We start from the raw sequence: 54681 nt of genomic DNA on the forward strand, positions 1-54681 counted from the left end.
CCGAGGTGTACGTCGGTTCCGTTTCGGCGTACCGCTTGCGCCCGGCGTCGGTGATCACCGAGTAGACGCCGCGGCGGTCGTCCTCGCACAGGTCGCGGACGGTCAGGCCGGCGTCTTCGAGACGCGCGCACATCCGGCTGACCGAGCTCTGGTTCAGGCCGATCGCCTCGGCGAGCTCCTGCATCCGCAGGCCGCCCCGCGGGCCCGCGGCGAGCTTGCCGAGCGCGCGGTACTCGGAGAGCCCGAGTCCGTGGCGCCGCTGCAGCGCTTTGGCGAGTTCCTGCTCGATCCGGGCGTGCAGCACGAGCACGCGGCCCCAGGCCTGGGCGTCGACGGTCATCTTCCGGCCTCCTCTTGACGCCAGGATAGTCCAGGGACAGTATTTATATGTACATGCAAATAACTGGAGGGGTTCGGACATGAGCGACCGCAGCTTCCTGTTCCTGGTCGGCGCCGCACGACCGGGCGGCAACACCGAGATGCTGGCCCGGCGGGCGGCGAAGGAACTGCCCAAGGACGTGGACCAGCGGTGGATCCGGCTGCCTGAGGTGCCGCTGCCGCCGTTCGAAGACCGCCGCCACGGCGCCGGCTCGCACCCCGAGCCGGGCGAGAACGAGCAGCTGCTGATGGACGCGACGTTCGCCGCGACCGACATCGTGATCGTGTCGCCGGTGTACTGGTATTCGGTGTCGGCGAGCGTGAAGCTCTACCTGGACTACTGGTCGGGCTGGATGCGCCTGCCGGTGGAGTTCAAGCCGCGGATGCGCGGGAAGTCGCTGTGGGGTGTGAGCGTGCTCAGCGAGACGGCGCGCGAGGCCCAGCCGCTGATCGGCACGCTGGAGCTGTGCGCCGAGTACCTCGGAATGCACTGGGGTGGCGTGCTTCTCGGCAACGGCAGCCGGCCTGGTGACGTGCTTTCGGACACCGAGGCGATGACGGCCGCGCAGACGTTCTTCGCCGGCGCGGACCTGGTCACCGCGTAAGGACGTCGGCCGCGATCAGGCGCAGGCCGCGGACCAGGTCGGCGCCCGAAGGGGCGTGGTCCGGGTCGACCAGCCACTGGAGCATCACGCCCGAGAGCAGGGCCTGGTGGACCGTGCCGGCGGCCCGGGCCTCGTCGCTGCCGTCGTCGAGGTCCTGGAAGAGGTTCGCCAGGCCGTGGCGGGCCTGTTCGAGCGCGGCGGCCAGCTGGGTGCGGACCTTCTCGTCGAGGTCCGGCTGTGCGTACGCCTCGAACGTCATCGCCCACATGCGCCGGTGCTCGCCGAACGACTCGATCACCTGCTGCCAGATGTGCTCGAAGCGCTCGGCCGGGGTCGCGTCCGCCGGGGTTTCCACCTGCAGCGTCTTCGCCAGTGCCTCGCCCCACTCCTCGTTCGCCTCGATCAGGGCGGTGTTGAGCAGCGCCTCGCGCGAGCCGAAGTGGTAGCCGATGGCGGCCATGCTGACGTCCGCCGCCGAGGCCAGGTCGCGGACCGTCGTGCGGGCGTAGCCCTTCTCGTGCAGACAACGCTTCGCGGCGGCCAGCAAAGCTTCCTTGTTGCCCATGGGCCGAGCCTAGCACGGACGTCTTAGGCGAACGTCTTGCGCGATCGCCCAAAATCGGGCTACGGTTCTCGGCATGCAGAACAACCGAGTCCTCATCTCCGGCGCGAGCGTCGCCGGCCCCGCCCTCGCCTTCTGGCTCCACCGCCACGGCTTCACGCCGACGGTCGTCGAGCGCGCTCCCGAGCTGCGCGACGGCGGCTACGCGGTCGACTTCCGCGGTGCGTCGCTGCGGGTCCTCGACCGGATGGGCTTGCTGGGCGCCGTCGAGGCGACGGCCACCCGGATGGGCGATGTGACCTATGTGGACAGTGACGACCGGCCGCTGGTGGTCACGCCGTCGACCTACCAGAGCGGCGAGCTGGAGATCCTCCGCGGCGACCTCGCGCGGATCCTGTACGACGCGACGAAGGACGACGTCGAGTACGTCTTCGGCGATTCGATCACCGGCATCGCCGAACACGGTGACGGCGTCACGGTCACCTTCGCCCACGCCGGGCCGCGCGAATTCGACCTGGTCGTCGGGGCCGACGGGCTGCACTCGAACGTGCGGTCCCTGGTCTTCGGCGACGAATCCCGGTTCCGCCACGACCTCGGCTACTACGTCTCGATCTTCACCGTGCCCAACCACCTCGGGCTCGACCACGTGGGCCGGTTCTACAACGAGCCGAACCGGACCGTCGGCGTCTACAGCGCGCGGGACAACGCCGAGGCCAAGGCGCTGTTCTGGTTCGGCTCGGACCGGCTGGACTACGACCACCGCGACGTCGGGCAGCAGCGGCGGATCGTCGAAGAGGCGTTCCGCGGCATGGGCTGGGAGACGTCGGCACTGCTCGAGGCCATGCGGGAAGCGCCGGACTTCTACTTCGACTCGGCGAGCCAGATCAAGCTGGACTCGTACTCGCGCGGGCGCGTCGCGCTCGTCGGCGACGCCGCGTACTGCGCCGCACCCCTCTCGGGGATGGGCACCAGCCTGGCGATCGTCGGCGCGTACGTGCTGGCGGGCGAGCTCGCGGCCGCAGCCGGTGACCACCCGACGGCGTTCGGCGCGTATCGCGACGAGATGCGCGGCTTCGTCGACGCCTGCCAGAAACTGGCCGAGGGCAACGGGAAGTGGTTCGTCCCGCCGACGCGGACGTGGCTGAAGTTCCGCAACCTCAACTACAAGCTGCTGCCGTACCTGCCGTGGCGCAAGCTGATCGAGGAACTGCCGCTGAAGGCGGGCAACGCGATCACGCCGAAGCCGTATGCGGTGGTGCCGGCGTGACGCCTCGGCGTTTCGCGATCCCGGCCATGTTCTCCTCGCCCCAGTCGCCCAGCGGCAGCAACGCCGTCTTCAGCCGCTGACCCAGGTCCGTCAGCGAATACTCGACCTTCGGCGGGATCTCGTGGAACACCTCCCGGTGCATGACCTCGTCCGCCTCCAGCTCCCGTAGGGCCTGGATCAGCATCTTCTCGCTGATGCCGGCCACCTTCCGCTTCAGCTCGCCGAACCGCAGCGGCTCGGCGTGCAGCGCCCAGAGGATCAGCGCCTTCCATCGGCCGCCGATCACGTCGACGGCCGCGTCCAGTCCGCAGCGGTACGTTCGAGGCTGCATCCACGATCCTTACGTTTTGGTGGGTACCTGACTTATTAGGGGTCAGTTCAGAATGAGTCGGCGTGTCGTCTTGCCTGGCATGCGGGGCTTTCCATTATGTTGGTATGCGTGAGGAGGTTCTAACCGACCAGCTGTGGGAGCGGCTGGAGCCGCTGCTTCCGGTGCATCCACGGCGGTTCCGCTACCCGGGCCGCAAACGTGCCGACGACCGCGCCGCACTGGAAGGCATCCTGTACGTGATCCGTACCGGCATCGGCTGGAACCGCCTGCCTACCGCGCTCTTCGGGGCCTCGGGCGCCACCTGCTGGCGGCGGCTGGCCGAATGGCACGAGACCGGCGTCTGGCAGCAGCTGCACGAACGCCTGCTCGCCGAACTGCGTGCCGCCGGTCTGCTGGACCTGTCCGCCGCGCTGGTCGACTCCACCCATTTGCGTGCCCTCAAAGGGGGGACCACACCGGCCCCAGCCCGGTCGACCGGCGCAAGCTTGGCTCGAAGCATCATCTGATCACCGATGCCCACGGCACTCCGCTCGCGGTCACGCTGACTGGCGGCCATCGCAATGACGTCACTCAGCTGATGCCGCTGATCGATGCCATCCCATCGATCAGCGGCGTGGTCGGCAAGCCCCGGCGCAGGCCGCGCCGGCTCTACGCCGACCGCGGCTACGATCACGACAAGTACCGCCGCCTCGTCCGCGCCCGCGGCATCACGCCCGTCATCGCCCGCCGTGGCGTCGAACACGGCTCTGGTCTGGGCACCATCCGCTGGCCCGTGGAGCGCACCTTCGCCTGGCTCAAGAATTTCCGCCGGCTACGCATCCGCGCCGAACGACGAGCCGACGTCCACCAAGCCATCCTCAGCCTGGCCTGCTCCGTGATCTGCCTCCGCAAACTCATTCTGAACTGACTTCTTATTAGTCGGTACTTGTTCAGTGTAAAGCGCGCCCGCAGCATGGAATCCATGGGAGAAAGCAGGAAACACGTGAGCGTGCTCGGCCTGGGGCGGATGGGCGCCGCCCTCGCCGGGGCGCTCCTGGGGGCGGGACACGACGTCTCGGTGTGGAACCGGTCGCCGCTCAAGGCCGGCCCGCTGCTCGACCGGGGCGCGCGGCTCGCGGCCACGCCCGGGGAGGCGGCTTCGGCGGACGTCGTCATCAGCTGTCTGTCCACATACGACATCCAGCGGCCGGTGCTGGCAGCAGCGTCGCCGAAGGTGCTCGTCAACCTCACGTCCGGAACGCCGGAGCAGGCCCGCGAAGCCGCGAAGTGGGCGGCTTCGGCGGGAATCGAGTACGTGGACGGCGTGATCATGGCCGTCCCGCAGGGGATCGGGACACCGGACGCACGGATCCTCTACAGCGGTTCGGCACCGGTGTTCGAGGCGCAGCGCGGCGTGCTGGAAGTCCTGGGCGAGCCGGTGTTCCTCGGCGAGGACGCCGGACTGGCGGCGCTGTACGACCTGGCGCTGCTCGGCATGATGTGGTCGTCGATGGGCGGCTACCTGCACGCCCTCGCGCTGGTCGGCACCGAGGGCGTCAGGCCGGCGCAGTTCACGCCGATGGCGCTGGGCTGGCACACGGCCGTCGGCGGGTTCCTGACCGGGATCGGCGCCCAGGTCGCCGACGGCGACTACGAAACCGACGTGTCCGCCCTGGACATCAACGCCGCCGGACTCGGCTTGCTGGTGGAAACGAGCCGCGCGCAGGGGATCGGCACGGCGGTGCCCGCCGCGCTGAAGGAATTGTTCGACCGCGCGGTCGCGGCGGGCCACGGTTCGCACGCGATCGCCAGCGTCATCGAGGAGATCCGGTGAAGTACCTGGGGAAGAAGGCCGTCGTGACCGGCGGCACGCACGGCATGGGGCTGGCGGTGGTGCGCGCCCTGCTCGACGGCGGCGCGGAAGTGCTGCTGACCGGCCGGGACGTCTCGCCGCTGGAGGGGACGCTGCCGGGCAAGGCCCACCTGCTGTCGTCGGACGCGGCCCGCCTGGCCGACGTCGACGAGCTGGGCGCGGTGGCCGCGGACACGCTCGGCGAGCTGGACCTGGTGTTCGTCAACGTCGGGTTCTCGACGCTGACGCCGTACGAGGACGCGACACCCGAGCTCTACGACCGCACGTTCGACGTCAACACCAAGGGCGCGTACTTCACGGCACGGCGGCTGGCCCCGCTGGTCCGCCCGGGTGGTTCGTTCGTGTTCACGACGTCGGTCGCGGCCGAGGCCGGGATCGCCGGGATGGGCCTGTATTCGGCGGCAAAGGCGGCTGTGCGGTCGTTCGCCCGCACGTACGCGGCCGAGCTGGCGCCGCGCGGGATCCGGGTCAACGTGGTCAGCCCCGGCTACACCGACACGCCGACGATGGGCGTGACCGGCGTGCCGGAGGCCGTGCTGGCGGAGTTCAAGGCGATCGGCGACGAGATCACGCCGTTGAAGCGCCACGCAACACCGGAGGAGGTCGCGGCGGCGGTGCTGTTCCTGGCCTTCGAGGCGACGTTCACCACCGGCGCCGACCTCCCGGTGGACGGCGGTCTCGGCCAGCGCCTCACTTTGCCCGCGTAGTCCGCCAAAGCCTTGCGCAGTGGCGTCGCGGGCCCATCACTGCAGGTGGACTGCCAGGCCCGTGGCGCCGGGCGAACGGTCGGGGCGCAGGACGAGGTCGTCGTCGTAGTCGCCGCCGTTCTGGGTGCGGAACGGGATAGGGGCGGTGGTGCCGAGCGTGCGCAGCCGCTCGCGAAGGTGTTCCCGGGCCTCGGCGAACTGCTCGTCCGGCACGCGGTCGGCGCCGTGGACCGCCACCGGCGGCAGCACCGACATCCCGGCGTAGAACAGCGTCCCGTGCTGCAGCGGGAACAGCACCTCGGCCAGCGACCCGTTCACCCCGCGCGGCCCCATGGCCGGCTCGCGGGCACCCGCGGTGAGCACCACCATCGCGCGTTTGCCCGCGAGCCGGCCTTCGCCGTAGCGCAGGGTCCGGCCGTCCGCGGCGCGGACGCCGTAGCCGAAGCCTTTGACGAAAACGCGGTCGAACCAGCCCTTGAGGATGGCCGGCAGGCCGTACCACCACAGCGGGAACTGCACGACGACGGCATCGGCCCAGCCGAGCTTTTCCTGCTCGGCGACGATGTCCGCACTCAGCTCGCCGCGGGCGTGCGCCCGCGCCGACGTCGCCCCGACGACCAGCCGCCCGTCCCCGGCTTCGGCCCCGAAGTCGGCGGCATCGACCACCGGGTTCCACTTCATCGCGTACAGGTCCGATTCCCGGACGTCGTGGCCGAGCTCGCGGAGCGTCCGGAGCCCGTCGTCACGGAGGGCCCCGCTCAGCGAGCGCGGCTCGGGATGCGCGAAAACCCACAGCACGTTCATGACCTCGATGATCACGCGGCCGCCCGGCGGGATCGAGTGGCCCGATGGCCAACCTGTGCAAGAATCGGGCCATGGCCGAATTCGTGCACCCGAACCGTCACCACGTCGCCGTCCTGGTCCGGCACGGCATGCTCGTGATGGAGCTGGGCATCGTCCACCGCCTGTTCGGCCAGGCGCGCTCGGCGGCGGGCGAGCCGCTGTACGAGGTGGTGACCTGCACGCTCGAGCCCGGACCGGTGCGCACCGACTCCGACGTCACCATCCCGGTGGACCGCGGCCCCGAGGTGCTCGCCGAGGCCGACACGGTGATCGTCCCCGCGTCGCTGGCCGAGTACGAGCCGATGGCCCGCGTGCTGACCCCGCCGCTCAAGGCGGCGCTCGACCGCATCCCGGACGGCGCCCGCATCGCGTCGATCTGCACCGGCGCGTTCGTGCTCGCGGCGGCCGGCCTGCTCGACGGCCGCCCCGCGACCACCCACTGGCGCTCCGCCGAAGAGCTGCAGGACCGGTTCCCCGAGGTCGACGTCGACCCGTGCGTCCTCTACACCGACGACGGCGACGTGCTGACGTCCGCGGGCGTCGCCGCCGGCATCGACCTGGTGCTGCACATGATCCGCCGCGACCACGGCGCCGCGGTGGCCAACGAGGTCGCCCGCGGCACGGTGGTCTCCCCGCACCGCGAAGGCGGGCAGGCCCAGTTCGTCCGCCGTCCGGTGCCGGAGCCCCGCACGTCGTCGACGAAGGCGGCGCGGGCGTGGGCGCTGGAGAACCTGCACCGGCCGCTGACCCTGCGCGAGCTCGCCGCCCGCGAGGCGATGAGCACCCGCACGTTCACCCGCCGCTTCCGCGACGAGGTCGGCGTCTCGGCCCTGCAATGGCTGACGCAGCAACGGGTCGAGCGCGCCCGCCAGCTGCTGGAGGAGACCGACCTGCCGGTCGACCGCGTGGCCACCGAAGCCGGGTTCGGCACGGCGGCGTCGCTGCGCCAGCACTTCCAGGCGGCGCTCGCGGTGTCGCCGAGCGCGTACCGGGCCACGTTCCGCGGAGAACTCGCTGTTCAAGCCGGCTGAAATCCGGCTAGCGTCGGCGGTATGGACGACTTTTACGTCAGCCACAGCCGCTTCTCCGACCCGGGCCCGCACGCGGACTGGCTCGACGCCACCCCGCGCACGGTCGCAGCGCTGCGCGAAGCGGCGTCCGAGCTCGTGTTCCACTACTGGGGCGCGGGCGACATCACCGAGCACGGCTTCCCGGCGGCCCGCCGCGCCGAGATCACGCTGCGGTACGCCACGGACATGTGGGCGCGCCTGCGCGAGCTCGACCCGGCGCCACCCGGCGGACCGCGGCCGCCGCTGCACCGGATCGTCGGCTGCTGCCGCGACTTCACCCTCCTGTTCGTCTCGATGGCGCGCCACCACGGCATCCCGGCCCGCGCCCGGGTCGGTTTCGCGAGCTACCTGATGCCCGGCTGGTACCTCGACCACGTCGTCGCCGAAGTCCGCGGCGACGACGGCTGGCACCTGGTCGATCCCCAGCTGTCGGCGGGCTTCCGCGACCCGGTGGACGACACGGAGTTCGACCTCCTCGACGTCCCCCGCGACCGGTTCCTGACCGGCCCCGACGCCTGGACTGCGGCCCGCGCGGGCCGCCTCGACAGCGCCCGGCTGGTCGTTTCCCCGGACCTGGACGTGCCGTTCCTGCGCGGCATCCCGTACGCGTGGCACAACCTCGTGCTCGACCTCGCCGCGCTCAACAAGCACGAGATGCTCCAGTGGGACACCTGGGGCGCACTCGACGACGCCGTGACGCTGCCCCCGGCCACCCTCGCCCGCGCCGACGAGCTCGCCGCGCTGATGGCCACCGACGACGTCGGGCAGCTGCAGGCCGCGTTCGAAGCCGGCGACGTCCGGGTGCCGCCGGTGATCCGCACTGTCACCCCGCCGGGACAGCACCTGGCCGAGGTAGTGCTTCGCTGACCTCGACGGCGGTCCGCACGAACCCGGCGATCCGCGGGTCCCGCGCCTCGGCCGGCCAGGCGAGGGCCAGCGTGTAGGGCGTCGCGTCGACCACCGGCCGGTAGACGACGTCGTCCCGCGAACGCAGCTCGGCCACCGACGCCGGCAGCAGCGCGATCGCCTGCCCGAGCGCGACGGTCTCCAGCAGCTGGGCGCTGTCGTGCACCACCGGCCCCGGCGTCACCGGCCCGCCGGTCACGTCCTGCCCGGCCCAGTACGCCCGGTCCGCGGCCGACGACAGCGGCCAGCACGGCGTCGGCTGCCCCGCGAAGTCCGCGCAGGTCAGCGCGGCCCGCCCGGCGAGCTCGTGACCCGACGGCAGCGCGGCCACCCGCGGCTCGCTGAACAGCACCTCGACGTCCAAGCCGCGCTGGGTGTGCCCCTGGCAGCCGAGGACCGCGACATCGGCCCGGCCGTCGCGCAGCATCTCCGCCTGTTCGCCGAACCCGCTGACCCGCACCTCGACCGGATCGGGGTGCGCATCGGCGATCCGCCGCAGCAGATCGGTCGCGACGCCCGGTTTCGCGGTGACGACGAGCGCCGGCGTCCGCTGCGCGGCCCGCCGCGTCCGCCGGACGGCGGCGGTGACGGCGTCCAGCGCCTTCGCCGACTCGGCGAAGAGGACGTTGCCGGCCGGCGTCAGCGAGACGTGCCGGCTGGTCCGTTCGAAGAGCTGGACCCCGAGCCGCCGTTCCAGCAGCCGGATGGCGCGTGACAGCGGTGGCTGAGCCATCCCGAGCCGCTCGGCGGCGCGCGAGAAGTTCAGCTCTTCGGCGACCGCGCGGAAGTACCGCAGCTCACGGACCTCGACATCGTCCATACCGGGAGAGTATCGCGGCAGAGTCCACAGGTCTTTCCCTTTCTGATTCGCGGATGGTGGGCTTGGTGTCGATAACTCCACAAAGGACGGACATCGATGACGCGATCGCAGCAGCACAACAAGGAAGTGGTCCTGGCGTTCCTCCGCCTGGCGTTCACCGAGAAGCGCCCGGCAGAGGCGTTCGCCGAGTACGTCGCCGACGATTACACCCAGCACAACCCCCACGCCCCGGCGGGCGCGACGGCCTCGGCCCGCTACCTGGCCGGGTTCGTGGCGGGCCACCCGGACCTGCGGTTGGACGTGCACCGGGTGATCGCCGAGGACGACCTCGTCTGCACGCACAGCGTGCTCCGCCTGACGCCGGATTCGCGGGGGAGCGCGATCGCGGACGTCATGCGGGTGCGGGACGGGCGGATCGTCGAGCACTGGGACGTGGTGCAGGAGGTTCCGGAGGTCACGGTGAGCGGCAACCCGATGGTTTAGCCGTGTCAGCCGCGCGGGCTTCCCGAGCCCTCAGGCCTCAGGCCTCAGGCCTCGGTGTCGGCCTCTGGTGGCGCGATGCCGTGGAGGGCTGCGCTCACCACCGAGTTCACCGGGGGCGGGTCGAGCGGGGCCGTGTGCGGGAAGAGCGTGGTCATGACCGAGGCGTGGCAGTACCCGACCAGCATGGCCGCGGTGGCGTCCACTTCGGACTCCAGGCGCAGGCGGCCCAGTGCTCGCTCCGCCTCGAGGTAGGCCACCAGCCGGTCTCGCCAGTAGCCGGAGCGCTCGCTGATCTCCGCGAACCGCTCCAGCACCTTCGGCTGGCCGACCAGGCCGCTGAACGCCGGGACCAGCGCCTTGTGCAGCGCCAGCCCGAACTCCACGTGCCGGCGGAGGTTGCCCGTCAGGGTGCCTTCGCCGGCCACCGGCAGCTCGCCCAGTTCCGCCTCCGTCGTGCGCACGTGCTCCAACAGGGCGCGGGCCACCAGCTCCTCCTTGTCGGAGAAGTGGTTGTAGAGCACGCCGTCGGCGACGCCGGCCAGGCGGGCGATCTCGCGCACGGTCATCCCGGCCGTGCCGTGGGTGGCGATCATCTTCTGCGCGGTCTCGACCAGCAGGTCGTGCAGTGACTGCCCGTCCCGCTGGGCGGCGGCTTTCCTCGGTGACATCACCGCCATCGTACGGCCGTCGTCGTCACGACCTCCTTCCCGTGACCAGCCACGCCGTGCCGCGCAGGCGGACCGCGTCCGGTTTCGCGAACGGCTCGAGCGCCGCCGCCAGTGCCTCGGTCGCCCGGGCCGCCGTCTCGCTGCCGACCAGGCCGAGGTGGTGGCGGACCGGCCCCCAGTCCGCGATGAAGCGCGCCGCGTCCGGGACGTCACGGCCCCAGACCTGGTCCGCCTCGACGTGGGTGCACACCACGTCGTCGAAGCCGGCTTCGGCCAGCACCGCCTTCGTCCGGTCCGGGTCCGCGAACGACGTCGGGCCGCTGCCGTCCGGGCCGGTCGGCTGGGGGAGGAAGGCCGCCAGCGCGCCGAACACGCGGCCGAGGTCGGTGCCGGCGAGCGCGGTCATGCAGAGGAACGCCAGCCGACCGCCCGCACCGAGCGCGCGCCGGACGTTGGCGAACGCGGCCACCGGGTCGGCGAAGAACATCACCCCGAACCGGCTGACCGCCAGGTCGAACCCGCCGTCGTCGAACGGGTGGACCTGGGCGTCACCCTGCTCGAACGACACGTTCGGCACCTCGGCCGCCCGGGCCCGCGCGGTCGCGAGCATCGGCCCGGACAGGTCGACCCCGACCGCGGACCGGGCGCGGGCCGCGGCGAGGCGGGTCAGCTGGCCGTTGCCGCAGCCGATGTCGAGCACGCGGTCGTCCGCGTCCACCCGGTCAAGCAGGTAGCCGTTGAAGCCGCTGTTCACCGCGTCGTAGCGGTCGGCGTGCGTCGCCCAGTGTTCCCCCTCGTAGCCGTTCCATGCCTCCGCCTGTGCCGTGTTGACGATCCCGGTCATTGCCGCCCCCTCCGTTGTGAACACTCGTTCATGAACACGTGTTCATGGTGGCGCGACCCGGGCGAGCTGTCAAGGCGCCAGTCGTCCGCCGCCGGATGTCGGCCAGGTGGCAGATCTTCCGGGCGCGCCGGCGCGGAAGACTGGCCCCCGGAGGGGCAAACTGCCCCCGACCTGCGAACAAGGAGTCGCCATGGCCGACGTCATCGCCAACATGTCCATGTCCCTCGACGGCTTCGTGGCCGATCCGGAGGACCGCGTCGATCACCTGTTCGAGTGGTACGGCAACGGGGACGTCGAGGTGTCCACCGCCGTCGGGGCCACCTTCACCACGTCCGAACCCAGCGCGAAGATGCTGCGCGCCGCGATGGAGAACCTCGGCGCGCTGATCACCGGCCGCCGCCTGTTCGACCTGACCGGCGGGTGGGGCGGCATGCACCCGATGGCGGTGCCGGTCTTCGTCGTCACCCACCAGGAGCCCGAGGACTGGCCGCACCGGGACGCGCCGTTCACCTTCGTCACCGACGGCATCGCCAGCGCGGTCGAGCAGGCCAAGAAGGTCGCCGGCGACAAGAACGTCGCGGTCGCCAGCACCACGATCGCCCAGCAGTGCCTGAACCTCGGCCTGCTCGACGGTGTCCAGGTCGACCTGGTCCCGGTGCTGCTCGGGTCCGGCGTCCGCCTCTTCGACCACCTCGACACGATCACCGAGCTGACCGAACCCGAGGTCACCGAAGGCACCCGGGTGACGCACCTGTTCTACCGGGTCAAATGAGCGTGACGTGCAGTGCGGCGAGCCGGGCGGGGTCGGCGATCACCTCGTAAGCCGCCACCCGCTCGCCTTCGACAGTCACGGCCAAGGCGAGCACCAGCCGGCCCCGAGGCGCGACGACGACGCCGACCGCGCCGTCGATCAGGGCCGTCTCGGCGAACCGGGCCCGTTTCCCGAACACCTGCGTCTCTTCGGCCACCGCACGCGCGCCCCGCACCTCCAGCGCCGCACCCGCCGGCAGGGCGGCCGCGTCGGCGCGGCGGACGACGTCCGGCGCCAGCACGTCGAGCAGTGACGTGAGGTCGCCGCCGCGGGCCGCGGCCAGGAACGCGTCCACCACCCGGCGGTGCCGGGCCAGGTCGGCCGCGGGCGCCGGGGAACCGCCCCGGATCCGCTGCCGCGCGCGGCTCGCCAGCTTCTTCGCGGCCACCGGCGTGCGGTCCAGCACCGGCGCGATCCGGTCGAACGGCACCGCGAACAGGTCGTGCAGCACGAACGCGATCCGCTCCGCCGGGCCGAGCGCGTCCAGCACGACGAGCAGCGCGCGGCCCACCGACTCGGCGAGCTCGGCTTCGCCCGCCGGATCGGCCTCGGCCACCGGTTCCGGGAACACCTCGAACGGTTCCTCGCGGCGCGCTTTCCGCGACCGCAGGACGTCGAGGCAGACGCGGGAGACGACCGTGGTCAGCCACGCCGCCAGGTTGCCCACCGCATCGACCCGGTTCAGCCGCAACCACGCTTCCTGCACGGCGTCGTCCGCTTCGGCCGCCGAACCGAGCATCCGGTAGGCCAGGCCGCGCAGCCTGCCGCGTTCGGCCTCGAACTCCGCCGCCAGGTCGTCCATCGGTCACCTTTCCCTCGCGTCCCCCGTCGCCTCCTCGACGCATCCCCGCGACCGGAGGTGACCGGATGAGCCTGCTGACCCCTGCCCACCTGGACGGCTGGAGCCTGCCGAACCGCGTCGTCCTGGCGCCGACGACCCGGGCGCGCGTGCCCGGCGGCGTGCCCGGCGAGCTCCAGGCCGCCTATTACGCGCAGCGCGCCGGCGCCGGGCTCATCGTCGCCGAGGGCACCTGGGTCAGCGAACGGGCCGTCGGCTTCTCGAACGTGCCGGGGATCCACACCGAGGCACAGGTCACCGGATGGCGGCAGGTCACCGACGTCGTGCACGCGCTCGGCGGCCGGATCGTGCTGCAGCTGTGGCACACCGGGGCGGTCTCGCACCCGGACTTCCTCGGCGGGCGGCGGCCGGCGGGACCGTCGGCGGTGAACCCGGACGAGCCGGTGCACACCGCGGCCGGGCGGCACCCGACCGGCGTCCCGCGCGAGATGAGCGTGGCCGAGATCGAGGCGACGGTCGCGGACTACGGCACGGCGGCGCGGAACGCGCGCCGCGCCGGGTTCGACGGCGTCGAGCTGGCGGCCAACGGCGTGTACCTGCTCGCCCAGTTCCTGCATCCGCGGCTCAACCGGCGCACCGACGCCTACGGCGGCTCGCCGGCCAACCGCCGCCGGCTGCTGGCCGAGGTCGTCGACGCGGCCGCGGAACACGGCCGCGTCGGCGTCCGGCTGTCGCCGTGGTGGACCGGCGGACTGTTCACTGTGGACGAGGAGCTGCGCGCCGAGTACGACGAGCTGGTCGCCGGCCTCGCCGTCGACTACCTGCACCTGCGCGGCCCGGACACCGGCCCGGACTTCGCGGCCTTCGCCCGGTACCGGGAGCTGTTCGACGGCATGCTGATCGTCAACAACGGCTTCGACCGGGAGACGGGCGACGCCGTGATCGACGCGGGCATCGCCGATGCGGTGTCCTACGCGCGGCACTTCGTCGCGAACCCGGACCTGGTGACGCGGTTCGCGCTCGACCTGCCGACGGCGGAGGCCGACCCCTCGACGTTCTACGGCGGTGGGGCCGCGGGTTATGTCGAGCAGGCGGCGGTGTCCCGGTAGGACACCGGGGGAAACCGGACGTCGCGTCAGGCGTCCGGGCACCACACGGCCAGCTCGCTCCCGCCGGGCTCGCGGAAGTGGAACCGCCGCCCGCCCGGGAAGGTGAACGGTTCCTTCGTCACCACGCCGCCCGCGGACACCACCGATTCGCGGGCGGCCGCCAGGTCGTCCGTGCGGATGGTGACCAGCGGCGCGCGGGGCTGCTCGCCCGGGTCCGACTGGAACCCGAACGTCAGGCCGGCGGCCCGGACGTCGGTGTAGTCCGGGCCGTACGGGGTCACCGCCCAGCCGAACGCGCGCTCGAAGAACTGCCCGGACGCCGCGGCCGAGGAGGAGGGGAACTCGGCGAAGTCGACTTCGTACATACCCGGGACGCTAGCGGCGACCACCGACAAAACCGCGCGAGCGGGCGAGGGCCAGCCCGCCCAGCACCAGCGCGACCAGCCCGATCACCAGGGCCGCGTAACCCCCGACGATCCCGTAGCCGGTACCGGGACCGCCCTTGGCGGCGCCCACCACCCACCCGCCGATGACCGCGGCGGCCACTCCGCCGGCCAGCGCCACGACTACCCCGCGGCCGCGGGCCAGCGCCAGCCCGCCGGCGACCACCCCCGCCAGCCCGAGGACCGCGGCGATCAAGGACCAGAGGCGCCCGGGGGTCAGGGCGTACGTGCTGACGGCGGCGAGGTCGTGGACGTCCATGAGGTGCTCCTTCGGTTTGCGGTCGGCGGAAAGCATGTCCGCCGGCGCCCTCGCCCGTCGTTGTGCCGGAGCAGACACTTCGCGCTGCTGCGCGCGTCGCAGGAACCGGGGGACTACCGCGGGCGCAGTAGCCCGGAAATGCGCCGCACGCAGCAGTTCCCGGCGGTTAGGCTGACGAAGGTGAGCCGCGCGCGGATCTTGGACGCCGTGGTCGCCGTCGGGGTCGCGGCGGCCCTGCTGGTCGCCGGGCTGTCCGCCACGCGTCAGCCCACGAACTTCGACCTGTGGGGATACGCCGCGCTGGTGGCCGGCGGGCTGGCGCTGGCCGTGCGCCGCCGGGCGCCCGTCGTCGTGCTGGCCGTGACCGCCGGGTGCGCGCTGGGCTACCAGGCCGCCGGGTTCGAGGTGCCCGTTGTCGCCTACCTGTTCGCCGTGTACGCCGCGGTCCGGGCGGGACACCGGATCGCCGCCGTCGTGGCGTCGGTGCTCATGCTGGCCGGGGTGCCGCTCGCCCTCCTGGCGTCCGGCCTGCACGACACCGGCGAAGCGTTCACGCAGTCGCGGGACGTCCTCCAGATCGCGTGGCTGATCGCCGCCGGGGCGGCGGGGGAGGCGCTGCGCCAGGCCGAACGCCGGGCCGACGAAGCCGAACGCACCCGCGAGGAAACCGCGCGCCGCCGCGCCGACGAGGAACGGCTGCACATCGCGCGGGAGCTGCACGACTCGCTCACGCACCAGATCTCCGTCATCAAGGTGCAGGCCGAGGTCGCCGTCCACCTGGCACGGAAGCGGGGCGAGGACGTGCCCGAAGCCCTCCTGGCCATCCGCGACGCCGGCCGGGAGGCGGCCCGCGAGCTGCGCGCGACGCTGGAAGCCCTGCGCGACGACGACCGGGACCCGCCGCGCGGGCTCGACGACGTCCCCGACCTCGTGCGCCGCGTCCGCACCGCGGGCCTCGACGCGCGGCTGACGATCGAGGGCCGCCGCGACGACGTGCCGGCCGCGGTCGGCCGGACCGCTTACCGGATCGTCCAGGAGTCGCTGACCAACACCGCCCGGCACGCCGCCGCGGCCACCGCGTCGGTCCGGATCGACCACCGGCCCGGCGCGCTCGTCGTCCAGGTCGACGACGACGGCCGGGCCTCTGTGGACAGTGTGCCGGGCGTCGGCCTGACCGGGATGCGCGAGCGCGTCACGGCGTTGGGCGGCCGGCTCGAAGCCGCGCCCCGCCACGAGGGCGGCTTCCGCGTCCGGGCCGAGCTGCCGGTGGACCCGGCGTGATCCGCGTGCTGCTGGCCGACGACCAGCCGCTCATCCGCAGCGGGTTCCGCGCGCTGCTGGACGTCGAGGACGACATCGAGGTGGTCGCCGAAGCCGCCGACGGCGCCCAAGCAGTGCGCCTGGCGCTGGACCACCGGCCGGACATCGCGCTCGTCGACGTCCGGATGCCCGGGGTGGACGGCATCGAGGCGACCCGGCGCATCGCCGCGGACCCCGCGCTGGCCGCGGTGCACGTCGTCATCCTGACCAACTACGGCCTGGACGAATACGTCTTCGACGCGCTGCGCGCCGGCGCGGCGGGGTTCCTCGTCAAGGACATCCAGCCGGAGGACTTCCTGCACGCCGTGCGCGTCGCCGCCCGGGGTGACGCCCTGCTGGCGCCGTCGATCACGCGCAAGCTGATCGACCGGTACGTCACCCAGCCGCCCGTCCCCGCCGCGGGCCTCGCGGAACTGACCAACCGCGAACGCGAGGCCGTCACGCTCGTCGCCCGCGGCCTGTCCAACGACGAGATCGCCGCGCGGATGGTGATCAGCCCGCTCACCGCGAAGACGCACGTCAACCGGGCCATGGTGAAGCTGCACGCGCGGGACCGCGCGCAGCTGGTGGTGCTCGCCTACGAATCGGGCCTCACCCGGCCGCGCGGCGGATGACGATGTCGTCGCGCCGGGTGCGGGCGTGGATCCGGACGTCGGCCGCGGGGGTCTCCGGCAGGCAGTTGCGCACCTGTCCCTTGGTGCTGCCGGCGTCCACCCGGGCGGTGGTGCCTTCGGCGACGCCGACGTCGATGCCGCCGGAGGCGTTGGCCAGCCGTGCCTGACCGCGGGTGAGCCGGCCGATCCGGATCGGGCAGGCGCCCGCCCGCGCGACGACGTCGCCGTCGGCCCGGTCGACGTCCAGGCTGCCGCCCGCGCTGGTGAATTCGACGCCGGCCTGCGCGTGGCCGAGCCGGACCGCCGCCGAGCCGCCCTCGATGGTGGCGTGTCCGGTGACGTGGCCGAGGTGGACGGCACCGGAGGCGACGTTCAGCCGGCAGTCGCCGAGCGGCCCTTCGGCCCGGACGTCCGTCCACGCGGTGTTCAGCACCAGCCGGGAGCCGGCGGGCAGCTCGACCGTGATGGCGACCGAACCGCTCCGGTCGCCCGACTTGGTCGTCTTGACCGACAGCTCGCCGTCGGCGAAGGCGACTTCGGTGCGCTCGGCGACCTTCGCGTCCGACGTGCTCGCGCGGTCGACGGGCTCGACCCGCACCACGGTGTCCGGCCGGTCGGTCGCGGTGACCCGGACGCGGGCGCCGGCGGTGGTCAGGGTGGCGGTGATCGGCTGCGGCGTGGCGAAGGTGGTCATCGGGGGTTCCTCTCGTGGTCGGTGGAACCACGATCACCGGACGACCTGACACGCGGCTGACACCGCCCGGACACTGCTCAGGCGGGCCGGCCCGCACCCGCGTAGTCGTCACCCTTCGAGTGGTACGTGTGGATCTGGATCGCCTGGCCCTCGGTCGGCGCGTTGATCATCAGGCCGTTGCCGAGGTACAGCCCGACGTGGTGGATGCGTGTCGCCGGGCTGCCGTAGAACACCAGGTCGCCCAGGCGGGGCTCTTCGGTGGCCGGGACCGGCGGGAGCGCGCGGAACTGGCTGTCCGCCGTCCGCGGCAGGGCGACGCCCGCGCTGTCGTACGACGCCTTCGTCAGGCCGGAGCAGTCGAAGCCCGCCGCGCCCGCGTCCGGGCCGTTGCCGCCCCAGACGTACGGGAGGCCGAGCTGGCCGAGCGCGAACCGGGTCGCGCGGACCCGGGCCGAACCGGCCGACGCCGGGTCGAGCGACAGCGTCGCGTACAGCTGGGCCATGCCGAGGACGCGCTGGCGGAACAGCTCGGTGTCGCTGCCCGGGTGGTAGGCGGCGATCGCCTTCCACCAGCCGGGGCCCGCGCCGAGGTCGGTGCTGCCCGCGCAGAGCGCCCGCCCGGCCGCGACCGGCGCGTCGGCGCCGTACTTCTTCGCCTGGGCGGCCGTCAGGCCCAGGAGGTTCCCGCCGTCGCGGCCGTGGTTCGACGCCGCCGAGCCGACCCCCGCCAGGGTGACCCACGAGAGGTGGCACGACGGGTCTTCGCGGCGCAGCGCCAGTTCACCGTTCGCGTAGCCGATCAGCGCGTCCGCCGGGATGTCGAGGGGGCCGGCGAGCTGGTCGGCCCACTGCTGCAACGGGCTCTTCCCGCCCTGGCCGGACGCGCCCTGGCCCGGTTCCTGCGCCTTCACCGGTGCGCTGACTTCGAGGACCGACGGGCCGGACACGGCTTCGCGCACCACCGGCGGCGGGGCCGGCGTCGGCTCCGGCGACCGGTCGGCCAGCAGCCAGCCCGCCGTGACCAGACCCGCGACGAGCGGCAGCGCGACCAGGCCGCGCAGCGCAGCGCCGCGGGCCCACGAAGTCTGCTTCGTCGTCACAGGTTCCAACTTAGAAGAGCGCACCTCTTAGTGAACGAGCGAGTAGCTTGCACGTTAGGGGGACTCCCATATTGTGGGCACATGCCTGAGATCGACGCCGGGCGGCTGACCGCGGCGCTCCAAGATCGTTACGCGAAGATCGACGTCGTCGAGCGCACCGGCTCCACCAACGCCGACTTGCGGAAAGCCGTCGATGAAGGCGCCGCGGACCGGACCGTCCTGCTCGCCGAGGAGCAGACCGCGGGGGTGGGGCGCCGGGCCCGGTCGTGGAGTTCCCCCAAAGGTGGCCTGTACCTGAGCGTCGCCCTCCGGCCGGGCGTCCCCTTCGCGGCGCTGGGCTCACTGTCCGTCGTCGCCGGGCTCGCCGTCCGGGCGGCCGCCGCGTCCGTCGGGGTGGACGCCGCGCTCAAGTGGCCCAACGACGTCCTCGCCGGCGGCGCCAAGTGCGCCGGGATCCTCGCCGAGGCCGTCGCCGGCGACGACCCGTCGATCGTGCTCGGCATCGGCCTCAACGTGCTGCCCCTCGGCGACGTCCAGCCGGGCCCGGGCGGGCTGCCCGCGACGTCGCTGGCCGAGCGGGGCGCCACGAACACCGACCGCACCGACGTCGCCGTCGCGCTCCTCACCGAGTTCGCCGACCTCGAGCGCCGCTGGCGTCTGGCCGACGGCGACCTCCCCGAAGCCGGGCTGCTCGGCGACTACCGCGCCCACTGCGCCACCCTCGGCCAGGACGTCGAGGTGCAGCTGCCGGACGGCAGCGCGCTCACCGGCCGGGCCGCCGACATCGACGCCGCCGGGCAGCTGCAGGTCGACGTCGCGGGCGGGCAGCGGCACACCGTCTTCGCGGGTGACGTGGTCCACGTCCGCCCGGCCTGATTTCCCGGGCGTTGCACTCACCGGCCGGGCGTCTCGCCGGTACGGTGGGACGACACCGCCGCACCGACCTTGGGAGCGTCCGCCGTGGCTTATCCGGACGATTTGCTCAGCGAGCAAGAGCACGTCGTGGTGCACAGTCACCCGCACTTCAAGATGCTGATCTTCCCGACGCTCGCGCTGCTGGTCACCGTGGGTGCGGGCACCTGGCTGGCGATCCTGGCGAAGGACGCGTCCTCGCCGTGGAACTCGGTCGGGCTGATCGCCATCGGGGTGGTCGCGCTGGTGCTGGTCGTGTGGCTGTTCCTGGCGCCGCTGGTGCGCTGGCGGACCACCCACTTCATCGTCACGACCGACCGGCTGATCGCCCGCGAGGGCGTGCTCAAGCGCACCGGCATCGACATCCCGATGGGCCGGATCAACAGCGTCCAGTTCGAGCACGGCCTGCTGGACCGGGTCTTCGGCTGCGGCACGCTGATCATCGAGTCGGCCTCGGACGAGCCGCTGCGGTTCGAGGACATCCCGCACGTCGAGAAGGTGCACACGGTCATCTACCGCGAGGTCAACGACAACCCGTACGACGACTACCGCCCGGGTGCCCAGCAGACCACGCCCCTGCCGCCCCAGGGCGGCGGGCACCCGCCGCGCGGCGAAAGACGTCGCTGATGGGCACGCGTGAACTGGGCCTGCCCGAGCGGGTCCCCTCGGCGGGTGAGCTGCCGGAGCGGGTCACGATCTGGGAAGTCGGGCCGCGGGACGGGCTGCAGAACGAAAAGGCGATCGTCCCGGTCGAGGTCAAGCTGGAGTTCCTCGACCGGCTCGCGGGCGCCGGCCTCACCACGCTGGAGGCGACCAGCTTCGTCCACCCGAAGTGGGTGCCGCAGCTGGCCGACGCCGAACAGCTGCTCGCGCGGCTCGACCGCCGCGAAGGCGTCCGGTACCCGGTGCTGGTGCCGAACGAAAAGGGTCTGAACCGCGCGCTCGAAGCCGGGGTCGAGCACATCGCGATCTTCGCCAGCGCGACGGAGACGTTCGCGCGCAAGAACCTCAACTCCTCGCTCGACGAGCAGTTCGCGATGTTCGAGCCGGTGGTCACGCGGGCCCGTGAGGCGGGCCTCGACGTGCGCGGGTACCTCTCGATGTGCTTCGGCGACCCGTGGGAAGGCGTCGTGCCGGCGAAGCAGGTCGCCGACGCCGGCCGTCGCCTGCTGGACATGGGGTGCTCGCAGCTGTCACTGGGCGACACCATCGGCGTCGCGACCGCCGGGCAGGTCGAAAACCTGATCGGGCTCTTCGGCGACGTCGGTACGCTGGCCGTGCACTTCCACGACACCTACGGCCAGGCTCTGGCGAACACGCTGGCCGCGCTCCGATGTGGAGTGTCGACAGTGGACTCTTCGGCGGGCGGGCTCGGGGGCTGCCCGTACGCGGAGTCGGCCACGGGGAACCTGGCCACCGAAGACCTGGTGTGGATGCTGGACGGCCTCGGGGTGGTCACCGGTGTCGACTTGGACGCGCTGGTCGGGGCCAGCGTCTGGATGGCGGGACAGCTCGGCCGCCCGAGCCCGTCCCGCGTGGTCGCCGCATTGGGTTGACCTCGTCGCGCCCGAGGACAACGAGTGCGGTATCAAGGGGGACCGGCAGCGCCGCGGCCGCGTCGAACATCGTGTGCCCGCCGGGCACCGACCGAGCCGGAGGATGGGTGTGACCGAGCCTTCCGAGGCGGGCTCCGAACCGGTCGAGGCCGACCTCGACACCGGGCCGGTGCAGCTGCCCGGGTACGGCCTGGCGGATTCGGGCGTCTTCGAAGAGGCGCCGACCCCGCCCTCGGGCAACCCCGCGGCCTGGCCGCACGCGGTGTCGCCGCTGCTGCCGCCGTTCCCGCTGCCCCCGGCTCCGCCGCCACCCCCGCCGCCGACGCCGGCCCCGCTGCCGCCACCGATCGCGGGGCCGCCGCCGGTGGCCGGCCCGCCGCCGAACCCGGGGTCGCCCGTGCCGCTGCCGCCGCTCGGTTCGCCGCGCACGGAACGGGAGAGCATCGTCGCGCTGTTCCTGGTGCACATGTTCCCGATCGGGCACCTGCCGGTGGCGATGGACAAGCCGGCGCGCCAGCTGCCGCTGCCCGAAGACCCGGACGGCTTCGCGCCGAACGACCACCCGGACGCCCGGCTGATCTTCGACGACCAGGCGCTCACCAACGTCACCGCGGGCTTCCGCCGCTCGCCGACCGCGCCGTCGCGGCCGGTGCCGCGGCACCTGACCGAGGGGTACGTGCCGTACGCCCGGGCGACGCAGGCCGTGTGGATCCGCCGGTTCGTCGTCGGGCACAGCGAACTCGGCCCCGAGTACGCGTGGCCGCCCGGGGAACTGTTCCCCGAGGGCGGCGTGGACCACCCCGAGCCGGTGATGGTCCCGGCCGACACGGTCCTCGACCGCTTCGGCCCGGCGTACGGGCGGGTGCTCTTCGAGGACGGCACACCGTTCGCCGAACGCTCGCTGCCGCCCGCGACGCTGGACGCCGAGTACCGCCGGTACGTCGTCGTGCGGGCGGTGCCGATGTGGCGGTCGGAGACCGCGGGCTGGTTCGGCCAGGTCGGCGGCGGCACCCGGTACCGTGCCCTGCTGGCGGCGGACGAACTCGTGACCCTCGGCTACCTCGCCGAGGCCAAGTGGGAAGAGGATTGATGAACACCCAGTCGATCCAGCGGTGGCTCGGCGTGCTGGGCGTGCCGCCGGAGGTCGTCTCGCTCGGCGCCGAGGTCGACAACGCCTGGTGCCTGATGCAGGGCGAGGACGAGGCGTGGGAGGTGTTCTGGCGCGAACAGGGCAACCGCTACGACTGGGCGCGGTTCACCAGCGAACAGGTGGCGTGCCACTACCTCTTCGGCCGGCTGGCCTGGGCGCAGGTCGCCCGCGGCGCCGTCGGCCTGCTGCCCGGTAAGTGAACGGCTCCCGCGTCCGGAGACGCGGGAGCCGTCGCGACCGGGCTCGTGCCGCACCGTCACACGCGTCCTGGTTCCGCTCCACCAGCCTGGGGGTCGCGGGGAGCGACCTACAGGACGCCTGCCTGGTTCAGCAGGTGCACCACCTTGCTGACCACGACCAAGGCGACGAAAAAATCCGTGACGGCCAGGGCCGCCACCGGTGTTTTCCGGCCACGCTTGCTCTTCTTCCGGTGCGACACGGTTCTCCTCTTGGGTGGGGGCCGCTGCTGCGACCCGGACCGACCCCTGGGCTTCCCCAGGGGCTCGCGGGCGTCGTGCCCGGAGTCGACGGAGAAGAACCAGCCGCGAACCCACGGTAGCGCGTGGCGGCGGCCGGGGGGAAGGACCGGCCGCCGCCACCCGTCAGCTCACCGCGTAGGTGAAGATGTGCGCCTGTCCCGCGCCGGTCGACGCGGGCAGAGTCACTGACTTGACCTGCTTCGCCGGGTCCAGCGCGATCGGGGCCGTCGCGAACAGGTACGACGTGTACGGCCGCTGGAGCCGGAACATGTACCGCGGGAACGCCGAGTTCACGTACGGCACCGATGCGACGACCGTGTTCCCGAACTGCGGTGTCTCCGCGCCGCCCTTCAGCAGCCACTCCGACAGACCAAGGGAAGCCTGCTGCGTCGAGCCGTCGGTGTAGGTGACGGTCACCGTGCCCTGGGCGTCCGCGCCGGTCGCCGCGCCGAGGAACGACAGCTTCGTCGCGCCCGGCGGTGGGGCGTTCACCGCAAGCGTCTGCCCGGCCGCGATGACGTTGTCCGGTGACCCCGTCGGGCTCGACGGCCAGCGGAACTGCTGGCCGTTCACCGTCACCGTGGCCCCCGGTGTGATGCCGTGGGAGGCGAACCCCTGTGCCGAGTAGGAGAACGCGAATCCGCCGGGGTAGAGGTCGGTCTCGCCGAAGTCGCCGTACTGGACGAGCTTGTCGTCCGTGACGCCGACGTTCGTGTTCGCCGCGTGCAGGGTCCCCGGCCGCCCGACCGTCACCGGCAGGTACGCGGGCACCGGCTGCCCGCTGAACGTCACCGGCACGCTCAGGTACGCGTCCGCCGACCGGGTCGCGGTCACCGTCACCTGCTGCGTGGCGGTCCCGTGCGCGCCGACGGTGAGCGTCCCGCTCAACGGCGTCACGGTGACCCCGGCCGGCGGGTTCGCCTGCCAGGACACCGTCCCCGCGCCGGTGATGCCTTCCGCGATGACCGTGGCCGTGGTCCCGGAGCCGGGCGCGACCACGACCCGGCCCGGGCCGACGCGCCCGCGCACCGGAACCTCACCGTCGCGGAACGACGGCGGGGCGTCGGAAGCGCCCGAGCCCCACGACGTCGGCGACGCGCCGAGCGTGAAGTCCAGCCGGCCGCCGTTCACCGCGAACGACTCCGGCAGCCACGGTTTCGTGCTCGGCTTCCCGTTCATCCGGAGGCTCTGCACGTACTTCACCGAGCTGGACGCGCCGGGCGCGGTGATCGTGATCCGCTGCCCGGTCGCCCGCGTCAGCGTGATCTTCGGGAACATCGGGCTGGCCAGCACCAGTTCCGCGCGTCCCGGCGCCTCCGGGTACATGCCGAGCGCCGCGAAGACGTACCAGGCCGACGTCGCACCGAGGTCGTCGTTGCCGGGCAGGCCGTCTTCGGTCGGCTTGAACAGCAGTTCCGCCGAGCGCCGCACGATGTCCTGCGTCTTCGACGGCGCGCCCGCGTAGGCGTACTCCCACGGCACCTCGAACGACGGCTCGTTCGACATGAACGCGTACGGCGAGCTGGCGTCGCTGTTCAGCTTCGTGAAGAAGAAGTCGAGACGCTTCTTCACGGCGTCGTCGCCGCCCATCGCGTCGAAGAGGCCGCGGACGTTGTACGGCACCATCCACGTGTACTGCGCCGCGTTGCCCTCCTGGTAGCGCATTTCCTGGTACTGCGCGGGATCGAACGGCGAAAGGAACTGGCCGTCGCGCATCCGGGTCTGCAGGTAGCCGGTCGCCGGGTGGTAGACGTTCTCCCAATACTGCGCGCGGCTCATGAACTGCTGGTGCGTCTTCGCGTCCCCGAGCCGCTGGGCCAGCTGGGCGATGCCGAAGTCCGCGGTGGTCTCCTCGAGCATGTCGGAGACGTTGTTGGGGTGGTAGCCCAGCGTCAGGTAGTCCGACAGGCCCGGCCGTTCGAGCGCGCGCTCGCCCGCCTGCTGGACGCGGGTGGCGCCGTTGACCATGGACTTCAGCGCGCTGCGGGCATCGAAGTCGGTGGCGCCGAAGGCGTACGTGCTGGCGATGATCGAGTGGTACGGATCCCCGCCCATCACGCCCATGAAGTCGTTGTTCTGCGACCAGCGGTCCCAGATCCCGCCCGCCTGGTCGGCCTGGTTGAGCATCGACTGCGCCATGTCGGCGGCTTCGTGCGGGGCCAGCAGCGACAGCAGCTGGACCTCGTCGCGGTAGGTGTCCCAGCCGGAGAAGTTCGCGTACTGCGCGTGGCCGGGCTTCGCGCGGTGGATCGCCTTGTCGAAGCCCGCGTAGCGACCGTCCACATCGGAGAAGACGTTCGGCTGCATGAGGGTGTGGTAGAGCGCGGTGTAGAACGTCCTGGTCGCCGCGTCCGTGCCGCCCTCGACGGTGATCTGCCGCAGCCGGTCGTTCCAGGTCCGGCGTGCGTCGGCCTTGACGGCGTCGAAGGAAGCGCCGTGCTGCTCGGCGGCGAGGTTCAGCCGGGCCCCTGCGGCGTCCACATAGGACAGGCCGACGCGCACCTGCACCGGCGTCGCCGGGTCGAAGGTCAGGTAGGCGCCGGAGCCGCCGTCGGCGGTGACGACCTGCTTGTCCCACGTCGTCTTGCTCAGGTTGCCGCCGCGTGCGCTGGTGCCGCCGGGGGTCACGGTGGCGTTCTGCCAGGTCCCGGACGTCCGGAACGGCTGGTCGAAGGACGCGGTGAAGTACACCTTGTACGTGTTCGGGCCGCGGCAGAAGTGGCCACTGGACACCCAGCCTTCGACGGTCCGCCGGGCCGGGTCGACGGTGACCGAGGCGTCGTCGCTGCCCATCGCGGACTGCGCGACGTCGATCAGCAGCGTGGCGGGGGAGCCCTTCGGGAAGGTGAAACGCCCCAGGCCGGAGCGCTGGGTCGCGGTCAGCTCGGTGGTGATGCCGGAGTCCGTCGTCACCTTGTAGTAGCCGGGGGACGCGGACTCGTTCGCGTGGCTGAAGGTGGGGAAGTACTTCGTCGCGTCGACGGCCGGGGACGTCGAGATCTGCCCGGCGAAGGGCAGGAACGGCACGTCACCCGCCGCGCCGCCGCACCCGGCGCCGTTGAAGTGGGTGAGGCTGAACCCGCGGAGGTGGTTCTCCTCCCAGGCGTAGCCGCCGTCGCGGTCGCGGGCGTAGTAGCGGCCCTGGCCGGCGGGCGGCTTGGGCTGCAGGGGCGTGTCGGGGCTCCACTGCACCATGCCGAACGGGACGTCGGCGCCGGGGAACGTGTCGCCGGCGTAGGTGTTGGTCTCGGGGGTGTCGCCGGCCTTGGCGCCGACGAACGGGTTGACGTACGCGGCGAGGTCCCGGTGCTGGGTGTCAGCGGTGTCCGCGGCCGCGGGGGCGACCGCGCTGACGAGGGGGACGATCAAAGCCGCGGTGACGACTCTGCGCATGCTCTTCCTCCCGGAGTGAGCGGGCGACCCGGGCTGACAACGTTGTCAACGGACCGGGTGACCCGGCGAGCACTGGGAGTGAACCACCGGTGGTTCAGACCGGTCAAGAAGTTCCCGCCGAGCGGCCCATCCGGTTACCGCTTGAGGATCGCCAGTGCCTCGTCGTGCAGCCGGCCGTTGGTCGACAACGCGCTCCCGTTGTCGTAGCGCGCGACGCCGTCCAGGTCGCTGAACCGGCCGCCGGCCTCGGTGACGATCACCTGCGCCGCGGCGACGTCCCACGGGTTGACGATGCACTCCGCGGCGACGTCCAGGGCGCCCTCGGCCACCAGCACGTGGTGCCAGAAGTCGCCGAAGGCGCGGGTCTCCCAGCAGGCGTCGACGAGGCCGAGGTACTTCTCGCGCGAGTGGTACTTCGTCCACGAGTTCAAGTCCGTTGTGGACAGATAAGCGTCCGAAAGGGACGAAACCTTCGAAACCGACAGCTGCCGGGTGCCCGCGGAATCACTCGAAAAAGCCCCCGAACCGGTGGCCGCCCACCAGCGGCGGCCCAGCAGCGGTGCGCTGATCATGCCGACGACGGGGTCGCCGTCCGCCACCAGAGCGATGAGGGTCGCCCAAACGGGGACACCGCGAAGGAAGTTCTTGGTGCCGTCGATCGGGTCGAGCACCCAGGCGCGGCCGGTCGCGGCCGATCCGCCGCGTTCCTCGCCCAGCACGGCGTCTTCGGGGCGTTCCGCCGCGAGCAGCGCGCGGATGGCGTCCTCGACCGCGGTGTCGGCGTCGGTCACCGGGGTGCGGTCGGGTTTGCGCTCCACCGCCAGGTCCAGGGCGCGGAACCGCGCCGTCGTGATTGCGTCGGCGGCGTCAGCCAGCCGGGTGGCGAGAGCCAGATCATCTCCGTAGCCAGGCACGGTCACGATGGTTTCACGCCCGTCCGCCGTACAGTTGGCCAGGTGAGCATGGTCCTACTTGCCGAAGACGATCCGGCCATCGCCGAACCGCTCTCCCGCGCCCTCGAACGCGAGGGATACGAGATCCACGTCGTCACCGACGGCCCTTCGGTGCTCGACGCCACCGCCGCCCAGCGCGTCGACCTGCTCGTGCTGGATCTCGGCCTGCCCGGGATGGACGGCCTGGAGGTCTGCCGGCGGCTGCGGGCCGGCGGCACCGAGCTGCCCGTCCTGATGCTCACCGCCCGCACCGACGAGGTCGACTTCGTCGTCGGCCTGGACGCGGGCGCCGACGACTACGTCGCCAAGCCGTTCCGGCTCGCCGAGCTGCTGGCCCGGATCCGCGCCCTGCTGCGCCGCCGGGTGCCCGAGGTGCTGGAGGCCGGCGGGGTGCGGATGGACCTCGGCGCCCGGCTGGTCACCGTGGACAACCACGAGGTGCAGCTGGCGAACAAGGAGTTCGAGCTGCTGCGCGTGCTGATGAGCCGCGCCGGGCAGGTCGTCAGCCGCGACGAGATCCTCGCCGAGGTCTGGAACGACCTCGAGTCGAAGACGTCCAAGACGCTCGACATGCACATGTCGTGGCTGCGCCGGAAGCTCGCCATCGCCGCCGACGAAGCCGCCGGCCGCACCAGCAAGACACACGACGGCGAGCGGCGGATCGCGACCGTCCGCGGCGTCGGCTTCCGCTTCAACGCCGAATAAGCTCGTGCGCCGCCGCATCCTGCTGGCCATCCTGCTGGCCGTCGCGGTCACCGCGGCGGTGCTGGGCATCCCGCTCGGCATCGTGGCCAGCTGGCAGATCGAGTCGAGCTACCGCGAGACCCTGGCCGAGAACGCCCGCGCGGCGGCGGCGATCCTCGACACCGAGATCGCCAACGGCCAGGAGATCGACCTCGACCAGGTGCGCGCGGCGGTCCCGGCGAACGGCCTGCTGACCGTCCGGGCCAGCGGCCAGACCGAGAAGCGCTACGGCAGCAGCCCGGGCACGGACACCGTCACCGAGACGGCCGACCTGGCCCGCGACGGCAAGGTGGAGATCGCCGTCCCGGCCGGCCCGATGCACGAACGGCAGACCACCGTCACGCTGGTCGTCGTGCTGCTGGTGCTGCTGTCGGTGGGCACCGGCGCGGTGGTCGCGATCGCGACGGCCAGGCGCCTGGCGAAGCCGCTGCGGCACGTCGCCGAGCGCGCGGCCCGGCTCGGCGGCGGCGACTTCCGGCCCGACCCGAGCCGCTACGGCGTCGGCGAGCTCGACATGGTCGCCGAAGCACTGGACGCGTCCGGCACCGCGCTGGCCCAGCTCGTGCAGCGCGAACGCCAGCTCGTCGGGGACGTCTCGCACCAGCTGCGCAGCCGCCTGACGGCGTTGCAGCTGCGGCTGGAACCGCTCACCGTGCACCCGGACGACGAGGTGGCCGACGAGTCGAAAGCCGCCCAGGAACAGGCCGACCGGCTCGCCGAAGCCCTCGACGAGCTGCTGGCGGCGGCCCGCGCGGCGCGCGAGGTCGGCGCGGAACCGGTGGACCTGCCCACGCAGCTGCCGGAAATGGCGCAGGAATGGCGTGAACTGCTCCGCTCGGAGGGCCGCAACCTGCGCACGCGGGTGGCCGACGGGCTGATGGCCCGGGCCACGCCCGGCCGGCTCCGCGAGGTCATCGGCGTCCTGCTCGACAACGCGCTGCGGCACGGCTCGGGCACGGTCACCCTGATCGCCCGCCGCGGCGACGCCGAAGGCACGGTGGTGATCGAGGTCAGCGACACCGGCTCCGGCGTGCCCGACGAGCTCGCCCCGCACATCTTCGAACGCGGGTTCTCCGGCGGCGGCTCGACGGGTGTCGGGCTGGCGCTGGCCCGGGCCCTGGTCGAGGCGGACGGCGGCCGCCTCGAACTGTCGAACCGCCGTCCGGCGGTGTTCAGCCTCTTCCTGAAGGTGCCCCGGCCCACCGACGTCCCCGAAGTGCGCTGGCCCGCCGAGCGCGTCCCGCGTTAGATCAGCCCCTCCCGCAGGGCGTACGCGACCGCGTGCGACCGGTTGCGCAGCTGGAACCGGTTGGTCACGTCGTGGAGGATGCTCTTGACGGTGCGCTGGGAGTAGCACAGCTCGTCGGCGATCTCCTGCGTCGAGTACCCGGCCGCGACGAGCTTGAGCACCTCCGTCTCCCGGTCGCTCATGCCGCCGAGGCGCAGCCCGCGCGGCTCGAGCACCTGGCGCTGCAGCCGCGAAACCCGGTTGAGCAGCCGGCCGAGCAGATCGGGCGGCAGCGCGCCCTCGCCGGCCGCGGCCGCCTTGATCAGCCGGACGAGCACCTCCGGCCCGGCGTCGGCGCGGCGGGCGACCGCGCAGACCCCGTGCTCGACGGCGCCCAGGATCTCGTTGTCGTCGACCTCGCCCGCGACCAGCACGATCTTGGTGAAGCCCTGGTGGTGCAGCGCGGACAGCAGCTGGGTCATCGGTTCGTCGAGCCGGTCGGCGACCAGCAGTGCCACCTGGGCCGGGTCGGCCGGGTCCCCGTCCACCACCCGGACGTCGTCACGCGAACGCAGGGTCAGGCAGGCGCCGTTGTGCAGGATCGGATCGGTGGCGCGGACGACCACCGGTGTCCGGTCGGTTTCGAACATCGTTCCCCATTTCCCCTCGAAACGGTGCAAGCTGCCCAGCCTGCCCGCCAGGGTGTCCCGGGCGCATGGGACCGGCGTCCCGAAGTTGCCCGGGCCGTCAGGGTGTCAGGACCGGCCGAGCCCGGCGTCCCGCGCCCGGACGATCGCCTCGGCCCGGTCGGCGACGTGCAGCTTGGCGAAGACGTTCGAGATGTGGTTGCGCACGGTCTTCGGGCTCAGGCACAGCGTGCGGGCGATGACGGTGTTGCTGTGCCCGGCCGCGATCAGCGCGAGCACCTCGCGCTCGCGCCCGGTGAGCTCGGGGAACACCGGATCGGTGGCCGGCGGCTGGTTGAAGAAGGCGAGCACGCGGTTCGCGATGTCGGGGCCGAAAATGGCCTCCCGCCGGGCGACCGCCTGGACGGCCCGGATGATCTCGTCCGGTTCCGCGTCCTTGAGCAGGTAGCCCCGGGCGCCGGCGCGCATCGCCGCGAAGACCGACTCGCTTTCGTCGGCCATCGTCAGCATCAGCACGCCGGTGCCCGGGTTCGCCGCCACGATGCGCCGGGTCGCCTGGATCCCGGACAGGTCGGGCAGGTGCAGGTCCATCACGACGACGTCCGGCCGCAGGGCGGCGGCGGAGGTGACGGCGTCGGCTCCGCCGGCGGCCTCGCCGACGACCTCGATCCCGGGTTCGGCGGCGAGCAGCGTGCTTACGCCGATCCGGAACAGGGGATGGTCGTCGACGACGAGGACGCGCAGGTCGCTCATCGGCCCTCACCTCCGCCTCGTCACTCCTGGTGATGGTACGCGGACGCGTTCTCCTGCGCCCAGGCCGCGAACGTGAGCGGCGGCCGGCCGAGCACCCGTCCGACGGTGTCGAAGACGACGTGCTCGTGCGCGGCGGACTCGCGTTTGAGGGCGAAGAACCCGTCGACGGCTTCGGCGGGCCAGCCGTACTTGCGCATCATGCGCTCGCGGGCCGCGCTTTCCGGCTCTTCGACGTACTTCACGGGACGGCCGATCGCCTCGGACAGGATGGCGACCTGCGCTTCGGTGGTGAGGGCCTCGCCGCCGGTGAGCTCGTAGGTCGCGCCTTCGTGACCGGACGTGGTGAGGGCGAGCGTCGCGACCGCGGCGATGTCCCGGACGTGCACCAGCGCGGACGCCGGGTCGCCTTCGGGCACGTACACGGCGTTCTCCTCGCGGATCGAGCCCAGCCACGCGAACCGGTTGTCCATGAAGGCACCGGGTCGCAGGATCGTCCACTCGGGACCGGCCGTGCGGATCGCCTGCTCGGCTTCGGCGTGGGCGCGGCTGATCGGGTCGGTCTGTCCGAAGTGGACACCCGTGGTGGACAGCTTGACGAGGTGGGTGACGCCGGCCCGGGCGGCCGCGTGGGCGACCGCCGCTTCCCGGTCGGCGCTGTGGCCTTGGGTCAGCACGAACACGCGGTCCGCGCCGGCCAGGAGGGCGGGCAGGTCCGCGGTGTCGAGGTCGCCCCGGACGACTTCGGCACGCGGGTCGATGCGGGCCTTCGCCGGGTCGCGGGTCAGGGCGCGGACGGCGGCGCCGGCGTCGAGGAGGGCGGGGACGAGGTGGCGGCCGACCTTGCCGGTGGCGCCGAGGACGAAGATCATCGGAGGTTCTCCTGGCGGTTGAGCGGAACGTGGGGGAGGGCGAGCGCCGTGGCGAGCCCGAGGGCGAGCACGGGCAGCAGGGCGAGGAACACGCCGTGGGTGCCGGCGGTGTAGGCGACGCCGAGCGCGACCGGGCCGAGGGCCGAGCCGAGCGCGCGGGCCAGGTTGACCCCGGCGGCGACCGCGCCGCGGTCCGCCGAAGGCGCGGTGTTCTGCGTGGCCATGGCCAGGACCTGCATGTTCAGTCCGGCCGCGACCCCGAAGACGACCAGGCAGCCGAGGATGGCCGGCAGGCCGAGCACCGCGAGCAGGCCGAGGGCCATGCTCAGCCGCGGCGCCCACCGGTAGTGGCCGGTGCGGGCGATGACCCTGCTCGTGACGAGGGAGGCGGCCGCCACGGCGAGCGTCATGGGCACCAGCCGCAGGCCGCCTTCCGCCGGGCCGGCGTCGGCCTGCAGCAGGACCGCGATGTAGTTCACCGAGCCGAGGAACGCGAACCCGGCGAGCACGCTGAGCCCGATCGACACGCTGAACGTCCGGTCGCGGAAGAGCCGCAGCGGCAGCACGGGAGCTTCGGCTCGGCGTTCGACGAAGACGAACGCGACGGCCGAAGCCGCGCCGAGGGCCGCCGACCACGGCGTCAGCAGGGTGAAGCCGGTGATCGCGACGCCGAGCAGGACCACGCCGGCGAAGTCGAACGGCGCTTCCCTTCGCCTTCTCGGCAGGTCGAGAGTCATGAGGCAGACCAGGGCGACGAGCCCGAGCGGGAGGTTCACCAGGAAGATCGACCGCCAGCCGGCCACGCCGGTCAGGAGGCCGCCGACGACCGGGCCGGCGAGCGAAGAGACGGCGAAGCAGATCGAGAACCACCCGAAGTACTTCGCGCCTTCGCGAGGCGTGAACATTTCGCCGAGCGAAGCGCCGACGGAGACGAAGAGGCCGCCGGAGCCGGCGCCCTGCAGGACCCGCCCCGCGACCAGGAACACGGCCGACGGCGCCAGGCCGCAGGCGAGCGAACCGAGCAGGAAGAGGGCGAGGGCGCCCAGGAGCACGCGTTTGCGCCCGAAGACGTCACCGAGCTTGCCGTACAGCGGCGCGGTGGCGCTGCCGGCGAGCAGGTAGACGGTGGTGACCCAGGCGTAGGCCCCGGTCCCGCCGAACTCGCCGGCGATCCGGGGGAGTGCGGTGGCGACGACCTGGGCGTCGAGCATGCCGAGGAAAACGGACAGGAACAGGCCCGTGAGAGCCGTTTTTCGAGCGCGCGGAGGCGCAAGAGTGGTCAAGAAAAGTCCTCGTGGAGAAGGGACGAATGCGGCGGACGTGCGTCAGGCACGTCCCGTCGAGTCGGGAAAAGGCTCCATCGTCATCCGCGAACGGATGCGACCTCTTCGCGCTCGGAAACCACCTCGGATTCGTCCCGCTCGCCCGGCCGAACCCGGACGGCGTCTTCACGGAGGAACACTGACGAAGATGACTGTAGACAACTACATGTCAGAAGACAAGTAGTTTCTCAGGGCAGGCGGCTGACCTGATCGGTGTCGCGCCGCCGCTCGCCCAGCTCGTCCGGGAACACCCACTTCTTGAAGCCCCAGAACCGGAAGAACATCGCCAGCAGCATGCCGATGATCGAGCCGCTCACGAAGTCCGCGATCTCCTGGACCAGGAACGTCACGTGCGGCACCTCGAGGTCGAGCACGTACCGCGACACGATCAGCGGGATCAGGTTGACCCCCACCGCGATGCCGCTGATGACGAAGAACAACGCGGCTTCGTGGTGCCGCTCGCGGCCGCCGCGGGTCCGGAAGGACCACTCGCGGTTGAGGATGTAGGACACGATGGTCGCGACGATGATCGCGATCGCCTTCGCCGTCGTCGGTTTCGGCTCCAGCACCGTCAGCTTCAGGGCGTACCAGACCCCGTTGTCGACCAGGAACGTCGTGCCGCCCACGATCGCGAACTTCAGCAGCTCCCGGTGCTTGATCAGCACCGAACGCAGTGGCTCCGGCGTGCGCTTGAGCACGGTTTCCACAACGGTCACACCACGCAGTCTAGGAGAACTCCGCGGTGGCCCGTGGTCCAGGCGGTCCGGCCGCCGTGAATGTCCGGATCAGCCGCGAAACTTCCGCCGCTAACCGGTCAGCCAGCCGAAAGCTTTTTCGGGGCTGACGGTCGGTGGCCGGTCGCCCGGTTTGCCGCTCGGCCGCGGGGGCGCGCTCGTGGTGGTCGTCGACGTCGGCGGCTCGCTCGGCGGCTCGGACTTCGTCGTCACCGGCGGAGTCGGGGTCGGCTTCGAGGGCGTGGGTTTGGTCGGTTTGGTCGGCGTGGTCGACGGCGTCGATGTCGGAGTCGGGTGGTGGTGGTCGCACCAGCGCAAGAAGCAGCCGAAGTCCACTGTGACCGGCGTCGCCGACGCCTTGCCGAGCTGGGCGGTGATCGTCACGCGCCCGCCCTCGGGACGGCCCCGGAGCCGCACCCACAGGTTGACGTGCCGGCCCGGCGCCAGCGCGCTCTTCGTCGTGCAGCTGGCGCCGTTGCCGTCCGGGGTGCACGGGAAGGCGCGCAGGCTCCACCACTGCCAGAGGGGGTGGTCGAAGGTGACCGTGACCGGCTTCGTCGTCTCGCCGGTGTTGCGGACCCGCACGTAGACCAGCGGGTTGCGGGTCCACGGGAACGCCGAGAGCCCGTCGCCCTGCGCTTCCAGGACCACGCCGTCCCGCGGCTGCTTCACGGTGACCTTGACGCTCACGCTGACGGAGATCTGCACGCCGGCCGTGACCGAGCCGGTCACCGTGCCGCCCTCGGCGTCGTCGTCGGCCTGCAGCCGGAAGTTGAGCGTCGCGCTCTGGCCGGGTTGCAGGCCGGTGCCGGTCTTGCAGGTGACGGTGCCTTCGCCGCCGGGGCAGTTGACCGAGATCGGGTCGCCGGCCTGCGCGAGCGCCATGGCCGCGCCGCCCCCGCCGGTGTCGACGGCGTGCACGCCCGGGGGCAGGTTCAGCGCGACGGCCACCGGCTCGGACAGGCTGCCGCCGTCGTTGCGGACCGTGATCGGCACGTTCTTCGCAGTGCCCGGGCTGAGCTCGACGCCGTCCGGCGGGGTCGTCGCGGACATCGACGGCGGGGCCGGGGCGGGCGGAGCCGGCGGCGCGGGCGACGGCGGGGCAGGCGGCGCAGGCGGAGCCGGTGCGGGCGGGGCCAGCGGAACGACCGGCGGCGCGGCGGGCTCGACCGACGGCGTGGCGGGCGGGGCCGGTGGCTCCGGCGGCGCGGGCGGGACCGGCGGCTGCGGTTTCGGGGCCGGCGGCTGAGCCGGCTGGGCCGACGGTGGCGGCACCTGGGCGGCGACCGGGATGTCCTGCGTCCCGCCGCCCGCGGCCAGCGCGATGACGACGGCCGCGACGACCGCGGCACCCGAAGCGGCGACCCCGGCGAACTGGCGGGGCCCCGCGGCGGCGGCACTCGCGGCCGCACCGGCCTTGCCGCCGGCGGCCGCGGCTCCGGCGGCCGCGGCGCCCGCGGTCGCCGCCGTGGCCGCGCTCGCCTTCGCGGCGCCGATGGTGGCGAGGTAGCCGAGCGCCGCGCCGCCCAGGACGATCGGGGCGATGATCGCGCGCAGGCCGCCGTTGACGTCGGCGAGCTCCGCGGCCAGCGCCCGGCAGTTCTCGCACTCGTCGAGGTGGCTCTCGACCTGGGCGCGTTCCCGTTTCGACAGGCCGTCGCGGGTCCACGCGCCGAGCCGCTCGGCGCAGGCGCGGCAGCGTTCCTCGGCGTTCTCCTGCAGGTGGACCTGCAGGTACGCCTGGCGGAGCCCCTCGCGGGCGCGGTAGGCGAGCGCCGAAACGCCGTTCGCGGTCAGCCCCAGCAGCGGCGCGACCTCGGCCGGGCTCTGCTGCTCGATCTCGGTGTGCCAGAGCACCGCCTGCCAGCGTTCCGGCAGCCGCGCGAACGCCTTGGCGGCCATCGTCCGTTCGAGCCCGGCGACCGCGGTGTCGGAGAACGGCACGGTCAGCGCCTCGGCGGCCGCCCCGCCGACCTCGGTCATGTCCTCGTTGAGGTCGACCCGCCGTTCCTTGCGGGTGCGGTCGTACGCGGTGTGACGCAGCGCGGTCAGCAGGTACGCCCGGAAGGCGGTGTCCGGGCCCTTGCCACCACGGAGCGTGTCGAGCACCTTGGCGAACGCCTCGGACACGAGGTCGTCGGCTTCGGAGCTCGAGCGGGCCAGCTGGCGGGCCAGGTTGTGAGCCGCGCCGGTGTGCCGTTCGTAGAGCGTCCCGTACGACGCGAGCTGCCCGGAGCGGACTTCCGCGATCAGCTCGGCGTCACTCTTTCCGCTGAGATCGGCGGGAACGGTGGACACGGCACTCCTCGGTCGGCTAGAGCCAGGACCTGCCATTACAGGCGGATCCGGGACGCGAGACCAGTGTGACTGACCCTCCCCGGCCGGTCACGTCGTGGTGGGCGTGATGACTCCGACGGCGGAGCAAAATCACCCACCCCCGGGTTGCGCCGCGGAAAAGCCGCGAGACAAAAAGTGGTCAGTACGCGTCACGGTGTCCGTCAGGGGACGTCCCCACCGTGAAGCTTCGCACAAGATCCTCGCGAACCGGATGAAAGGGACGGGTGCCAGTGGATGTTCCGGCGACGCGCCCCGGCTCCGGAGACACCCCGCCCGCCAAAGCCGACCGCGATGCGTCCCTGCGTGCGCTGCGGGCGCGCTGGCGCACGGCCAGCCTGGCCGCCGGCTGGCGGTTCCCCAGCGACTGGGCGCTGCCCGAGGTCGACGCCGTCTGCGCGGCCGTGATGGCCAAGGGCCGGGTGGAGGCCGCCGAAACCGCGCTGGCCGGGCTGGCCAGGGCTCGCGCGGCGGCCGGGGCGGGGCTCGCGGAGACCCTCGCCGACCTGGCCGCGCTGCACGCGGTCCTCGGCCACGACGGCGACGGGTTCGTCGCGCCCGACGTCGACGCCGCACCGGCCCGGCTCCTCCGGACCACCGCGCTGGCCTGGGCGGACGTCGCCACCGACCAGCTCGTCCACACCGAGGTCACCGACCCGCTGACCGGCCTGCCGTCCGCCGCCTACCTGCGCACACGGCTCGCGGAGGTCTACCAGGCCGCGGCCGCGCGTGAGCGGGCCGCCGCCGACGACCACGTGCTGCTGGTCGTCTCGCTCGACCTCACCGCCGTCGCCGGGTTCCCGCGGCTGACCGGGATGATCCTGGTCGCGGACGCGCTGCGGGCGGTGTTCGACAGCGGCCAGAGCGTCGCCTCGCTGGGGCCGTCCGTCGTCGCGGCCCTGGTTGCCAAGGACGAGCGGGTCGCCTCGCACGGCGTCGCGCTGCGGAGGGCGTTGCACGAGCGGCTGTCGGTGGACAACCAGCTGGCGGACGTCGGCCGGCCGCGCGTGTCGGCGGTCCGCCTGCCGGCCACCCACGAACTGGCCTGCGACCTGCTGGCGCACCTCGCGCGCGCGTAGAACGCCGGAAAAGCCCGGTTTCGCCCGGACCCTTCGGACCACGACCGGGCCGGTCATGATTTCCTGATGGGGTGACCCGGACCGTATCCACCGACGTCGACGGCGAAGTCGCGGCCAGACCCCAGCACCGGCTGGCCCTGCGGAAGTCACTCGCCCGCCTCTCCGTCCGCCCGCGGTCGATCCTGATCCTGTCGGTGATCCCGCTGGTCGCGATCGGGTACGGCATCTACGGCTGGCAGCACGACTGGGTGCTCGGCGTGGACAGCGCGGTCTACCGCGCCGGCGCGCTGACCCTGCTGCACGGCGACTCGCTCTACGACGCCAACACGCTGCCCGACGAGCCGTGGTGGGCGCTGCTGCCCTTCACCTACCCGCCGACGGCGGCGCTCATCTTCGTCCCGCTCGCGGCGTTCCCGACGCAGATCTCCTGGGGCCTGATCACCGCGATCTCGCTGGGCGCGATGGCCCTGTCGATCCGGATCGCGATCGGCGCGCTGCCCCGCCCGGCCGCCGACGGGCCGCGCTGGTGGGCCTCGCCCGCCCGCTCGACCATCGTGTTCTTCCTGGTCTTCCTCGGCCTCGAGCCGGTGTGGCGGACGATCTTCCTCGGCCAGATCAACCTGGTCCTGATGGCCATGATCCTGCTGGACATGCTGGTCATCGGCGCCCGCGGGAGCCGCTGGGGCGGCGTCCTGGTCGGCGTCGCGGCGGCCATCAAGCTGACGCCGCTGGTGTTCCTCGGGCACCTGTTCATCACCGGCCGCCGCAAGGACGCGCTGCGCGGCCTCGCCACGTTCGTGCTGCTCCAGGGCCTGATGTTCCTGATCAACGCGCATGATGCGGCGAAGTACTGGACCGTCACGCTGCCGGACACCGGCCGGATCGGGCCGGTGCACTGGGCGGGCAACCAGTCGCTGAACGCGCTGATGAACCGGGCCACCGACCTCGCGCCGTGGGCGTCGAAGGCGGCCATGGGCATCGGCTTCCTGCTCGCCATCCCGGCGCTGTGGCTGCTCATGCGGTTTCACCGCAAGGGCCAGGCGCTGGCCGCGCTGCTGGTCACGGCGTTCTGGACGCTGCTGATGTCGCCGATCTCGTGGACGCACCACTGGGTGTGGGTGATCCCGCTGATCGTGCTGCTGGTCTCGCGGCTGCCGAAGACGACCCCGAAGACGGCGTGGAAGCGCTGGGTCGGGACCGGGCTGGTGGCGTTCGTGTTCGTCAGCTGCGTGCTGCTGATCCTGCCGAACGGCCGCAACGTCGAGCTGCACTGGAAGGTGTGGCAGAACGTGCTGGGGGACGCCTACATCCTGATGCCGGTCGTGCTGGCCGCCGCGCTCGCGTTGCGCTGGGGCCTGCAGCGGCGGGCGCGGAAGAAGGCGGCCGCGGATGCCGACGTCCCCGCCGGGGTCTGAGGCGCGGGCCGGTCGCTTCGCCGCCGGCGGGATCGCGCTGCTGGTGCTGGGTTTCGGCGTGGTCGCCTGGCTGGCCGGGTGGCACCTGGGCGCGGACAGCGCCGTCTACCGCGCGGGGGCGTTGACGCTGGTGCACGGCGACCCGCTCTACACCCGGGACGTGCTGACCGCGCTGCCGGACTGGGTGCGGCTGCCGTTCACCTACACGCCGGCTGCCGCGCCGCTCTTCCTGCCGCTCGCCCTCGTGCCGTCCGGCCTGGTCTGGGGCGTGATCGCGGTTTTGTCGGTGGTCGCCCTTATCGTCGTCATCACGGTGGTTTCGTCGCCGCCGGGGCGTGCATCCCTCCTGGGAAGGAGGTGGTGGGCGCTGCCGGCGGGAACGGCCATCGCTCTGGTCCTGGAGCCGGTGTGGAAGACGCTGTTCCTGGGCCAGATCAACTTGATACTGATGGCGTTCGTGGTGCTGGACGTCCTGGTGCTGTCCGCGCGCGGGTCGCGCTGGGCGGGCGTGCTGATCGGCGTGGCGGCGGCGATCAAGCTGACCCCGCTGATCTTCGTGCCGCACCTGTTCTTCACGGGCCGGTGGAAGGACGGGCTGCGGGCCCTGGGCACGTTCGTGGCGCTCGAAGCGGTGATGTTCGCGGTCATCCCGGTCGACGCGGCGCGGTTCTGGCGGGATTCGGCGACCGACCCGAGCCGGGTCGGGTCGGTGCACTGGATCTTCAACCAGTCGCTCAACGGGCTGGTGAACCGGGCTTCTTCGCTGGCGCCCTGGTCGCTGGCGGTGGCGGTCGGGGTGGCGGCCGTGCTCGCCGTGCCGGCGGTGTGGCTCGTCGTGCGGCTGCACCGGCGGGGCGAGGACGCGGGCGCGTTGCTCGTCACGGCGTTCTACGGGCTGCTGCTGTCGCCGGTGTCGTGGTCGCACCACTGGGTCTGGTGCGTGCCCTTGATCACGCTGCTGGTGGTGAAGGCGCGGTGGTGGGCCGCGGCGGCCGTCGCGCTGCTGTTCGGCTCGCAGATCGTGATGCTGGTGCCCAACGGCGGCGATCGCGAGTTCGGCTGGGGCCTGGGCTGGTCGGTCCTGGGCAACCTCTACGTGCTGGCGGCGGCGGCCGGGATCCTCGGGCTGGCGGCGCGTGAGCTTCGGCTGGTCCGGCGGTCAACCGGCTTGGTGACCGTTTAGGCTGATCGGCGCTATGGACAAACACACCGGTCTGCCCGTCGTGGGCATGGTGGGCGGCGGCCAGCTGGCCCGGATGACCCACCAGGCGGCGATTTCCCTCGGCCAGTCCCTGCGCGTGCTCGCCGCGAGCGAGAACGAGGCCGCCGGGCTCGTCGCCGGCGACGTCACGCTCGGGCACCACACCGACCTCGACGCCCTGCGGAAGTTCGCGGCCTCGGTCGACGTGCTCACGTTCGACCACGAGCACGTGCCCGGCGAGCACCTGCTGACGCTGGCGATGGAGGGTTTCGTCATCCGGCCGGCGCCGGCGGCGCTCGGTTTCGCGCAGAACAAGCTGGTGATGCGCGAGATGATGGCCGGCCTCGGCGTGCCGGGCCCGGCGTTCGCCGAGGTGTCCACAGTGGACGACGTGCTGACGTTCGGCGTCGAGCACGGCTGGCCGGTCGTGCTCAAGGCGTCGACCGGCGGGTACGACGGCCGCGGGGTCTGGATGCTGGACACCGCGCAGCACGCGCGCGAGACCGTGCCGGAGCTGCTCGAAGCGGGCACGGCGCTGCTGGTCGAGGAGAAGGTGACGATGCGGCGGGAGCTGTCCGCGCTCGTCGCCCGCTCGCCCTTCGGCCAGGGCGCGGCGTACCCGGTGGTCGAGACGGTGCAGACCGGCGGCATCAACACCGAGGTCCTGGCGCCGGCGCCGGGGCTCGACGACTCGCGCGTGCACGAGGCGCAGGACCTGGCGTTGCGGGTCGCGTCGACGCTGGACGTCACCGGGCTGCTGGCGGTGGAGCTGTTCGAGACGGACACCGGGCTGCTGGTGAACGAGCTGGCGATGCGCCCGCACAACTCCGGCCACTGGACGATGGACGGCGCGCGCACGTCGCAGTTCGAGCAGCACCTGCGGGCGGTGCTGGACTACCCGCTGGGCCGGACGGACCTGATCGCGCCGGCGTGCGTGATGGCGAACGTGCTGGGCGCGTCGGAGCTGCCGGAGATGGGGCCGGACGAGCGGCTGCACCACCTGTTCGCGCGGTACCCGGAGGCCCGGGTGCACCTGTACGGCAAGCAGGAGCGGCCGGGCCGGAAGCTCGGTCACGTCAACTTCACGGGCGAGCGCATGGAGGACCTGCGCAACCGCGCGCTGCTGTCGGCGCACTGGCTGTCCCACGCCGTCTGGCTCGACGGCTACGAGATCCACTAGGGAGTGACGGGTATGGCGCCGCAGGTGGGCGTGATCATGGGCAGCGACTCGGACTGGCCGGTGCTGGAGGCGGCCGGCGCGGCGCTGGACGAGTTCGGCGTCGAGTACGAGGTCGGCGTCTACTCGGCGCACCGCACCCCGCAGCGCATGCTGGATTACGCGACGTCGGCGGCCTCGCGAGGACTCCGCGTGATCATCGCGGGAGCGGGCGGCGCAGCCCACCTCCCGGGCATGGTGGCGTCGGCGACGGTGCTCCCGGTGATCGGCGTCCCGGTCCCACTGAAGTACCTGGACGGAATGGATTCGCTGCTGTCGATAGTCCAGATGCCGGCGGGCGTCCCGGTGGCAACGGTCTCGGTGGGCGGCGCACGCAACGCGGGCTTGCTGGCGGTCCGCATCCTGGCGGCGTCGGACGAGGGTCTGCGTGCGAAGATGGCGAAGTTCCAAGCGGATCTGGAGAAGCTGGTCCTGGAGAAGGACGCGGCCCTGCGCGAGAAGACCGGCCACTAGCCGGGGCACGGCCGCGGCGCGACCGAGCCCCGGCAGGCGGTCAGCCGTCGAGCTTGCCGATCAGCTGCTGCCTCAGCTCGCGTTTGAGCACCTTCCCCGCCGCGGAGACCGGGATCTGCTCGACCACGTGCACCTCCCGCAACCGCTTGTACGGCAGCACCTTCTCGTTCACCGCGGCCATCAGCTCGTCCGCGTCCAGTGCGCCCCGTGGGACCACGAACGCCACCGGGAGCTCGCCGACCTCCGGGTGCGGGCGGCCGACCACCGCGGCCGCCGCCACGCCCGGCATCGTGATCAGGAGCTCCTCCAGCTCGCGGGGGAACACGTTGTACCCCTTGTACAGCAGCATGTCCTTCTTGCGGTCCACTATGGACAGGTAGCCGTCCGGGTCGAGGATGCCGATGTCGCCCGTGTGGAGCCAGCCGTCGACCAGGGCCGCCGCCGTCTCCTCCGGGCGGTTGCGGTAGCCGAGCATGATCTGGGGGCCGCGCAGGCAGATCTCGCCCTTCTCGCCCGCGGGCAGGGGATCCTCGCCGCCCTCGGCCGGGACGATCTTGACCTGCGTGTCGAAGATCGGGACGCCCACCGAGCCGACCTTGCGGGTGCCCGAGCGGTACGTCGGCGAGATCACCGCGCCCATCGTCGCCTCGGTGAGGCCGTAACCCTCGCTGACCACCACGTCCGGGAAGCGCGAACGCAGAGCGTTGATCATCGCGTGGTTCATCGGCGCCGCGCCCGAACCGATCGCCCGGACCGATGACAGGTCGGCCGTGTGGAACGACGGCGTCGCGAGGAGTGCGGCGAACAGCGCCGGCGCGCCGCCGATGCCGGTGATGCGCAGGCGCTCGGCGTCGGCGACGTACGCCGCCGGGTCGAACCTCGAATGGAGCACGATCGTCGTGCCCGCCATCACCGCCGCGTTCAGGCCGCCGATGATGCCCATCGCGTGGAACCACGGCGTCAGGTTGATCGCCACGCCGGTGCCCAGGCGGGTCGGCCACTCGTCCTCGCTGCCGATCTGGTCGAGCGTGACGTCGCCGTGCTCGTCGAGCGCCGGGACCGAGCCCGAGCTCCAGCAGGCGTGCTGCAGCGTGTTGACCACGACGTTGCGGTGCGACAGCCGCACGCCCTTCGACCGGCCGGTCGTACCGCCGGTGTAGGCGAGGTGGGCCAGGTCCTCGGTCAGCGTGAACTCCACCGGCGGGCGCGTCTCCGGCTGGCCCGCACCGAACGCCTCGAACTCGACGGCGCTCTCGGGCAGGTCGCCGTCGGGGGCCACGACGACGGTGAACCGGGCCGGGATGCGGTCGGCGACGCTGGCCAGGGCGCCCGCGGCCGGGCCGAACGTCACCACCGCCGCGGCCTCGCAGTCGGTGAGCTGGAAGGCGAGGTCGTCCGGCGGGAGCAGCGGGTTCGCCGGGCTGAAGGTCGCGCCGGCCAGCAGCGTGCCGTAGTACGCGACCGGGAACGCGAGGCAGTTCGGCAGGTGCAGGGCGACGACGTCGCCGCGGCCGATGCCGCGGTCGCGCAGCGCGTTGGCGAACCGGCAGGCGGCGCGGTAGGTCTCGGTGAAGGTGAGACTGCGGCCGTCGTGGGCGAAGGCGGTCCGGTCGCCCCAGCGCGCGGCACCCGCCGCCAGGATCGAACCGACCGGGACTTCGGGGTAGTCGAGGGAGGCGGGCAGACCGGGCGGCGTCGTCGGCGCGGTGATCGGCATCACCCGACCATACGAATTCTGCGGTCAACGCCACAAGGACGAGCCAGGTGAACGAGCGCTAACATCGACGGACCCCCTCCCGACGTTGCAGAGAAGGTGACCGGAAGTGACCGACGGCCTGTACCAGCTTGCCGAGGAGCACGAGGAGCTGCGGGCCGCGGTCCGGGCCCTGGCCGAGAAGGAGATCGCGCCCTACGCGGCGGAGGTCGACGAGAACGAGCGTTACCCGATCGAGGCTTACAACGCTCTCGTGAAGTCCGGCTTCAACGCGGTGCACATCGGTGAGGAGTACGACGGGCAGGGTGCCGATGCGGTCGGTGTCTGCATCGTGATCGAAGAGGTGGCTCGGGTCGATGCTTCGGCATCGCTGATCCCCGCGGTGAACAAGCTGGGTACTCAGCCGATCATCCTGTCGGCTTCCGAGTCGTTGAAGAAGCTTGTTCTGCCTTCTATTGCTTCTGGTGAGGCTTCGGCTTCGTACGCGCTTTCGGAGCGGGAGGCTGGGTCGGATACCGCTTCCATGCGGACTCGGGCTCGGCTGGACGGTGACCACTGGGTGCTCAACGGGACCAAGGCTTGGATCACCAATGCTGGTGAGTCTTCTTGGTACACCGTTATGGCTGTCACCGATCCTGATGCCGAGAAGAAGGCCAATGGGATTTCGGCTTTTGTCGTGCACAAGGATGATCCTGGGTTCTCGGTGGGGCCGAAGGAGAAGAAGCTGGGGATCAAGGGGTCTCCTACTCGGGAGATTTACTTCGAGAACTGCACTATTCCTTCGGATCGGATCATTGGTGAGCCCGGCACCGGCCTGAAGACGGCGCTGCGCACGCTGGATCACACCCGCCCGACGATCGGCGCGCAGGCGCTGGGCATTGCCCAGGGTGCTCTCGATGCGGCGGTGGCGTACGTCAAGGACCGGAAGCAGTTCGGCAAGTCGATCTCCGAGTTCCAGGGTGTTCAGTTCATGCTTGCCGATATGGGGACGAAGATCGAGGCTGCTCGTCACCTCGTTTATGCCTCTGCTGCTGCTTCTGAGCGGGGGGACAAGCGGGCTGGGTTCATGGCTTCTGCTGCGAAGGCTTATGCGTCCGATATTGCCATGGAGGTGACTACGGATGCTGTTCAGCTCTTTGGTGGGGCTGGGTATACCCGGGACTTCCCTGTTGAGCGGATGATGCGGGATGCCAAGATCACCCAGATTTACGAGGGGACCAATCAGATTCAGAAGGTTGTTATGGCTCGGGCTCTTTTGAAGGGCTGACTTTCTTCGGGTTGCAACCCCGAAGCCTGATTGTGACTACGGCCGGCGGCATGTTGTCAAGGCGGGAAAGCGTGCCTTGACAACATGCCGCCGGCCGTGTTCTGGCTTCGTATCGGGGTTGCGGGGGGTCTGGGTTGCGCCGGGGCTGGGGTGGGTGGGTCTGTGCGGCTTTCGGATTCACTCACTGGGGTGAGCTTCCTGGTGGCTACTCGTGCGTTAAGCCTCTTGGTGATGCTGGTCACCGCGGTTCGCTGAGAGGTGGAACGGATGGGCGCAATGGGGCGCAGGTTCGTCTTGGTCGTTGCCGCTTCGGTGGCTTTGGTTGGGCTGGGGGCCGGCGTTGCCTCCGCTGAACAGGAGCCTTCCGGGCCTGTTCAGCCCAACATCCTTGCCGCTGCCGTCTACTCGCTTGCGGATCCCACCCTTGCTCCTCCCGGGGCCAATGACTGGGGGTGCCGGCCCAGCTCGGCTCATCCCGATCCCGTTCTTCTCTCCAACGGGACCACTGCCAACGCCTATGAGAACTGGGCCAGCCTCTCGCAGAGGCTCGCCTCCGCCGGCTACTGCGTCTTTGCCGGGAACTTCGGTGGGGCTCCCGGGGCCTTCCTGCAGACCGTCGGGCCCGTTGCCGACACCGCGAAAGCGCTTGCCTCCTTCGGGGATCGGATCCTCGCCGCCACCGGGGCGGCCAAGCTCGATGTCGTCGGGCACTCGCAGGGTGGGATGAACGTCCGGTACTGGATCAAGTATCTCGGGGGCTCGGACAAGATCAGCCGGGTGGTCGGGCTCTCTCCCTCTAACCACGGGACCGATCTCTTCGGGCTTCTCAGCACCCTCGAGATGGTTCCCGGGGTGCCCGCCGCGCTCGGGACCGTCTGCCAGGCCTGCAACGACCAAGCCGTCGGGTCCGGCTTCCTCGCCGATCTCAACGCCGGTGGGGAGACCGTGCCCGGGATCCAGTACACCGTCATCCAGACCCGGTACGACGACGTCGTGACGCCGTACGCCAGTGCGTTCCTGGCGCCCGGGCCGAACGTGCGGAACATTCTGCTGCAGAACGTCTGCGGGCTCGACTTCACCGACCACCTCGGCATCACCTACGACCCCGTGGCCGCCGGGCTCGTGCTCAACGCGCTCGATCCGGCGCACGCCAAGACGCCTCCGTGTGTGCCCGTGGCGCCCGTCATCTCCTGAGTTTCGCCACATGAGACATAACCCACCGGCGGGGCGGATTTGCGCTCCGCCGGTGTCACCCTCGAAGCATGTACTGGCCGGTTCCGGCGTCCTGGACGCCCCACGACGAAGCCGAGCTGGTCGCCGGCTGGCGGCTGTGGCTCGAGCTGTCCGATCGCGCCTGGCCGACCGCCGCCTGGGACGGGACCCCGGCCGGGGCCGTTCGCCAGCTGCGTGACCTGCTCGCCGCCTGCGACGAGATCGAAACCGCTTACCGCGCGGCCGCCGACGAGCCGTCGCCGAGGTTCCTGAGCCTGACGCAGGGGCTCGCCGTCACCGCGGGCTCCGCCATCTCGCTGTGGTTCGACGACTTCGACCAGCTCGACGGCGAGCGCGCGGCCCTGCTGCACGAGGACCTCACCCGGTTCGCCGAACAAGCCGAACAGGTGCTGACGCTGCTCGCGGTCAACGGCGGCTGGGCCGGCCTCGACGAGGTGCGGCGCCGCCCCGCCTAGCCCGGGGGCGGCCACGCGGGCGCGCGGCTCAGGCACAGCAAGTGATTAGTCCGCTTGGCCCAGCGGATCAAGGTCGGACGTGGGTACTACAGCAGGCATGAACCGGACAGAGGCCACCGCCGAAAGAGGCGAGAAGAGCAACACCGCGCAAGTGCTCGGCCGCGCCGGCATGGCGTGCTACGGCGTCGTGCACCTGGTCATCGCCTACCTCGCCCTGCAGGTCGCCTTCGGTGACAGCGAGCAGGCGGACCAGAAGGGCGCTCTGCAGCAGATCGGCTCCACGGCGTTCGGCCAGATCCTGCTCTGGATCGTCGCCGTCGGCCTGATCCTCTTCGGCCTCTGGCAGTTCCTGATGGCCGCCACCGGCTACGAGTGGGTCAGCGGCGGCAAGCGGACGCGCAAGCGGATCGGCGCGGCCGCGCGCGGCGTCGTCGTGATCCTGCTTGGCATCACCGCCATCCGCATCGCCAGCGGCAGCGGGGGCGGCGGGTCCAGCAACCAGAAGCAACAGGAGTTCACCGCCGAGCTGCTCAAGCTGCCGGCCGGACCCGCGCTGGTCGTGATCGCCGCCGCGGCCATTCTCGGCGTCGCCATCGCGGCGGCCGTCAAGGGCGTGAAGAAGAAGTTCCTCGAGGACCTGAACACGACCGAGCTGCCGGGGAAGACCAAGCGCTGGATCGGCTGGATCGGCACCACGGGCTACCTCGCCAAGGCTGTCGTCCTGGCCATCGTCGCGATCCTGCTGGCCATCGCCGGGTTCACGGCCGACCCGAACAAGGCCGGCGGCCTGGACGCCGCCCTCAAGACGCTCTCCGCTCAGCCCTTCGGCACCGTGCTGCTGATCGTCGTGGCCCTCGGCCTCGCCGCGTTCGGCGTGTACTGCTTCGGCGCGGCCCGGGCGCACAAGCGCTGAACGTCCCTGTCGGTTTCCTGTCGATCACGCTCCGGAGCTTCGGGTGCGGGTACCCGGTGCCCTACTTTGGGTCGGGTCAGTTGAACTTTCACCTACTCGGGAGCTGAAACCGGATGTTCGGACGATTCAAGGACGTGGCCCTGTTGCTGGGGAGGATCGGCGTCGCGGTCGTCTTCCTCGCGCACGGGCTGCAGAAGTGGAACAACGGTATCGACGGCACGGCGAAGTTCTTCGAGATGACGGGCATCCCGCTGCCCACCGCCGCCGCGGTCTTCGCGATGACCGTGGAGATCCTCGGTTCGATCGCGTTCATCGTCGGCTTCCTGCTGCCGCTCGTCGGCATCGGCTACGTCGTGATCTCGGTCGGCGCGCTGCTCTCGGTGCACATCGACAACGGCCTGACCGGCCAGGGCGGCTACGAGCTGGTCCTCGTGCTCGCGCTCGCCGGCCTTGCCCTCGGCTTCAACGGCGGGCGCCTTTCGCTCGACCACCTGCTGTGGGGCCGCAAGCGCGCCCGCCGCGACGTCGAGGCGGGCGAGCTGGCCAGCGCCTAGCCCGGGAGGTCCGCCGTGGTGCGCTCCGCATCACGGCGGGCTCCCAGCTTCGCCTGGTCCGCGTTGCTCACGTGGACCAGGTGGGCGCCCGCGGCCAGGGGGACGAGCAGGCCGTCGAGGATGCCGTCCGGGCCGTCCCAGTCCCGGGTGGACAGCACCCGGTCGTCCGCGGTGAGGCCGAGTTTCGCGGCGCGGGCCCTGGCTTCGGCCAGTACCTCGTCCACAGTGGATCCGAAGAGCGCCGTCGTGTCGCCGGGTACCGGGAAGAGCGGGCTGTACTGGTCGCCCGCGGTCCGCGCCTCGGACAGGTAGTCGAACGCGCCGCCGCCCGGCGGCTCGGTGAGGCCGCGGCCCATGGGATCCAGCGTGACGACGGCGGTGGCCGCCGCGCCGGTCGGTTCCGGGTCGTCCGGGCCGACGAACGCCAGCCGCGCGCCGGCGCCCTCGGTCACCACCCGCGCCCCGCACCACCACGCCCCGAGCAGCACGCCGACGGTCTGCCAGTGCGCCGGGAGCTGCACCGCCACGGCGTCGCCCGGTTCGACGTCGAACTCTTCGGTCAGCCAGTTGGCGGTCTTCGCCGCCCAGTTGGCCGTGGTCGCGACGGACAGCTCGACGCGGCTGCCCAGCTGGTCGTCGTAGTGGGTGATCAACGGTTTGGCGGGCGAGGCCAGCAGCGGGCGCAGCAGCTCGTCGGTCAGGCTCATGCGGACAGGCTAAAGCGCGGACCACGCGCGCTGCCGGTTGACACGGCATCTCCAGTCTCAGTACGTTTGCTTTTAAAGCAAAATATCTCGGAGCTGGGGGCATACATGACCATTCTCGTCACCGGAGCCACCGGACACGTCGGGCGCGCGGTGGTCGACGCGCTCGTCGCCGCAGGTCAGGACGTCCGCGCGTCGAGCCGCGACGCCTCGAAGCTCGACGTCCCGGACGGCGTCGCGAAGGTGAGCGCGGACCTCGAAGACGCCTCGACGCTGGAGCCCGCGCTCGACGGCGTCTCCGCGGCCTTCCTGTACACGCGGCCGCAGGGGATCGAGGGATTCGTGAAGGCGGCCGAAGCGGCCGGGGTGCGGCACGTCGTGCTGCTGTCGTCGGCCGCGACGCTCGAACCGGATGCCGCGCAGAGCCGGATCGCGGGGCTGCACCGCGCGGTCGAGCAGGCCCTGGCCGCGGGGTCGTTCGCTTCGACGGCGCTGAACCCGGGCGCCTTCGCGACGAACACCCTGGGCTGGCGCGCGGACATCGCCGAAGGGGTGGTCCGGACGGCCTACCCGGACTCGCGGATCGGGGCGATCCACGAACGGGACATCGCCGACGTCGCGGCCCGCATCCTGGTCGACGGCTCGCACGACGGGGAGTCCCTTGCGCTGACGGGCCCGGAGCCGATCTCGTTCCGCGAGCAGGCCGAGGTCCTCTCGGACGTCCTCGGCCGGCCGTTGCGAGTCGAAGAACTGACGAAGGACCAGGCGATCGAGCGGATGCTGGCGCTGGGCTGGCCGCCGGAGGTGCCGGCGTCGGTGCTCGGGGCCTGGGCGCGGACGTTGCAGGAGCCATCGAAGGTGACGGATGTGGTGCGCGAGGTGACGGGGAACGCACCGCGGACGTTCCGGCAGTGGGCCGAGGAGCACCGCGCCGACTTCAGTTGACGCAGGGGACCCCGGGGGAGTCTCGGAGCAGCGGCGCCGCGCCGGGGGCGGCGCCGCTGCCCGAGCCGCCACCCGCCGGGGCCGGCGCGGCCGACCGGCCCGCCAAGCCCGCCACGAAGTCGCGGACCGCCTTCACGTCGATCTGCACGATGCTCTGGCCGTCCGCACTCCGGCCGTTCGCCGTCACCACCGGGATCGTCGCGAACGTCAAGTCGCCCGACGCGATGCCCTTCGCCTGCTGGGCGAACTGCAGCAGGTCGAGGCCCGGGTCCAGGGTCAACGACCGGTGCACCGCGTCCATCAGGTCGTTCAGCGTTCCCGGGCTGGTCAGGGTGCCCGCCGAGAGCAGCTGGTGCAGCGCCGACGACAGGAACGCCTGCTGCCGGACGATCCGGTCCAGGTCGCCGCGGGGCAGGTTCTTGCGCTGGCGGACGAACGACAGCGCCTCGCCGCCCGACACCGTCTGCTCGCCGCGGTGGAAGTTCGCGCCCGAGTCCTTGTCCTCGGTCGCGTGGTTCAGGCACACCTTGACCCCGCCCAGCGCCTCGGTCAGCAGGTAGAAGCCCAGCAGGTTGATCTCGGCGTAGTGGTCGATCCGCACCTGCGTCAGGTCCTGCACCGCCTGCACCAGGACCCGGCGGCCCTCGGTGTCGGAGTCGCGCTCGATCTTCGCCTGGTCGTGCTCGCCCTGCCCGCGCAACGCCTGCGCCGCGTGCGCCTTCGCGACGCCGTAGGCCGAGTTGATCTTGGCTTCGCCGCGGCCCGGGATGGCCGTCCACGTGTCGCGCGGGATCGAGACCGCCGACGGCTTGCCGCCGTTCTTCGGCACCCGCAGCACGATCACCGTGTCGGTGTTCACCGCGCCGTTGTTGGCTTCCGTGCGCAGCTGGCGCAGCACCCGCGCCGGCAGCGCGTTGCCCTGCGCGTCCGTCCGGGCGTCGCTGCCGACGAGCAGGATGTCCTCCGCGCCGTCGTCCGCCGGGGGCGGCGCGGGCTCGCCGGCCCGCGGGGTCAGCGCGTCCGTCGTCGGGATCGTGCTCTGCAGCTGGTCCTTGGTGACGTAGGCGTAGCCGCTGGCACCCAGCGCGAGCAGCGACACCAGGCCCAGCGCCACCCGGCGCGTCACCCGCCCGGCCCGGCGTGCCCGCGACCGTCTCGGGTCGTCACTCGGCGTCACCGGATCGGCGATCGCCTCCGGTTCTTCCTGCTCATCCGCCACGCTGGCCTACCTCCCCCGAACACCCTGCGTGTGCAGTCTAGTTGACGCAGGGGACGTCGCCCGCCGTGATCGGCGGCGCGGCGGGGGTGGAAACCGTCGTCGGGACCACCGGCGGCTTCGCGGCCGACGACGTCGGCGCGCCACCCGCGCCGGCTGCCGAGTTCCGGAAGTCCTTGCCCAGCAGCACGCGCACGTGCCCGGCCGGGACGTCGCGGTCCGGTTCGGCCTGGACGCTGCCGCCGAGAGCCTGCTTGACCAGGCCCAACGCGGTTTCGTCGGCCGGGTTGTACCGGACCACCGTCGTGTTGCGGGTGCTCAGCCGCTGGTCGGCGCCGAGGGTGAAGCCCTTGCTCTGCAGCATCGAGTGCGTCTGGCCGGCCACCGCCGGCGAGCCCGAGCCGTCGAACAGTTCGACCGTGACGGCCTTCGCGCCGGGCACCTGCGCCGGCGTCGGGGCGGCCGGCGTGCTGCCGTCCGACGTCAGCCGCGTCACCTCGGCCGCCACCGCGGCCGGGTCGACGCGCAGCACGTCCGCGCCGCCGATGTTCGCGTTGCCCAGCGTCGGGATGGTGTGGAACTCGATGTTGCCGCCGGTCAGGCCGCGCATCTGCTCGGCGAACTCGGTCAGGTCCCAGCCCTGCGACACCACGACGGACTTCTTCACCGCGGAGACCAGGTCGGCGATCTTCGCCGGGCTGGTGAGCACGTCGGTCGAAATGACCTTGCGGGCCAGCCCGGACAGGAACGCCTGCTGGCGCGCGATCCGGTCGAGGTCGTAGTTGGGCAGGCCGTAGCGCTGGCGGACGAACGCGAGCGCCTGCACGCCCTCGATCGTCTGGCGGCCGCCCGGCAGGTCCACGCCGGACTTCGTCTCCTTGACCGGTCCCTTGAGACAGACCTCGACGCCGCCGATCGACTTGGTGATCTCGTAGAAGCTCGCCAGGTTCACCTCGGCGTAGCGGTCGATCATGCCCGGCTTGCCGATGAACTTCTCGAGCGTGGCGATGAGGTTCTTGCGCCCGGCGACCTTCGCTTCCTGGTCGGCCTGCTTCAGGTCGGTCACGCCCTGGCGCTGCAACGCGCGGTAGGTGTCGGTGTAGGCGTAGACGAACGCGCTGTTGAGCTTGTGCTTGCCGAAGCCGCCGGTCAGCTCCACCCACGAATCGCGGGGGAAGGAGATCGCGATCGCGTGCTTCCCGTTCTGGGGGATGTGCACGAGGATCATCGTGTCGGTGTTCAGCTCGCCGTCGGAGACGCCGGCGTGCAGCATGTCCAGCACTTCGCGGGGCAGCGGGTTGCCCTGCGCGTCCGTGCGGCTGTCCTGGCCGACCAGCAGGATGTCGATCGCGCCGTCGAGCGGCTTCGCGTGCGCCTCGGTGTCGGCGAAGACGTTCGTGGTCGTCAGGCCGGTGTTCGGGTCGCCGATGTAGTGCCAGCCGTACCAGGTCAGGGCCAGGACGGCGACGGACAGCATGGACAGCACGACCTTGCCGCCGCGGCGGGCGAGGACCGCGACGCCGTGGCCGCGACGCGCCGGGATGGTCGGCGCAGCCTGTTCGGTCACGCGCTTCCTCCCCATTGACCCCGTGCTTCCCCCAGGGCACCCGTGTGCCTCCGATCAGACTCTACTGAGGGTGTTGTGGGACCTCCGTAGGCTGGGGGCGGTATGCCCCGCCCGGGGCACGAAGGGAAGGCGGGAAGATGCGGGTCCTGGTCACCGGTGGTGCCGGCTTCATCGGGTCGCACTACGTCCGGCAGGTGCTGACCGGCGCCTACCCGGCGCTGCGCGACGCCGAGGTGGTCGTGCTCGACAAGCTCACCTACGCGGGCAACGAGGCGAACCTGGCGCCGGTCGCCGCGGACCCGCGGCTGCGCTTCGTGCGCGGCGACATCTGCGACACCGCGCTCGTCACCGACGTGATGACCGGCGTGGACCTGGTCGTGCACTTCGCCGCGGAGTCCCATGTGGACCGCTCGATCCTCGGGGCCGCCGACTTCGTGCTGACCAACGTGCTCGGCACGCAGAACCTGCTGCAGGCGGCGCTGGAAGCGGGCGTCGGCAAGTTCGTGCACGTGTCCACCGACGAGGTGTACGGCTCGATCGAGCACGGCTCGTGGACCGAAGACCACGTGCTGGAGCCGAACTCGCCGTACTCGGCGTCGAAGGCGTCGTCGGACCTGGTGGCGCGGTCGTTCTTCCGCACCCACGGGCTGCCGGTGTGCATCACCCGGTGCTCCAACAACTACGGTCCGTACCAGTTCCCGGAGAAGGTCATCCCGCTGTTCGTCACGCACCTGCTGGACGGGCGGAAGGTGCCGCTCTACGGCGACGGGCTCAACGTCCGTGACTGGCTGCACGTGGACGACCACTGCTTCGGCATCCAGCTGGTCGCCGAGGGGGGCCGGCCGGGCGAGATCTACAACATCGGCGGCGGCACCGAGCTCACCAACCGCGAGCTGACGGAGAAGCTGCTCCAGGCGGTCGGTGCGGGCTGGGACAGCGTCGAGCCGGTCGAGGACCGCAAGGGCCACGACCGCCGCTACTCGGTGGACATCACGAAGATCAACAAGGAGCTGGGGTACGCTCCGCGCGTGTCCTTCGAGGACGGTCTGGCCGCGACAGTGGCCTGGTACACGGAAAATCGCGCGTGGTGGGAACCGCTGGCCGAGCGGACCGCCCTCCGGAAGTAGAGGAAGTGCCTGTGCGGCTGACGGTGCTCGTGCCCGGGGGTTCCGGGCAGCTCGGCCGGGATCTCGCCGCGCTGGCGTCGCCTTCGGTGGAGGTCGTGGCCCCGGGGTCGGCCGAGCTGGACGTGACGCAGGCGGGCCAGGTGCTGGCGGCGGTCGGCGCGCTGGCCGAGCGGGCGCGGGAGTCGGGTTCGGCACCGGTCGTCGTCAACGCGGCGGCGTACACGGCGGTCGACGCGGCGGAGACGGACGAGGAGCGCGCGTTCGCGGTGAACGCCGACGGGCCGCGCGTGCTCGCGGCGGCCTGCGCGTCCCGCCGGGTGCCGCTGATCCACGTGTCGACCGACTACGTCTTCCCGGGGGACGCTTCGTCGCCGTACGAGCCGTCCGACGAGCTGGGGCCGCGTTCGGCGTACGGCCGCACGAAGGCGGCGGGCGAGGACGCGGTCCTCGGGTCCGGCGCGTCGTCGTGGGTGGTGCGGACCGGGTGGTTGTACGGCAAGACCGGGACGAACTTCGTGAAGACGATGGTGTCGCTGGAGTCTTCCCGGCCGGAGTTGTCCGTTGTGGACGATCAGGTGGGCGGTCCCACGTGGACGGCCGACCTGGCCGCGGGCCTGCTCGAGCTGGCCTCCCGCGCGGCGGCGGGTGACGGGCCGGAGCGGCGGATCCTGCACTGCACCAACGCGGGCGCGGTCACCTGGTGCGGGTTCGCCCGGGCGATCTTCGAGCACTTGGGCGCGGACCCGGCCCGGGTGCAGCCGTGTACGACGGCGGAGTTCCCCCGCCCGGCCGCGCGACCGGCGTACTCGGTGCTGTCCCCGGCTTCATGGCGTGAGGCCTGGCTGACCCCGATGCGGCCGTGGGAAGAGGCGCTGGCCGCCTACTTCGCGGCCGCCAAATAGGCGAGCGTCATCTCCGCCGTTTCGGCGGCCCAGGTGGTCCAGTCCAAGTCGTCGGTCCAGAGCCGGGCGGTGGCCGCGCGGTGCACGCAGGCGCCGATGACGGTCCGGGCGGCCATCCGGACGGCCGGACCGTCTCCCGCGGCCGCGACGAACGCCTCGTGAATGGTGGCCAAGGCGCGCAGGCCCCGATCGCGGCCGTCTTCGCGCTGGCCGTCGAGCAGCTCGGGGAAGATGCGGTCATGAGCGGCGAAGGTGTCCGCCAGTGCGCGGGTGAAGGCGCCGACGACCTCGCGCACTCCGGGCTCTGAATCGCGGAGCGCTTCGGCGACGCTCGTCTCCAGGCGGCCGAGCAACTGGTCCTTCACGGCGTACAGGAGCTGGTCCTTGCCGTCGAACCGGCGGTAGATCGCGCCCACCGACAGTCCGGCCTGTTCGGCGACCGCGCCGATGGTGAACTCCTCGTGGCCGCGATGGGCGAGCACGTGCTCGGCCGCGGCCAGCACCTTCTCCAGGGACGCCCGGCTGCGCGCCTGCTGCGGTGGATGGAACCCCTCGTGCATCGCTGTCCCTCCTGTCGATCGCCCTCCGAATGCGAATGATAACTTGCATTCGCATTCAGGTCCGAAGGGGTGGCAGGCATGGTGAGCATCGAGGTGCGCAACGCCTCCGTCGACTTCCCGATCTTCGACGCCAAGACGCGGTCGCTGAAGAAACGGGTGCTCGGCAAGGTCGGCGGGAAGATCGGCACGGGCGCGAAAGCGCCGGTCATCGAGGCCCCGCGGGACATCACGCTGTCCCTCGGCGACGGCGATCGCGTCGGGCTGGTCGGGCACAACGGCGCCGGCAAGTCGACGCTGCTGCGGCTGTTGTCCGGCATCTACGAGCCGACGCGGGGCAATACCCGGGTCGCCGGCCGGATCGCGCCGGTGTTCGACCTCGGCGTCGGCCTGGACCCCGAGGTCTCCGGCCGGGAGAACATCCTGATCCGGGGCCTGTTCCTCGGCGTGAACCGCGCGCGGATGGAAGAGCGCGTCGACGATATCGCCGAGTTCACCGAGCTCGGCGACTACCTCCACCTGCCCCTGCGCACCTACTCCGCCGGGATGCGGGTCCGGCTCGCGCTCGGCGTGGTCACCACGA

At 71.8% G+C, this 54681-nt stretch carries 59 protein-coding genes (2 of these 59 only partly in view); 33 read left to right on the forward strand and 26 right to left on the reverse strand.

The window, feature by feature from the left end; genetic code table 11:
• A protein-coding gene (locus tag AB0J55_RS31615) for a MarR family transcriptional regulator (RefSeq protein WP_364256622.1) crosses the window boundary here: on the reverse strand, positions 1-340 show its 5' portion. It extends 77 nt beyond the left edge of the window; only the first 340 of its 417 coding nucleotides appear in the window; its start codon is at positions 338-340; its stop codon lies beyond the left edge, outside the window.
• Between the two features lie 79 nt (positions 341-419).
• Here AB0J55_RS31615 and AB0J55_RS31620 point away from each other — a divergent pair, with 79 nt between their 5' ends.
• The gene (locus AB0J55_RS31620; RefSeq protein WP_364256625.1) at positions 420-983 is read left to right on the forward strand and encodes an NAD(P)H-dependent oxidoreductase; all 564 of its coding nucleotides are present in this window, start codon (positions 420-422) and stop codon (positions 981-983) included.
• Here AB0J55_RS31620 and AB0J55_RS31625 read toward each other — a convergent pair.
• Positions 973-1548 carry a TetR family transcriptional regulator gene (locus AB0J55_RS31625; protein ID WP_364256628.1) on the reverse strand — a complete coding sequence of 192 codons (576 nt, stop codon included), beginning with the start codon at positions 1546-1548 and terminating at the stop codon, positions 973-975. The genes AB0J55_RS31620 and AB0J55_RS31625 overlap by 11 nt on opposite strands.
• 73 nt (positions 1549-1621) lie before the next feature.
• On the opposite strand from AB0J55_RS31625, the gene AB0J55_RS31630 reads away from it, so the two are divergent.
• A complete protein-coding gene (locus tag AB0J55_RS31630; RefSeq protein WP_364256631.1) occupies positions 1622-2812 on the forward strand; it encodes an FAD-dependent monooxygenase in 1191 nt (396 codons plus the stop codon).
• On the opposite strand, the gene AB0J55_RS31635 is transcribed toward AB0J55_RS31630, so the two are convergent.
• On the reverse strand, positions 2778-3143 hold the full coding sequence (locus AB0J55_RS31635; protein WP_364256633.1) for a helix-turn-helix domain-containing protein: 366 nt from the start codon (positions 3141-3143) through the stop codon (positions 2778-2780). The two genes, AB0J55_RS31630 and AB0J55_RS31635, sit on opposite strands and share 35 nt — an antisense overlap.
• Positions 3144-3247: 104 nt before the next feature.
• Here AB0J55_RS31635 and AB0J55_RS31640 point away from each other — a divergent pair.
• The 3 genes from AB0J55_RS31640 to AB0J55_RS31650 all read left to right on the forward strand — a co-directional run bounded on the left by AB0J55_RS31640 (position 3248) and on the right by AB0J55_RS31650 (position 5702).
• Positions 3248-4050 (forward strand): IS5 family transposase gene (locus AB0J55_RS31640; RefSeq protein WP_364256636.1). Its coding sequence is split into 2 segments (ribosomal slippage): positions 3248-3584 and positions 3584-4050, totalling 804 coding nucleotides; the frame shifts between segments, so codons are not numbered across the junction.
• Positions 4051-4104: 54 nt separating this feature from the next.
• Positions 4105-4956 carry an NAD(P)-binding domain-containing protein gene (locus AB0J55_RS31645; protein ID WP_364256639.1) on the forward strand — a complete coding sequence of 284 codons (852 nt, stop codon included), beginning with the start codon at positions 4105-4107 and terminating at the stop codon, positions 4954-4956.
• Positions 4953-5702 carry an SDR family oxidoreductase gene (locus tag AB0J55_RS31650; protein WP_364256642.1) on the forward strand — a complete coding sequence of 250 codons (750 nt, stop codon included), beginning with the start codon at positions 4953-4955 and terminating at the stop codon, positions 5700-5702. Before AB0J55_RS31645 ends, AB0J55_RS31650 begins: the two co-directional genes overlap by 4 nt.
• Before the next feature lie 36 nt (positions 5703-5738).
• Here the strand turns inward: AB0J55_RS31650 and AB0J55_RS31655 are convergent, their stop codons facing one another.
• The gene (locus AB0J55_RS31655; RefSeq protein ID WP_364256645.1) at positions 5739-6506 is read right to left on the reverse strand and encodes an NAD(P)H-dependent oxidoreductase; all 768 of its coding nucleotides are present in this window, start codon (positions 6504-6506) and stop codon (positions 5739-5741) included.
• A 71-nt stretch (positions 6507-6577) separates the two neighbouring features.
• On the opposite strand from AB0J55_RS31655, the gene AB0J55_RS31660 reads away from it, so the two are divergent.
• Both AB0J55_RS31660 and AB0J55_RS31665 read left to right on the forward strand, forming a co-directional pair.
• Positions 6578-7576, forward strand: a complete 999-nt coding sequence (locus AB0J55_RS31660; protein WP_364256648.1) for a helix-turn-helix domain-containing protein — start codon at positions 6578-6580, stop codon at positions 7574-7576.
• Between the two features lie 21 nt (positions 7577-7597).
• A complete protein-coding gene (locus AB0J55_RS31665) occupies positions 7598-8482 on the forward strand; it encodes a transglutaminase-like domain-containing protein (RefSeq protein WP_364256651.1) in 885 nt (294 codons plus the stop codon).
• Here AB0J55_RS31665 and AB0J55_RS31670 read toward each other — a convergent pair.
• Positions 8439-9341, reverse strand: a complete 903-nt coding sequence (locus AB0J55_RS31670; protein ID WP_364256654.1) for a LysR family transcriptional regulator — start codon at positions 9339-9341, stop codon at positions 8439-8441. The two genes, AB0J55_RS31665 and AB0J55_RS31670, sit on opposite strands and share 44 nt — an antisense overlap.
• Positions 9342-9437: 96 nt before the next feature.
• On the opposite strand from AB0J55_RS31670, the gene AB0J55_RS31675 reads away from it, so the two are divergent.
• Positions 9438-9824 (forward strand): nuclear transport factor 2 family protein, encoded by a 387-nt coding sequence (locus AB0J55_RS31675; RefSeq protein ID WP_364256657.1) that lies wholly within the window; start codon positions 9438-9440, stop codon positions 9822-9824.
• A gap of 44 nt (positions 9825-9868) precedes the next feature.
• On the opposite strand, the gene AB0J55_RS31680 is transcribed toward AB0J55_RS31675, so the two are convergent.
• Positions 9869-10501 carry a TetR/AcrR family transcriptional regulator gene (locus AB0J55_RS31680; RefSeq protein ID WP_364256659.1) on the reverse strand — a complete coding sequence of 211 codons (633 nt, stop codon included), beginning with the start codon at positions 10499-10501 and terminating at the stop codon, positions 9869-9871.
• A 16-nt stretch (positions 10502-10517) separates the two neighbouring features.
• Entirely contained in the window at positions 10518-11336 is an 819-nt protein-coding gene (locus AB0J55_RS31685; RefSeq protein ID WP_364256662.1) for a class I SAM-dependent methyltransferase, read from the reverse strand.
• Between the two features lie 190 nt (positions 11337-11526).
• Here AB0J55_RS31685 and AB0J55_RS31690 point away from each other — a divergent pair, with 190 nt between their 5' ends.
• Complete coding sequence (locus tag AB0J55_RS31690) at positions 11527-12108, forward strand: dihydrofolate reductase family protein (RefSeq protein WP_364256665.1); 582 nt, start codon at positions 11527-11529, stop codon at positions 12106-12108.
• On the opposite strand, the gene AB0J55_RS31695 is transcribed toward AB0J55_RS31690, so the two are convergent.
• On the reverse strand, positions 12101-12949 hold the full coding sequence (locus tag AB0J55_RS31695; protein WP_364256668.1) for a sigma-70 family RNA polymerase sigma factor: 849 nt from the start codon (positions 12947-12949) through the stop codon (positions 12101-12103). The genes AB0J55_RS31690 and AB0J55_RS31695 overlap by 8 nt on opposite strands.
• A 65-nt stretch (positions 12950-13014) precedes the next feature.
• Here AB0J55_RS31695 and AB0J55_RS31700 point away from each other — a divergent pair, with 65 nt between their 5' ends.
• Positions 13015-14055, forward strand: coding sequence for an alkene reductase (locus AB0J55_RS31700; RefSeq protein WP_364256671.1), 1041 nt, complete (start codon positions 13015-13017; stop codon positions 14053-14055).
• 26 nt (positions 14056-14081) lie between these two features.
• Here the strand turns inward: AB0J55_RS31700 and AB0J55_RS31705 are convergent, their stop codons facing one another.
• Both AB0J55_RS31705 and AB0J55_RS31710 read right to left on the reverse strand, forming a co-directional pair.
• Positions 14082-14420, reverse strand: a complete 339-nt coding sequence (locus AB0J55_RS31705; RefSeq protein ID WP_364256674.1) for a VOC family protein — start codon at positions 14418-14420, stop codon at positions 14082-14084.
• 10 nt (positions 14421-14430) lie between these two features.
• Positions 14431-14757: a DUF6223 family protein gene (locus tag AB0J55_RS31710; RefSeq protein ID WP_364256677.1), complete on the reverse strand. Its 327-nt coding sequence runs from the start codon at positions 14755-14757 to the stop codon at positions 14431-14433.
• Positions 14758-14937: 180 nt separating this feature from the next.
• On the opposite strand from AB0J55_RS31710, the gene AB0J55_RS31715 reads away from it, so the two are divergent.
• Complete coding sequence (locus AB0J55_RS31715) at positions 14938-16038, forward strand: histidine kinase (protein ID WP_364256680.1); 1101 nt, start codon at positions 14938-14940, stop codon at positions 16036-16038.
• Positions 16035-16691 carry a response regulator transcription factor gene (locus AB0J55_RS31720; RefSeq protein WP_364256683.1) on the forward strand — a complete coding sequence of 219 codons (657 nt, stop codon included), beginning with the start codon at positions 16035-16037 and terminating at the stop codon, positions 16689-16691. Before AB0J55_RS31715 ends, AB0J55_RS31720 begins: the two co-directional genes overlap by 4 nt.
• Here the strand turns inward: AB0J55_RS31720 and AB0J55_RS31725 are convergent.
• Both AB0J55_RS31725 and AB0J55_RS31730 read right to left on the reverse strand, forming a co-directional pair.
• Positions 16669-17385 (reverse strand): hypothetical protein, encoded by a 717-nt coding sequence (locus tag AB0J55_RS31725; protein ID WP_364256686.1) that lies wholly within the window; start codon positions 17383-17385, stop codon positions 16669-16671. The genes AB0J55_RS31720 and AB0J55_RS31725 overlap by 23 nt on opposite strands.
• Positions 17386-17462: 77 nt before the next feature.
• Positions 17463-18485 carry a C40 family peptidase gene (locus tag AB0J55_RS31730; protein WP_364256689.1) on the reverse strand — a complete coding sequence of 341 codons (1023 nt, stop codon included), beginning with the start codon at positions 18483-18485 and terminating at the stop codon, positions 17463-17465.
• An 81-nt stretch (positions 18486-18566) separates the two neighbouring features.
• Between AB0J55_RS31730 and AB0J55_RS31735 the strand changes: the two genes are divergently transcribed.
• From AB0J55_RS31735 to AB0J55_RS31755, 5 genes are all read left to right on the forward strand, one after another.
• The gene (locus tag AB0J55_RS31735; protein ID WP_364256692.1) at positions 18567-19361 is read left to right on the forward strand and encodes a biotin--[acetyl-CoA-carboxylase] ligase; all 795 of its coding nucleotides are present in this window, start codon (positions 18567-18569) and stop codon (positions 19359-19361) included.
• A gap of 84 nt (positions 19362-19445) precedes the next feature.
• Entirely contained in the window at positions 19446-20024 is a 579-nt protein-coding gene (locus AB0J55_RS31740) for a PH domain-containing protein (RefSeq protein ID WP_364256695.1), read from the forward strand.
• Positions 20024-20953 carry a hydroxymethylglutaryl-CoA lyase gene (locus AB0J55_RS31745; protein WP_364256698.1) on the forward strand — a complete coding sequence of 310 codons (930 nt, stop codon included), beginning with the start codon at positions 20024-20026 and terminating at the stop codon, positions 20951-20953. The genes AB0J55_RS31740 and AB0J55_RS31745 overlap by 1 nt, the downstream gene beginning before the upstream one ends.
• 103 nt (positions 20954-21056) lie before the next feature.
• Entirely contained in the window at positions 21057-22043 is a 987-nt protein-coding gene (locus AB0J55_RS31750) for a TNT domain-containing protein (protein WP_364256701.1), read from the forward strand.
• On the forward strand, positions 22043-22303 hold the full coding sequence (locus AB0J55_RS31755) for a hypothetical protein (RefSeq protein ID WP_103353123.1): 261 nt from the start codon (positions 22043-22045) through the stop codon (positions 22301-22303). Before AB0J55_RS31750 ends, AB0J55_RS31755 begins: the two co-directional genes overlap by 1 nt.
• Before the next feature lie 107 nt (positions 22304-22410).
• Here AB0J55_RS31755 and AB0J55_RS31760 read toward each other — a convergent pair whose 3' ends face one another.
• The 3 genes from AB0J55_RS31760 to hisN form a co-directional block, all read right to left on the reverse strand.
• Positions 22411-22542 carry a hypothetical protein gene (locus AB0J55_RS31760; RefSeq protein ID WP_364256704.1) on the reverse strand — a complete coding sequence of 44 codons (132 nt, stop codon included), beginning with the start codon at positions 22540-22542 and terminating at the stop codon, positions 22411-22413.
• A 163-nt stretch (positions 22543-22705) separates the two neighbouring features.
• Positions 22706-25975, reverse strand: coding sequence for a GH92 family glycosyl hydrolase (locus tag AB0J55_RS31765; protein WP_364256707.1), 3270 nt, complete (start codon positions 25973-25975; stop codon positions 22706-22708).
• Positions 25976-26109: 134 nt separating this feature from the next.
• Positions 26110-26895, reverse strand: a complete 786-nt coding sequence (gene hisN, locus AB0J55_RS31770; RefSeq protein WP_364256709.1) for a histidinol-phosphatase — start codon at positions 26893-26895, stop codon at positions 26110-26112.
• 42 nt (positions 26896-26937) lie between these two features.
• On the opposite strand from hisN, the gene AB0J55_RS31775 reads away from it, so the two are divergent.
• Positions 26938-27633, forward strand: a complete 696-nt coding sequence (locus tag AB0J55_RS31775) for a response regulator transcription factor (protein WP_003105231.1) — start codon at positions 26938-26940, stop codon at positions 27631-27633.
• A gap of 4 nt (positions 27634-27637) precedes the next feature.
• Positions 27638-28921, forward strand: coding sequence for an ATP-binding protein (locus AB0J55_RS31780; protein ID WP_364256712.1), 1284 nt, complete (start codon positions 27638-27640; stop codon positions 28919-28921).
• Here AB0J55_RS31780 and AB0J55_RS31785 read toward each other — a convergent pair.
• The 6 genes from AB0J55_RS31785 to AB0J55_RS31810 form a co-directional block, all read right to left on the reverse strand.
• Complete coding sequence (locus tag AB0J55_RS31785; protein WP_364256715.1) at positions 28918-29550, reverse strand: response regulator transcription factor; 633 nt, start codon at positions 29548-29550, stop codon at positions 28918-28920. The two genes, AB0J55_RS31780 and AB0J55_RS31785, sit on opposite strands and share 4 nt — an antisense overlap.
• Positions 29551-29655: 105 nt before the next feature.
• Positions 29656-30300 carry a response regulator transcription factor gene (locus AB0J55_RS31790; RefSeq protein ID WP_364256718.1) on the reverse strand — a complete coding sequence of 215 codons (645 nt, stop codon included), beginning with the start codon at positions 30298-30300 and terminating at the stop codon, positions 29656-29658.
• A 20-nt stretch (positions 30301-30320) separates the two neighbouring features.
• On the reverse strand, positions 30321-31169 hold the full coding sequence (locus tag AB0J55_RS31795) for an NAD(P)H-binding protein (RefSeq protein WP_364256721.1): 849 nt from the start codon (positions 31167-31169) through the stop codon (positions 30321-30323).
• Entirely contained in the window at positions 31166-32452 is a 1287-nt protein-coding gene (locus AB0J55_RS31800) for an MFS transporter (protein WP_364256724.1), read from the reverse strand. The genes AB0J55_RS31795 and AB0J55_RS31800 overlap by 4 nt, the downstream gene beginning before the upstream one ends.
• A 227-nt stretch (positions 32453-32679) precedes the next feature.
• Complete coding sequence (locus tag AB0J55_RS31805) at positions 32680-33207, reverse strand: GtrA family protein (protein ID WP_364256727.1); 528 nt, start codon at positions 33205-33207, stop codon at positions 32680-32682.
• A 90-nt stretch (positions 33208-33297) separates the two neighbouring features.
• A complete protein-coding gene (locus tag AB0J55_RS31810) occupies positions 33298-35523 on the reverse strand; it encodes a sigma-70 family RNA polymerase sigma factor (protein WP_364256730.1) in 2226 nt (741 codons plus the stop codon).
• 269 nt (positions 35524-35792) lie between these two features.
• On the opposite strand from AB0J55_RS31810, the gene AB0J55_RS31815 reads away from it, so the two are divergent.
• From AB0J55_RS31815 to purE, 5 genes are all read left to right on the forward strand, one after another.
• Positions 35793-36638 carry a GGDEF domain-containing protein gene (locus tag AB0J55_RS31815; protein WP_364256733.1) on the forward strand — a complete coding sequence of 282 codons (846 nt, stop codon included), beginning with the start codon at positions 35793-35795 and terminating at the stop codon, positions 36636-36638.
• 71 nt (positions 36639-36709) lie between these two features.
• On the forward strand, positions 36710-38053 hold the full coding sequence (locus AB0J55_RS31820; protein ID WP_364256736.1) for a glycosyltransferase 87 family protein: 1344 nt from the start codon (positions 36710-36712) through the stop codon (positions 38051-38053).
• Positions 38028-39236 carry a glycosyltransferase 87 family protein gene (locus AB0J55_RS31825; protein ID WP_364256739.1) on the forward strand — a complete coding sequence of 403 codons (1209 nt, stop codon included), beginning with the start codon at positions 38028-38030 and terminating at the stop codon, positions 39234-39236. The genes AB0J55_RS31820 and AB0J55_RS31825 overlap by 26 nt, the downstream gene beginning before the upstream one ends.
• Before the next feature lie 13 nt (positions 39237-39249).
• On the forward strand, positions 39250-40434 hold the full coding sequence (locus tag AB0J55_RS31830; RefSeq protein WP_364256742.1) for a 5-(carboxyamino)imidazole ribonucleotide synthase: 1185 nt from the start codon (positions 39250-39252) through the stop codon (positions 40432-40434).
• A 12-nt stretch (positions 40435-40446) separates the two neighbouring features.
• Positions 40447-40944 (forward strand): 5-(carboxyamino)imidazole ribonucleotide mutase, encoded by a 498-nt coding sequence (purE, locus tag AB0J55_RS31835; RefSeq protein ID WP_364256745.1) that lies wholly within the window; start codon positions 40447-40449, stop codon positions 40942-40944.
• 40 nt (positions 40945-40984) lie between these two features.
• On the opposite strand, the gene AB0J55_RS31840 is transcribed toward purE, so the two are convergent.
• Positions 40985-42661: an AMP-binding protein gene (locus AB0J55_RS31840; RefSeq protein ID WP_364256748.1), complete on the reverse strand. Its 1677-nt coding sequence runs from the start codon at positions 42659-42661 to the stop codon at positions 40985-40987.
• Between the two features lie 106 nt (positions 42662-42767).
• Between AB0J55_RS31840 and AB0J55_RS31845 the strand changes: the two genes are divergently transcribed.
• From AB0J55_RS31845 to AB0J55_RS31865, 5 genes are all read left to right on the forward strand, one after another.
• Positions 42768-43925 carry an acyl-CoA dehydrogenase family protein gene (locus AB0J55_RS31845; RefSeq protein ID WP_364256751.1) on the forward strand — a complete coding sequence of 386 codons (1158 nt, stop codon included), beginning with the start codon at positions 42768-42770 and terminating at the stop codon, positions 43923-43925.
• A 267-nt stretch (positions 43926-44192) separates the two neighbouring features.
• Positions 44193-45119: an alpha/beta fold hydrolase gene (locus tag AB0J55_RS31850; protein ID WP_364256754.1), complete on the forward strand. Its 927-nt coding sequence runs from the start codon at positions 44193-44195 to the stop codon at positions 45117-45119.
• 68 nt (positions 45120-45187) lie between these two features.
• Positions 45188-45613: a hypothetical protein gene (locus AB0J55_RS31855; RefSeq protein ID WP_364256757.1), complete on the forward strand. Its 426-nt coding sequence runs from the start codon at positions 45188-45190 to the stop codon at positions 45611-45613.
• A 97-nt stretch (positions 45614-45710) separates the two neighbouring features.
• Positions 45711-46526 carry a DUF1206 domain-containing protein gene (locus AB0J55_RS31860; protein ID WP_364256760.1) on the forward strand — a complete coding sequence of 272 codons (816 nt, stop codon included), beginning with the start codon at positions 45711-45713 and terminating at the stop codon, positions 46524-46526.
• A gap of 113 nt (positions 46527-46639) precedes the next feature.
• Entirely contained in the window at positions 46640-47080 is a 441-nt protein-coding gene (locus AB0J55_RS31865) for a DoxX family protein (protein ID WP_364256762.1), read from the forward strand.
• Here the strand turns inward: AB0J55_RS31865 and AB0J55_RS31870 are convergent.
• Positions 47077-47787, reverse strand: a complete 711-nt coding sequence (locus AB0J55_RS31870; protein ID WP_364256765.1) for a TIGR03089 family protein — start codon at positions 47785-47787, stop codon at positions 47077-47079. The two genes, AB0J55_RS31865 and AB0J55_RS31870, sit on opposite strands and share 4 nt — an antisense overlap.
• Before the next feature lie 105 nt (positions 47788-47892).
• Between AB0J55_RS31870 and AB0J55_RS31875 the strand changes: the two genes are divergently transcribed.
• Positions 47893-48729: an NAD(P)H-binding protein gene (locus AB0J55_RS31875; RefSeq protein ID WP_364256768.1), complete on the forward strand. Its 837-nt coding sequence runs from the start codon at positions 47893-47895 to the stop codon at positions 48727-48729.
• Here AB0J55_RS31875 and AB0J55_RS31880 read toward each other — a convergent pair.
• Complete coding sequence (locus AB0J55_RS31880; RefSeq protein WP_364257065.1) at positions 48722-49918, reverse strand: LCP family protein; 1197 nt, start codon at positions 49916-49918, stop codon at positions 48722-48724. The two genes, AB0J55_RS31875 and AB0J55_RS31880, sit on opposite strands and share 8 nt — an antisense overlap.
• A gap of 67 nt (positions 49919-49985) precedes the next feature.
• Positions 49986-51512: an LCP family protein gene (locus tag AB0J55_RS31885; RefSeq protein ID WP_364256770.1), complete on the reverse strand. Its 1527-nt coding sequence runs from the start codon at positions 51510-51512 to the stop codon at positions 49986-49988.
• A 137-nt stretch (positions 51513-51649) separates the two neighbouring features.
• On the opposite strand from AB0J55_RS31885, the gene rfbB reads away from it, so the two are divergent.
• Positions 51650-52639, forward strand: a complete 990-nt coding sequence (gene rfbB / locus AB0J55_RS31890) for a dTDP-glucose 4,6-dehydratase (RefSeq protein WP_364256773.1) — start codon at positions 51650-51652, stop codon at positions 52637-52639.
• Positions 52640-52644: 5 nt separating this feature from the next.
• Positions 52645-53541: a dTDP-4-dehydrorhamnose reductase gene (gene rfbD / locus AB0J55_RS31895; protein ID WP_364256776.1), complete on the forward strand. Its 897-nt coding sequence runs from the start codon at positions 52645-52647 to the stop codon at positions 53539-53541.
• On the opposite strand, the gene AB0J55_RS31900 is transcribed toward rfbD, so the two are convergent.
• Positions 53520-54101 carry a TetR/AcrR family transcriptional regulator gene (locus AB0J55_RS31900; protein ID WP_364256779.1) on the reverse strand — a complete coding sequence of 194 codons (582 nt, stop codon included), beginning with the start codon at positions 54099-54101 and terminating at the stop codon, positions 53520-53522. The genes rfbD and AB0J55_RS31900 overlap by 22 nt on opposite strands.
• 78 nt (positions 54102-54179) lie before the next feature.
• Here AB0J55_RS31900 and AB0J55_RS31905 point away from each other — a divergent pair, with 78 nt between their 5' ends.
• On the forward strand, positions 54180-54681 hold the 5' portion of the coding sequence (locus AB0J55_RS31905; RefSeq protein ID WP_364256782.1) for an ABC transporter ATP-binding protein. The gene runs 245 nt beyond the window's last position; 502 of the gene's 747 nt are visible here — the first part of the coding sequence; the start codon lies at positions 54180-54182; its stop codon lies off the right edge, out of view.

Origin of the sequence: Amycolatopsis sp. NPDC049688 (assembly GCF_040674975.1) — a bacterium.
Taxonomy (GTDB): domain Bacteria; phylum Actinomycetota; class Actinomycetes; order Mycobacteriales; family Pseudonocardiaceae; genus Amycolatopsis.

Bases quoted from the DNA above. Each gene is read 5' to 3' on its own strand.
- AB0J55_RS31620 (WP_364256625.1), top strand. From the start codon at position 420: ATGAGCGACCGCAGCTTCCTGTTCCTGGTCGGCGCCGCACGACCGGGC.
- AB0J55_RS31625 (WP_364256628.1), bottom strand. From the start codon at position 1,548: ATGGGCAACAAGGAAGCTTTGCTGGCCGCCGCGAAGCGTTGTCTGCAC.
- AB0J55_RS31630 (WP_364256631.1), top strand. From the start codon at position 1,622: ATGCAGAACAACCGAGTCCTCATCTCCGGCGCGAGCGTCGCCGGCCCC.
- AB0J55_RS31635 (WP_364256633.1), bottom strand. From the start codon at position 3,143: ATGCAGCCTCGAACGTACCGCTGCGGACTGGACGCGGCCGTCGACGTG.
- AB0J55_RS31645 (WP_364256639.1), top strand. From the start codon at position 4,105: ATGGGAGAAAGCAGGAAACACGTGAGCGTGCTCGGCCTGGGGCGGATG.
- AB0J55_RS31655 (WP_364256645.1), bottom strand. From the start codon at position 6,506: ATGAACGTGCTGTGGGTTTTCGCGCATCCCGAGCCGCGCTCGCTGAGC.
- AB0J55_RS31660 (WP_364256648.1), top strand. From the start codon at position 6,578: ATGGCCGAATTCGTGCACCCGAACCGTCACCACGTCGCCGTCCTGGTC.
- AB0J55_RS31665 (WP_364256651.1), top strand. From the start codon at position 7,598: ATGGACGACTTTTACGTCAGCCACAGCCGCTTCTCCGACCCGGGCCCG.
- AB0J55_RS31670 (WP_364256654.1), bottom strand. From the start codon at position 9,341: ATGGACGATGTCGAGGTCCGTGAGCTGCGGTACTTCCGCGCGGTCGCC.
- AB0J55_RS31675 (WP_364256657.1), top strand. From the start codon at position 9,438: ATGACGCGATCGCAGCAGCACAACAAGGAAGTGGTCCTGGCGTTCCTC.
- AB0J55_RS31680 (WP_364256659.1), bottom strand. From the start codon at position 10,501: ATGGCGGTGATGTCACCGAGGAAAGCCGCCGCCCAGCGGGACGGGCAG.
- AB0J55_RS31685 (WP_364256662.1), bottom strand. From the start codon at position 11,336: ATGACCGGGATCGTCAACACGGCACAGGCGGAGGCATGGAACGGCTAC.
- AB0J55_RS31690 (WP_364256665.1), top strand. From the start codon at position 11,527: ATGGCCGACGTCATCGCCAACATGTCCATGTCCCTCGACGGCTTCGTG.
- AB0J55_RS31695 (WP_364256668.1), bottom strand. From the start codon at position 12,949: ATGGACGACCTGGCGGCGGAGTTCGAGGCCGAACGCGGCAGGCTGCGC.
- AB0J55_RS31700 (WP_364256671.1), top strand. From the start codon at position 13,015: ATGAGCCTGCTGACCCCTGCCCACCTGGACGGCTGGAGCCTGCCGAAC.
- AB0J55_RS31705 (WP_364256674.1), bottom strand. From the start codon at position 14,420: ATGTACGAAGTCGACTTCGCCGAGTTCCCCTCCTCCTCGGCCGCGGCG.
- AB0J55_RS31710 (WP_364256677.1), bottom strand. From the start codon at position 14,757: ATGGACGTCCACGACCTCGCCGCCGTCAGCACGTACGCCCTGACCCCC.
- AB0J55_RS31725 (WP_364256686.1), bottom strand. From the start codon at position 17,385: ATGACCACCTTCGCCACGCCGCAGCCGATCACCGCCACCCTGACCACC.
- AB0J55_RS31735 (WP_364256692.1), top strand. From the start codon at position 18,567: ATGCCTGAGATCGACGCCGGGCGGCTGACCGCGGCGCTCCAAGATCGT.
- AB0J55_RS31745 (WP_364256698.1), top strand. From the start codon at position 20,024: ATGGGCACGCGTGAACTGGGCCTGCCCGAGCGGGTCCCCTCGGCGGGT.
- AB0J55_RS31750 (WP_364256701.1), top strand. From the start codon at position 21,057: ATGGGTGTGACCGAGCCTTCCGAGGCGGGCTCCGAACCGGTCGAGGCC.
- AB0J55_RS31755 (WP_103353123.1), top strand. From the start codon at position 22,043: ATGAACACCCAGTCGATCCAGCGGTGGCTCGGCGTGCTGGGCGTGCCG.
- AB0J55_RS31765 (WP_364256707.1), bottom strand. From the start codon at position 25,975: ATGCGCAGAGTCGTCACCGCGGCTTTGATCGTCCCCCTCGTCAGCGCG.
- AB0J55_RS31775 (WP_003105231.1), top strand. From the start codon at position 26,938: ATGGTCCTACTTGCCGAAGACGATCCGGCCATCGCCGAACCGCTCTCC.
- AB0J55_RS31785 (WP_364256715.1), bottom strand. From the start codon at position 29,550: ATGTTCGAAACCGACCGGACACCGGTGGTCGTCCGCGCCACCGATCCG.
- AB0J55_RS31790 (WP_364256718.1), bottom strand. From the start codon at position 30,300: ATGAGCGACCTGCGCGTCCTCGTCGTCGACGACCATCCCCTGTTCCGG.
- AB0J55_RS31795 (WP_364256721.1), bottom strand. From the start codon at position 31,169: ATGATCTTCGTCCTCGGCGCCACCGGCAAGGTCGGCCGCCACCTCGTC.
- AB0J55_RS31825 (WP_364256739.1), top strand. From the start codon at position 38,028: ATGCCGACGTCCCCGCCGGGGTCTGAGGCGCGGGCCGGTCGCTTCGCC.
- AB0J55_RS31830 (WP_364256742.1), top strand. From the start codon at position 39,250: ATGGACAAACACACCGGTCTGCCCGTCGTGGGCATGGTGGGCGGCGGC.
- purE (WP_364256745.1), top strand. From the start codon at position 40,447: ATGGCGCCGCAGGTGGGCGTGATCATGGGCAGCGACTCGGACTGGCCG.
- AB0J55_RS31840 (WP_364256748.1), bottom strand. From the start codon at position 42,661: ATGCCGATCACCGCGCCGACGACGCCGCCCGGTCTGCCCGCCTCCCTC.
- AB0J55_RS31850 (WP_364256754.1), top strand. From the start codon at position 44,193: ATGGGCGCAATGGGGCGCAGGTTCGTCTTGGTCGTTGCCGCTTCGGTG.
- AB0J55_RS31855 (WP_364256757.1), top strand. From the start codon at position 45,188: ATGTACTGGCCGGTTCCGGCGTCCTGGACGCCCCACGACGAAGCCGAG.
- AB0J55_RS31860 (WP_364256760.1), top strand. From the start codon at position 45,711: ATGAACCGGACAGAGGCCACCGCCGAAAGAGGCGAGAAGAGCAACACC.
- AB0J55_RS31865 (WP_364256762.1), top strand. From the start codon at position 46,640: ATGTTCGGACGATTCAAGGACGTGGCCCTGTTGCTGGGGAGGATCGGC.
- AB0J55_RS31870 (WP_364256765.1), bottom strand. From the start codon at position 47,787: ATGAGCCTGACCGACGAGCTGCTGCGCCCGCTGCTGGCCTCGCCCGCC.
- AB0J55_RS31875 (WP_364256768.1), top strand. From the start codon at position 47,893: ATGACCATTCTCGTCACCGGAGCCACCGGACACGTCGGGCGCGCGGTG.
- rfbB (WP_364256773.1), top strand. From the start codon at position 51,650: ATGCGGGTCCTGGTCACCGGTGGTGCCGGCTTCATCGGGTCGCACTAC.
- AB0J55_RS31900 (WP_364256779.1), bottom strand. From the start codon at position 54,101: ATGCACGAGGGGTTCCATCCACCGCAGCAGGCGCGCAGCCGGGCGTCC.